56 protein-coding genes (2 of these 56 only partly in view) are annotated in these 55,390 nt (G+C 69.1%); 23 read left to right on the top strand and 33 right to left on the bottom strand.

Annotation, left to right across the window (positions count from 1 at the left end):
• Positions 1 to 239, top strand: the end of a protein-coding gene (locus EPN98_RS08595) for an adenylate/guanylate cyclase domain-containing protein (RefSeq protein ID WP_293362269.1). It extends 385 nt beyond the left edge of the window; the window shows 239 of its 624 coding nt (coding positions 386–624); its start codon lies beyond the left edge, outside the window; the stop codon is at positions 237 to 239.
• 434 nt (positions 240 to 673) lie between these two features.
• On the opposite strand, the gene EPN98_RS08590 is transcribed toward EPN98_RS08595, so the two are convergent.
• From EPN98_RS08590 to EPN98_RS08580, 3 genes are read right to left on the bottom strand one after another with little or no spacing between them, the layout of a single operon-like run.
• Positions 674 to 1,150 carry a cupin domain-containing protein gene (locus EPN98_RS08590; protein ID WP_293362268.1) on the bottom strand — a complete coding sequence of 159 codons (477 nt, stop codon included), beginning with the start codon at positions 1,148 to 1,150 and terminating at the stop codon, positions 674 to 676.
• A 10-nt stretch (positions 1,151 to 1,160) separates the two neighbouring features.
• Positions 1,161 to 1,757, bottom strand: coding sequence for a TetR/AcrR family transcriptional regulator (locus EPN98_RS08585; protein WP_293362267.1), 597 nt, complete (start codon positions 1,755 to 1,757; stop codon positions 1,161 to 1,163).
• Positions 1,754 to 2,173: an ester cyclase gene (locus EPN98_RS08580; protein WP_293362266.1), complete on the bottom strand. Its 420-nt coding sequence runs from the start codon at positions 2,171 to 2,173 to the stop codon at positions 1,754 to 1,756. Before EPN98_RS08580 ends, EPN98_RS08585 begins: the two co-directional genes overlap by 4 nt.
• A 162-nt stretch (positions 2,174 to 2,335) precedes the next feature.
• Here EPN98_RS08580 and EPN98_RS08575 point away from each other — a divergent pair, with 162 nt between their 5' ends.
• Entirely contained in the window at positions 2,336 to 3,244 is a 909-nt protein-coding gene (locus tag EPN98_RS08575; protein ID WP_293362265.1) for a TylF/MycF/NovP-related O-methyltransferase, read from the top strand.
• 84 nt (positions 3,245 to 3,328) lie between these two features.
• Here EPN98_RS08575 and EPN98_RS08570 read toward each other — a convergent pair whose 3' ends face one another.
• The 14 genes from EPN98_RS08570 to EPN98_RS08505 all read right to left on the bottom strand — a co-directional run bounded on the left by EPN98_RS08570 (position 3,329) and on the right by EPN98_RS08505 (position 13,368).
• Complete coding sequence (locus tag EPN98_RS08570; protein ID WP_293362264.1) at positions 3,329 to 4,033, bottom strand: peptidylprolyl isomerase; 705 nt, start codon at positions 4,031 to 4,033, stop codon at positions 3,329 to 3,331.
• 8 nt (positions 4,034 to 4,041) lie between these two features.
• On the bottom strand, positions 4,042 to 4,638 hold the full coding sequence (locus EPN98_RS08565; RefSeq protein WP_293362263.1) for a hypothetical protein: 597 nt from the start codon (positions 4,636 to 4,638) through the stop codon (positions 4,042 to 4,044).
• Positions 4,626 to 5,093: a nuclear transport factor 2 family protein gene (locus EPN98_RS08560; protein ID WP_293362262.1), complete on the bottom strand. Its 468-nt coding sequence runs from the start codon at positions 5,091 to 5,093 to the stop codon at positions 4,626 to 4,628. Before EPN98_RS08560 ends, EPN98_RS08565 begins: the two co-directional genes overlap by 13 nt.
• Positions 5,093 to 5,875, bottom strand: a complete 783-nt coding sequence (locus EPN98_RS08555; protein ID WP_366558469.1) for an EcsC family protein — start codon at positions 5,873 to 5,875, stop codon at positions 5,093 to 5,095. Before EPN98_RS08555 ends, EPN98_RS08560 begins: the two co-directional genes overlap by 1 nt.
• On the bottom strand, positions 5,845 to 5,994 hold the full coding sequence (locus EPN98_RS08550) for a hypothetical protein (protein ID WP_293362261.1): 150 nt from the start codon (positions 5,992 to 5,994) through the stop codon (positions 5,845 to 5,847). Before EPN98_RS08550 ends, EPN98_RS08555 begins: the two co-directional genes overlap by 31 nt.
• Positions 5,995 to 6,174: 180 nt before the next feature.
• Entirely contained in the window at positions 6,175 to 6,657 is a 483-nt protein-coding gene (locus EPN98_RS08545; protein WP_293362260.1) for an SRPBCC family protein, read from the bottom strand.
• 57 nt (positions 6,658 to 6,714) lie between these two features.
• Entirely contained in the window at positions 6,715 to 7,419 is a 705-nt protein-coding gene (locus EPN98_RS08540) for an MgtC/SapB family protein (protein WP_293362259.1), read from the bottom strand.
• Positions 7,420 to 7,422: 3 nt separating this feature from the next.
• Positions 7,423 to 7,629: a hypothetical protein gene (locus EPN98_RS08535; RefSeq protein ID WP_293362258.1), complete on the bottom strand. Its 207-nt coding sequence runs from the start codon at positions 7,627 to 7,629 to the stop codon at positions 7,423 to 7,425.
• The gene (locus EPN98_RS08530; RefSeq protein ID WP_293362257.1) at positions 7,629 to 8,375 is read right to left on the bottom strand and encodes a YebC/PmpR family DNA-binding transcriptional regulator; all 747 of its coding nucleotides are present in this window, start codon (positions 8,373 to 8,375) and stop codon (positions 7,629 to 7,631) included. The genes EPN98_RS08535 and EPN98_RS08530 overlap by 1 nt, the downstream gene beginning before the upstream one ends.
• 80 nt (positions 8,376 to 8,455) lie before the next feature.
• On the bottom strand, positions 8,456 to 9,598 hold the full coding sequence (locus EPN98_RS08525) for a collagen-binding domain-containing protein (protein WP_293362256.1): 1,143 nt from the start codon (positions 9,596 to 9,598) through the stop codon (positions 8,456 to 8,458).
• Positions 9,599 to 9,750: 152 nt separating this feature from the next.
• A complete protein-coding gene (locus EPN98_RS08520) occupies positions 9,751 to 10,341 on the bottom strand; it encodes a histidine phosphatase family protein (RefSeq protein ID WP_293362255.1) in 591 nt (196 codons plus the stop codon).
• Positions 10,338 to 11,123 (bottom strand): SDR family NAD(P)-dependent oxidoreductase, encoded by a 786-nt coding sequence (locus tag EPN98_RS08515; protein WP_293362254.1) that lies wholly within the window; start codon positions 11,121 to 11,123, stop codon positions 10,338 to 10,340. Before EPN98_RS08515 ends, EPN98_RS08520 begins: the two co-directional genes overlap by 4 nt.
• A gap of 172 nt (positions 11,124 to 11,295) precedes the next feature.
• On the bottom strand, positions 11,296 to 12,135 hold the full coding sequence (locus EPN98_RS08510) for an alpha/beta hydrolase (protein WP_293362253.1): 840 nt from the start codon (positions 12,133 to 12,135) through the stop codon (positions 11,296 to 11,298).
• Positions 12,136 to 12,402: 267 nt separating this feature from the next.
• On the bottom strand, positions 12,403 to 13,368 hold the full coding sequence (locus EPN98_RS08505; protein WP_293362252.1) for a zinc-binding alcohol dehydrogenase family protein: 966 nt from the start codon (positions 13,366 to 13,368) through the stop codon (positions 12,403 to 12,405).
• Positions 13,369 to 13,409: 41 nt separating this feature from the next.
• Here EPN98_RS08505 and EPN98_RS08500 point away from each other — a divergent pair, with 41 nt between their 5' ends.
• Positions 13,410 to 14,120 carry a VOC family protein gene (locus EPN98_RS08500; RefSeq protein WP_293362251.1) on the top strand — a complete coding sequence of 237 codons (711 nt, stop codon included), beginning with the start codon at positions 13,410 to 13,412 and terminating at the stop codon, positions 14,118 to 14,120.
• Between the two features lie 38 nt (positions 14,121 to 14,158).
• On the opposite strand, the gene EPN98_RS08495 is transcribed toward EPN98_RS08500, so the two are convergent.
• The 4 genes from EPN98_RS08495 to EPN98_RS08480 form a co-directional block, all read right to left on the bottom strand.
• Positions 14,159 to 14,683 (bottom strand): nuclear transport factor 2 family protein, encoded by a 525-nt coding sequence (locus EPN98_RS08495; protein ID WP_293362250.1) that lies wholly within the window; start codon positions 14,681 to 14,683, stop codon positions 14,159 to 14,161.
• A gap of 84 nt (positions 14,684 to 14,767) precedes the next feature.
• Positions 14,768 to 15,928, bottom strand: a complete 1,161-nt coding sequence (locus EPN98_RS08490) for a DegT/DnrJ/EryC1/StrS aminotransferase family protein (protein WP_293362249.1) — start codon at positions 15,926 to 15,928, stop codon at positions 14,768 to 14,770.
• A gap of 191 nt (positions 15,929 to 16,119) precedes the next feature.
• Entirely contained in the window at positions 16,120 to 17,421 is a 1,302-nt protein-coding gene (locus EPN98_RS08485) for an amidohydrolase family protein (RefSeq protein WP_293362248.1), read from the bottom strand.
• Positions 17,422 to 17,519: 98 nt separating this feature from the next.
• A complete protein-coding gene (locus EPN98_RS08480) occupies positions 17,520 to 19,103 on the bottom strand; it encodes an AMP-binding protein (protein ID WP_293362247.1) in 1,584 nt (527 codons plus the stop codon).
• 117 nt (positions 19,104 to 19,220) lie between these two features.
• On the opposite strand from EPN98_RS08480, the gene EPN98_RS08475 reads away from it, so the two are divergent.
• Positions 19,221 to 20,048, top strand: a complete 828-nt coding sequence (locus EPN98_RS08475) for an FkbM family methyltransferase (protein ID WP_293362246.1) — start codon at positions 19,221 to 19,223, stop codon at positions 20,046 to 20,048.
• On the opposite strand, the gene EPN98_RS08470 is transcribed toward EPN98_RS08475, so the two are convergent.
• From EPN98_RS08470 to EPN98_RS08460, 3 genes are read right to left on the bottom strand one after another with little or no spacing between them, the layout of a single operon-like run.
• Positions 20,045 to 20,446: a DUF2177 family protein gene (locus tag EPN98_RS08470; protein WP_293362245.1), complete on the bottom strand. Its 402-nt coding sequence runs from the start codon at positions 20,444 to 20,446 to the stop codon at positions 20,045 to 20,047. The genes EPN98_RS08475 and EPN98_RS08470 overlap by 4 nt on opposite strands.
• 20 nt (positions 20,447 to 20,466) lie before the next feature.
• The gene (locus EPN98_RS08465; RefSeq protein WP_293362244.1) at positions 20,467 to 21,492 is read right to left on the bottom strand and encodes a cyclopropane-fatty-acyl-phospholipid synthase family protein; all 1,026 of its coding nucleotides are present in this window, start codon (positions 21,490 to 21,492) and stop codon (positions 20,467 to 20,469) included.
• A 6-nt stretch (positions 21,493 to 21,498) separates the two neighbouring features.
• Positions 21,499 to 22,290, bottom strand: coding sequence for a DUF1295 domain-containing protein (locus EPN98_RS08460; protein WP_293362243.1), 792 nt, complete (start codon positions 22,288 to 22,290; stop codon positions 21,499 to 21,501).
• A 139-nt stretch (positions 22,291 to 22,429) separates the two neighbouring features.
• Between EPN98_RS08460 and EPN98_RS08455 the strand changes: the two genes are divergently transcribed.
• A complete protein-coding gene (locus EPN98_RS08455) occupies positions 22,430 to 23,764 on the top strand; it encodes an FAD-dependent oxidoreductase (RefSeq protein ID WP_293362242.1) in 1,335 nt (444 codons plus the stop codon).
• A 1-nt stretch (position 23,765) separates the two neighbouring features.
• Entirely contained in the window at positions 23,766 to 24,545 is a 780-nt protein-coding gene (locus EPN98_RS08450; RefSeq protein ID WP_293362241.1) for a DUF1365 domain-containing protein, read from the top strand.
• On the opposite strand, the gene EPN98_RS08445 is transcribed toward EPN98_RS08450, so the two are convergent.
• Together EPN98_RS08445 and EPN98_RS08440 are read right to left on the bottom strand one after the other, a co-directional pair.
• Positions 24,460 to 25,314 (bottom strand): hypothetical protein, encoded by an 855-nt coding sequence (locus tag EPN98_RS08445; RefSeq protein WP_293362240.1) that lies wholly within the window; start codon positions 25,312 to 25,314, stop codon positions 24,460 to 24,462. The two genes, EPN98_RS08450 and EPN98_RS08445, sit on opposite strands and share 86 nt — an antisense overlap.
• Before the next feature lie 51 nt (positions 25,315 to 25,365).
• Positions 25,366 to 26,127, bottom strand: a complete 762-nt coding sequence (locus EPN98_RS08440; RefSeq protein WP_293362239.1) for a class I SAM-dependent methyltransferase — start codon at positions 26,125 to 26,127, stop codon at positions 25,366 to 25,368.
• 86 nt (positions 26,128 to 26,213) lie between these two features.
• Here EPN98_RS08440 and EPN98_RS08435 point away from each other — a divergent pair, with 86 nt between their 5' ends.
• The 11 genes from EPN98_RS08435 (at position 26,214) to EPN98_RS08385 (ending at position 40,630) form a co-directional block, all read left to right on the top strand.
• The gene (locus EPN98_RS08435) at positions 26,214 to 26,870 is read left to right on the top strand and encodes a LemA family protein (RefSeq protein WP_293362238.1); all 657 of its coding nucleotides are present in this window, start codon (positions 26,214 to 26,216) and stop codon (positions 26,868 to 26,870) included.
• Between the two features lie 63 nt (positions 26,871 to 26,933).
• A complete protein-coding gene (locus EPN98_RS08430; RefSeq protein WP_293362237.1) occupies positions 26,934 to 27,752 on the top strand; it encodes a YgcG family protein in 819 nt (272 codons plus the stop codon).
• Positions 27,752 to 28,465, top strand: coding sequence for a TPM domain-containing protein (locus EPN98_RS08425; protein WP_293362236.1), 714 nt, complete (start codon positions 27,752 to 27,754; stop codon positions 28,463 to 28,465). The genes EPN98_RS08430 and EPN98_RS08425 overlap by 1 nt, the downstream gene beginning before the upstream one ends.
• 120 nt (positions 28,466 to 28,585) lie before the next feature.
• Positions 28,586 to 29,581 carry an HWE histidine kinase domain-containing protein gene (locus EPN98_RS08420; RefSeq protein ID WP_293362235.1) on the top strand — a complete coding sequence of 332 codons (996 nt, stop codon included), beginning with the start codon at positions 28,586 to 28,588 and terminating at the stop codon, positions 29,579 to 29,581.
• 117 nt (positions 29,582 to 29,698) lie between these two features.
• Complete coding sequence (locus EPN98_RS08415; RefSeq protein WP_293362234.1) at positions 29,699 to 30,163, top strand: (2Fe-2S)-binding protein; 465 nt, start codon at positions 29,699 to 29,701, stop codon at positions 30,161 to 30,163.
• A gap of 5 nt (positions 30,164 to 30,168) precedes the next feature.
• Positions 30,169 to 32,373, top strand: a complete 2,205-nt coding sequence (locus EPN98_RS08410) for a xanthine dehydrogenase family protein molybdopterin-binding subunit (RefSeq protein WP_293362233.1) — start codon at positions 30,169 to 30,171, stop codon at positions 32,371 to 32,373.
• 158 nt (positions 32,374 to 32,531) lie between these two features.
• Positions 32,532 to 35,825, top strand: coding sequence for a carboxyl transferase domain-containing protein (locus EPN98_RS08405; RefSeq protein WP_293362232.1), 3,294 nt, complete (start codon positions 32,532 to 32,534; stop codon positions 35,823 to 35,825).
• Between the two features lie 16 nt (positions 35,826 to 35,841).
• Positions 35,842 to 36,858, top strand: coding sequence for an NADP-dependent oxidoreductase (locus EPN98_RS08400; protein ID WP_293362231.1), 1,017 nt, complete (start codon positions 35,842 to 35,844; stop codon positions 36,856 to 36,858).
• 94 nt (positions 36,859 to 36,952) lie between these two features.
• Positions 36,953 to 38,428 carry an MFS transporter gene (locus tag EPN98_RS08395; RefSeq protein WP_293362230.1) on the top strand — a complete coding sequence of 492 codons (1,476 nt, stop codon included), beginning with the start codon at positions 36,953 to 36,955 and terminating at the stop codon, positions 38,426 to 38,428.
• Positions 38,429 to 38,440: 12 nt separating this feature from the next.
• Positions 38,441 to 39,931, top strand: coding sequence for an MFS transporter (locus EPN98_RS08390; protein WP_293362229.1), 1,491 nt, complete (start codon positions 38,441 to 38,443; stop codon positions 39,929 to 39,931).
• Between the two features lie 177 nt (positions 39,932 to 40,108).
• Positions 40,109 to 40,630, top strand: coding sequence for an FxDxF family PEP-CTERM protein (locus EPN98_RS08385; RefSeq protein ID WP_293362228.1), 522 nt, complete (start codon positions 40,109 to 40,111; stop codon positions 40,628 to 40,630).
• Between the two features lie 45 nt (positions 40,631 to 40,675).
• Here EPN98_RS08385 and EPN98_RS08380 read toward each other — a convergent pair whose 3' ends face one another.
• Complete coding sequence (locus tag EPN98_RS08380; RefSeq protein WP_293362227.1) at positions 40,676 to 42,031, bottom strand: VWA domain-containing protein; 1,356 nt, start codon at positions 42,029 to 42,031, stop codon at positions 40,676 to 40,678.
• Between the two features lie 4 nt (positions 42,032 to 42,035).
• Positions 42,036 to 42,989: a MoxR family ATPase gene (locus tag EPN98_RS08375; protein ID WP_293362226.1), complete on the bottom strand. Its 954-nt coding sequence runs from the start codon at positions 42,987 to 42,989 to the stop codon at positions 42,036 to 42,038.
• Between the two features lie 246 nt (positions 42,990 to 43,235).
• On the opposite strand from EPN98_RS08375, the gene EPN98_RS08370 reads away from it, so the two are divergent.
• Entirely contained in the window at positions 43,236 to 45,569 is a 2,334-nt protein-coding gene (locus EPN98_RS08370) for an EAL domain-containing protein (RefSeq protein WP_293362225.1), read from the top strand.
• 13 nt (positions 45,570 to 45,582) lie between these two features.
• Here the strand turns inward: EPN98_RS08370 and EPN98_RS08365 are convergent, their stop codons facing one another.
• Positions 45,583 to 45,990 (bottom strand): metallopeptidase family protein, encoded by a 408-nt coding sequence (locus EPN98_RS08365; RefSeq protein WP_293362224.1) that lies wholly within the window; start codon positions 45,988 to 45,990, stop codon positions 45,583 to 45,585.
• Positions 45,983 to 46,558, bottom strand: coding sequence for a hypothetical protein (locus tag EPN98_RS08360; protein ID WP_293362223.1), 576 nt, complete (start codon positions 46,556 to 46,558; stop codon positions 45,983 to 45,985). The genes EPN98_RS08365 and EPN98_RS08360 overlap by 8 nt, the downstream gene beginning before the upstream one ends.
• Positions 46,559 to 46,703: 145 nt before the next feature.
• On the opposite strand from EPN98_RS08360, the gene EPN98_RS08355 reads away from it, so the two are divergent.
• From EPN98_RS08355 to EPN98_RS08345, 3 genes are read left to right on the top strand one after another with little or no spacing between them, the layout of a single operon-like run.
• On the top strand, positions 46,704 to 49,025 hold the full coding sequence (locus EPN98_RS08355) for a PAS domain-containing sensor histidine kinase (RefSeq protein ID WP_293362222.1): 2,322 nt from the start codon (positions 46,704 to 46,706) through the stop codon (positions 49,023 to 49,025).
• On the top strand, positions 49,022 to 49,573 hold the full coding sequence (locus EPN98_RS08350) for a DOMON-like domain-containing protein (RefSeq protein ID WP_293362221.1): 552 nt from the start codon (positions 49,022 to 49,024) through the stop codon (positions 49,571 to 49,573). Before EPN98_RS08355 ends, EPN98_RS08350 begins: the two co-directional genes overlap by 4 nt.
• A 5-nt stretch (positions 49,574 to 49,578) precedes the next feature.
• Positions 49,579 to 50,787 carry a DUF1343 domain-containing protein gene (locus EPN98_RS08345; RefSeq protein ID WP_293362220.1) on the top strand — a complete coding sequence of 403 codons (1,209 nt, stop codon included), beginning with the start codon at positions 49,579 to 49,581 and terminating at the stop codon, positions 50,785 to 50,787.
• A 3-nt stretch (positions 50,788 to 50,790) separates the two neighbouring features.
• On the opposite strand, the gene EPN98_RS08340 is transcribed toward EPN98_RS08345, so the two are convergent.
• From EPN98_RS08340 to EPN98_RS08330, 3 genes are read right to left on the bottom strand one after another with little or no spacing between them, the layout of a single operon-like run.
• Positions 50,791 to 51,159: a YccF domain-containing protein gene (locus tag EPN98_RS08340; RefSeq protein WP_293362219.1), complete on the bottom strand. Its 369-nt coding sequence runs from the start codon at positions 51,157 to 51,159 to the stop codon at positions 50,791 to 50,793.
• Positions 51,160 to 51,210: 51 nt separating this feature from the next.
• Positions 51,211 to 52,017 (bottom strand): phytanoyl-CoA dioxygenase family protein, encoded by an 807-nt coding sequence (locus tag EPN98_RS08335; protein WP_293362218.1) that lies wholly within the window; start codon positions 52,015 to 52,017, stop codon positions 51,211 to 51,213.
• 56 nt (positions 52,018 to 52,073) lie between these two features.
• Positions 52,074 to 53,081 carry a LacI family DNA-binding transcriptional regulator gene (locus EPN98_RS08330; protein WP_293362217.1) on the bottom strand — a complete coding sequence of 336 codons (1,008 nt, stop codon included), beginning with the start codon at positions 53,079 to 53,081 and terminating at the stop codon, positions 52,074 to 52,076.
• A 175-nt stretch (positions 53,082 to 53,256) separates the two neighbouring features.
• Here EPN98_RS08330 and EPN98_RS08325 point away from each other — a divergent pair, with 175 nt between their 5' ends.
• Together EPN98_RS08325 and EPN98_RS08320 are read left to right on the top strand one after the other, a co-directional pair.
• Complete coding sequence (locus EPN98_RS08325; RefSeq protein WP_293362313.1) at positions 53,257 to 54,468, top strand: MFS transporter; 1,212 nt, start codon at positions 53,257 to 53,259, stop codon at positions 54,466 to 54,468.
• A gap of 62 nt (positions 54,469 to 54,530) precedes the next feature.
• Positions 54,531 to 55,390, top strand: partial view of a sugar phosphate isomerase/epimerase gene (locus tag EPN98_RS08320; protein WP_293362216.1) — the 5' portion only. 43 nt of this gene lie beyond the right edge of the window; only the first 860 of its 903 coding nucleotides appear in the window; its start codon is at positions 54,531 to 54,533; its stop codon lies off the right edge, out of view.

The following is a 55,390-nucleotide window of genomic DNA, read 5'->3' as shown; positions in this document are numbered from 1 at the left end:
TGGACCGCCGGCTCTATGCCTCGATCGGCATCGGCTTCGGCGACATCCTGGTGCTGGAGGAGGAGGACCTGTTCGGCGACGAGGTGAACCTGACCTCCAAGCTGGGCGAGGACGTGGCCCAGGGCGGCCAGATCCTGCTGACCGAAGCCGCCCGCGCCGAACTGGACCCTAGCATCGAAACCACCGTCGAACGGGTCAGCATCTCGGGCCTGCTGCTGGTCTACCACGCGGTCGATTGAGGCTGAGCGCACCAGAAGCGCTGTCGGGCTGAACCACAGAGAACACGGAAGGGGCTGGGCTGGTGACGCTGTGCGCGCCGCAGGCGCTGTTTTGATTCAACCACGAACCACACGAACCACACGAACGCTCCAGGCCACACCTCGGAGCGCGCCGCCGCATGTTCGTGTGGTTCGTGTGGTTCGTGGTTCACATTGACGGCGCTTTGCGCGGGCTCGGCGGTCAGGCGGAGTCCTGGACCGTGACCGCGGCGGTGGCCTCATCCTCATTTCTGGAACGTCATGGCCGGGCTTGTCCCGGCCACCCAAAAGCGCCGCCCTTTCCGGAGGGGCGCAGGCGGTGAGCTGGTGCGCCTTGCTCCGAGCGCCTCGTACTGGGTGGCCGGGACAGGCCCGGCCATGACGTCCTTAAAGAGGGAGGGAGAGCGCCGAAGGCCTCAGGCCTTGTGGATCGGGTCGACCCAGGCGACGCCTTCGGGTTCTTCAGCGGGGTCGATGTCGAGGTTGACCACCACGGCTTCGGAGTCGGAGCGGACGAGGACGCAGGAGAGGGGCTCGTCGGTGGAGGCGTTGATCTCCTGGTGCGGAACGAAGGGCGGCACGTAGATGAAGTCGCCGGGGCCGGCCTCGGCGGTGAATTCCAGGTGCTCGCCCCAGCGCATGCGGGCGCGGCCCGAGACGATGTAGATCACGCTTTCCAGCGGCCCGTGGTGGTGGGCGCCGGTCTTGGCGTTGGCGTGGATGTGGACGGTGCCGGCCCAGAGCTTCTGGGCGCCCATGCGGGCCCGGTCAATGGCGACCGCGCGGTCCATGCCGGGGGTGGTGGCGCTGACCGGGCCCAGCTGGTCGCCGGGCACGACACGGACGCCAGAGTGCTTCCAGCCGTCCTCGGGTATCTGCACATCGTCGCTCATGAGGGCGACGCTAGCGGGTCCTGGCGGCCTCGACCAGCGCCCGGATCATCCAGCGGCGGATGCGGGCGGCCTCTGCCGCATCGACACGCATCACGTCCTTGAAGGCCACTTCGGCCTCGATGCCCAGCAGCAGGACCAGGGCCTTGCTGAGGGTGTCGAACTCGGCGGCGCCGAACTGGCTGCGCGCCGGCGCCAGGGCCGCGGCGATCAGGCCTCGGCGGCGGTTCTGGCGCACGGGAACCGCCGGATCGTGGTCGGGATCGACGCTACGCTGGAGCGATCGGGCCAGCAGCATCCGCATCGGCGCCTCGTTCTCGGCGATCATGCGGAAGAGCGCGGCTTCCAGTCGATCGAGGCGCGCCACGGGATCTGTCGACGTGTCACCCTCGAAGAAGACCTCGGGCGTCGGCATCGCCACATCCAGGCCGGCCTCGAACATCAGCGCCTCGAGGCCGGGAAAGTAGCGGTAGGCGGTGGCGCGCGAGACCAGGGCGGCCTCGGCGATCTCCTCGAAGGTGGGCCGCTTGCCCTCGCGCATCAGGCGGTTGGCGGCCTCCAGCAGATCCTTGCGGGTGCGCAGGCGCTGGTTGGCGCGGCCCTGGCTCACTGAGGCAGCTGCTGCTGGATGGCGGCGAGGTCGATCCAGACCTGCTCGGCCTTCATCTTTCCGTCGTCGGCGTACTCGACCACGTGCAGCAAGCGGAATTCCAGCGGCCGGTCGCGGCCTTCCAGCCCGAAGGGGCGGCCCGGCGCCTTGCCCCGCCACAGGCTCTCGTCGACCAGGAAATTCTCGCCATAGAGACGGCGGATCGTCTCGACGTGGCCGTCGGACAGGTCGGCGAAGAGCGTTTCGTAGAACGGTCGCGCGCCTTCGACACCGCGCGTCGGGCCGCCGGGCCAGCCGACGATGTCGTGGTTCACATCCGGGGTGAGCGTGGCGAGCACGCCTTCGACGTTGTCGGCCTGTTCGAAGCCGAAGTGCTCGTCGATCTGGGCGTCCATCTGGGCGGGGGTCAGGGGCATGGCGAAGCCTCGTGGTTGATGGGCTCATTGATAATGAGACATCAGTCTCATGTCAAGATGTATGTCTCCCTGCCGCATCTCGCGGTTCTCAGGGCGCACGATTCCCGATAGTTGCTCGCGACCCCCGGGTGACTCGGCGGGACGCAACCGGAGCTCATAGCGTTGTCGAATCTCACCCTGCAGGACGTCACCCCCGAACAGCTGCTCTGCATGGGCGATGGGCTGCTGCGTGGGGGACAATCGGGGCTGGCCAAGAGCGTGTACGAGGTTGCGCTGAAGCGAACCAACAAGCTCGACATGCGGCAGCGGCTCCGCGTGCGCCACGGCCTGGCGGCGGCGGCCAATCACCGGACGATGACCTGCCTGGACCTCCTCGAGACCATGGAGAGTCGAGGATGGAAGAACGCCTTCGTGGGTGATGGTCTGGCGACCTGGCTGAAGACCCTGCCCTTTGAACTGGATGATCGGTTCCAGGAGATCTCCGCCCGGCACGCTAGTCTTTTGCCGCTGGCGAACTGGCAGTGGAACCTGACGACCATGCTGTGGGCGGTGCAGACCACGCGCAATATCCCGGGGGACTTCGTCGAGTTGGGGGTGTTCAAGGGCCACACCACCCTGTTCTGCGCCGACTACGTGGAATTCGGCGGCTGGCCCAAGACCTGGTGGCTGTACGACACCTTCGAGGGAATCCCCGAGGACCAGCAGAACCCCGGCTGGAAGAAGATGAACGACGCGTTGTACGTCAACTCGTTCAGCTACGAGGAGGTGGCCGAGCGGTTCTCGGGCTTCCCCAACATCAAGGTCATCAAAGGTCGCGTGCCCGAGGTGCTGCAGACCGGCGCGCCCGAGCAGGTGGCGCTGATGCACGTGGACATGAACAACGCTCCGGCCGAGATCGGGGCGCTGGAGTTCTTCTTCGAACGGCTGGCGCCCGGCGGGATCATCGTATTCGACGACTTCTGCTGGGCTACGGCGCGCACGCAGTACAACGCCGAGGTGGAGTGGTTCGCCGCCCGTGGCCTGCACGTGCTGCCCATGCCGACGGGGCAGGGCGTGTTCGTGAAGAGCTAGAGCCGGCTGCGATCGAGCGGAACGCCCGATCCGAGGAAGCGGGATCTGCAGCAAGAGCTAGAGCGCATTGGCTCGAGGCTCACGTCAGCCCGGGACGCGGCTCACCCTGTTGATCCGCACGGGCTTCACCAGGATCTCGCCCTTCATCGCGCCCTCGCCCTTGTTGGGGTCGGTGGGCATCACGATGATCTTCCTGATGACGTCCAGGCCTTCGACCACCTGACCGAACGCGGCGAAACCGGGGTTGGCGGCAGGGTTCTTCTTGTCGGCGTCGAGGTAGCTCATGTCGCCCAGCATGATCGACCAGTCGGCCTGGGCGGTGCCTGGCGCGAAGCGGCCCATGGAGATGACCCCGTCCTTGCCGTGGGTGAGGCCGGTCTTGATCGTCGACTCGTGGGCGATCGGCGGCAGCTTCTTGGCCGGGTCCTTCTGGCCGCACTGGACCAGGCCGTAGTCATTGCCCGCGTAGTCCTTGGGCTTGCTGGCGCGGAAACAGGCGGCGCCGACGAACAGGCCGCGGTCGACGTACTTCAGGTAGTTGGCCACCGTGATCGGGGCCTTGTCGGGATAGAGCTCAAGGACGAAGGCGCCCTCGGACGTCTCGACCTTCACCTTCGGATACGGCTTGGGCGCGGGCGCGGCGGGCGCGGCGGATGCCGCCGTCGCGGGTGTCGTCGCGGGTGCGGGTGCGGGCGTCGCTACGGCCGGCGCCGGCGTCGAGGCGGGCTGCTGGACGGCGGCGGGAAGGGCGGTCAGCGCGGCGAGCGCGATCAGCGAATTGCGGAGCATGTCGCAGACTAGCCCGGCGGAAGGCTGGCCCGCCAGTCGGGGTCCCGGGTGTTGGTGATGCCGACAAGCTGCAGGAAGCTGACCGCGGCGATGGGCTTGTTGGTCACCTGCTGGCGGCCTTCCACGTAGAGCGGCGCCACCGTCCAGACGGGCGGAAAGGCCTTGAGATCCTTGTCGGGCATGGCGCGCAGGGGCGGGCATTGCTGCAGCGAGACGTGCGCGCACTGGAAGTGCATGGGCGCGATGGTCCCGCAGTCGAGCACCACGCGGTCGTCCTCCAGGTCGTCCGGCAGCAGCTTGCCGAAGCCGCGCGCCCGCACGACGCCGGCGGCGTAAAACCGGCCGGTGAGGCTCCAGCGGTCGCCTTCCGGCGCGGGCTTGCCGCACATGGGGCAGAGCAGGGCGCGCACCGAGTCCCGCTGCCGGCGCAGGTGCTGCCGTGCGAAGAGCGGCTCGCCCTGCCCAGGCTTCCACATCTGGAGGGCCGCGATCGCGCCGTCGACCGTCGGGCAGGGCCCGATCCCGCCCGGCTTCTCCTCGCTCCAGCTGGAGACCCAGGGGACATCGACGCCGATCTGACGGCGGGAAGGAATCACTGGCTGCATTTGACGAACGTATCTGTCTGGCCGCTCGCGCGCAGCCCGGCGGCTGAAACGACCAGCGTCTGGACCCGGGAGGCGCACAGGCGGCGCGTCTTCCCCGAGGTCTGGATCACGGAGCCGACGCGCGAGGTGACGATGGCCGAGCGGCCGTCGGGGGCGATCTCGATGCGGCGGATCTCGCCGCGCTCGCGCGACTGGCCGCGGGTGCGGCGGGCCTGTTCGCGGGCCTGGGTCACGGTAGACGCGCCATAGGACACGGGCGGCTTGTCGCCGACATAGGCCTGGTCGGTGAAGCGGGCGTCCGGTGTGAAGCCCCTGAAGTAGCGGTCGATATCGCCGGCGTTCCAGGCCTGCTCCTGGCGGGCCGCGAACGCGCGGATGTCGGCGTCGGTGATCCGTGGGGCCTGGGCCAACGCGGGGCCGGCAAGCAGGGCGAGAAGGAGGAGAGCGCGGCGCATCAGGCACCGTAACGCGCGAGCCAGCGCATTCGGTACCCATTCATCGCGGTATCGCCCAGGCGCTCCAGCAGCCGCCAGTTCACGAAGGCGCCGATCGGGGCGCCCACGACCGGAATGAGCTGGGCCATCTTCGCGAGGTCGATGTAGTCGCGATACTCGCGCTGGAAGGTCCGCCAGTCGAAATGCTCGAAGTCGGCGGGGTGCTCGCGGCCGTCCCAGCCCTCCAGGCCGTGGAACACCTCGGCCCGGTGATCGGCGCCCGAGAAAGCCATCTGGAACAGGGCCAGGATGTAGAGCCGCTCGGAGAACACCTCCGCCTCGTGGCCGTAGATGGCCGAGAGGTCGAACAGGAGCTTGATCTTGAGCACCAGCAGCGCCGGGAAGTCGGCCAACGCCAGGACGAAGCCGCCGGCGCCCGCGACGCCACCCTCGACCGCGGCGGTCGCCCGGTAGCCGTCGATGGCGGCCAGGGCCCTGCGGTCGCGCTCGGCCAGCGTGGCGCCGGTCAGCGGCCGGGCGGTGGTGAGGTCGGCGCCGGTCAGGATCGTGCGGGTCATGCCCTCGATCACGGTGGTGATCGCGGCGTGCACCTTCTCGGGGATGATCTGGTTGATGCGGCCCTGGACGCCGCGGGCGGCGCGGTCGAGCGCCGATGGCGGCCTGAGCACCTGGGCCCGCCAGTGGGCCACCTCGCCCCGCGCCCAGGCTTCGTAGGCGGGCTCGGGCAGGCCGAAGGGGGGCGAGCCGCGGGCTATCGGAACACGACCATCTGCAGGATCCACGCCCCGATGGCGGTGACCACACTGCCCACCAGCGCGCCGCGCACGAAGGCGCCGTTGCGTTCCCACCAGATCCGCCGGGCCCGCATCCGTTGGGCGCGATCGACCTTCCGTCGTTGCATGACGCTTCCGTTCCCCCGAACTCGGCGGCTGTTCTAGCCTGCCCGGCGACGCGGAGGAACCACGGCCGGGGCGAGGCATTGCGTCGCTTGCCGAAAACAGAGGCCCGCGGGCCGATGCGGACACCGATCAGCCTCGGTGCGCGGTGCGCCCTTCCCACGTCGTGGGAAGGGCCAGCTACGCTATTTCGCTTCGGCCTGCGCCTTGATGGTGGCGAGGAGACCGGTGAACTGCTTCGTGCGGTTCGCGATGTCGGCGTCCTTCTTCGACGGATCCGGCAGGGCGGCGGCGTCGTAGACCAGGGTGTACAGCAGCTTGGACGTCTTCTTGTCGATCGGTCGGATCTCCAGCGTGCCGTGGTAGTCGATCGGCGATTTCGGCTGCGAGTAGGTGTAGGACCAGGCGGTGCTGGCCACGAGCAGTTCGGTGATCCGGCCGGCGATGACCCGCACGGCTCCCACCTCGCCGTCCTTGCCCGACGTGATCTCGCAGGTGGTCTTGAACCAGGCGCCGATGGCGCAGTAGCCCGAGATCTTCTTCCAGGCCACGTCGGCGGGCGCGTTGACCGTGGTCTCCAACGGAATCCGGACGAAATCGGCGGCGCTGGCGGTCCCGGCGGCGCCCAGGGCGGCCGCGGCGGCGGCGAGAGCGGCGATGGTCTTCATGGTGTTTCCCCTCTGTGTGGGATGACCATACCGAAGCTTCCGTTCCGGCGCCTACTGTCAGTCGCTGTCGGGCAAGACTTCAAAGCGCACGACGCGGGGATCCGCCAGGAGCCGCTCGGCGATATCGCGCCCGCGCACCCCGCCGCGGAGGCGCATGCGGGCCATGAGTTCGACCGTCCGGCCGTCGTCGCAGAGCCGATGGCCGAGCTTGCCCGGTCTGAGCCCCAGGTCGGTCAGCAGGGCTCGGAAGGCGCCGGCCGGCGGAGGGCCGTCGCGAACGTATCCGACGGTGATCTCGGTCACGCGCTCGCGCGGCAGGCGCTCGTCGACCCAGCGCAGGCCGACCAGCGCCGCGAGAACGATGAGGGTGGCGGACAGCCCCAGACCGTACAGGCCGACGCCGAACAGGACCCCCAGCGCCGAGGTGATCCACAGAGAGGCCGCCGTTGTCAGCCCGTGGACCGAGAGTCCGTGGCGGAAGATCACGCCGCCGCAGAGGAATCCGATGCCGGTCAGCACGCCATGCGCCATCCGAACCGGGTCGATGCGGACCACCTCGGCCGGGAAGGATCCGGCCCAGTCCATCTGCCGCGTCGCCGCCAGCATCAGCAGCGTCGCGGTCAGGCAGACGAGAATGTGGGTGCGAAGGCCGGCCGGGTGGCCTCGCAGCTCGCGTTCCAGCCCCACCAGGCCCCCGGCCAGAGCCGCCGCCGCGAGGGGCAGGGCATAGTCGGCGACGACGGGGTCAAGGGCGTAGGCCATCGCCTATAGGAAGCGCGGTGCGAGCCAGAGCGCCAGCGCGACGACGACCACGATCGCCAGGATCAGACCCGCCCGAGGGTTCGACCCCAGGAACGACTGGCCGGGCGCCTTGGGGCGCGGGGGCGGCTTGCGCTTCTCGGCTTCGGCCTTGGCCTTGGCCTTGCGGTACCGCTCGAGGTCGGTGACCTCGGGTTCGTGCTTGGGCGCCATCAGCCGGCCAGCTTCTCCAGGTCCTCGGCCGAGATGTCGGCGTTGGAGTAGACGTTCTGGATGTCGTCGTCGTCTTCCAGGGTCTCGATCAGCTTCATCAGCGTGCCGACGGCGTCGCCGGACAGGGGCGTGAGCGCCTTCGGCTTCCAGGCGTGCTGGGTCGACTTGGCGGCGCCCAGGGCGACTTCCAGCGCCGCGGCCACTTCGGAAAGGGTCTCGAAGGCCGTGTAGATGGTGTGGCCGTCCTCGTCGGATTCGACGTCGTCAGCGCCGGCCTCGATGGCGGCTTCCATCACCTTGTCCTCGGATCCGGCCTCGGGGCCGTAGACGATCCGGCCCACGCGATCCCACATGAACGATACCGAGCCGGTCTCGCCCAGATTGCCGCCGCACTTGGTGAAGGTGGAGCGTACGGTCGAGGCCGAGCGGTTGCGATTGTCGGTCAGCGCCTCGACGATGATGCCCACGCCGCCGGGACCGAAGCCTTCGTAGCGGATCTCGTCATAGCTTTCGGCGTCGTTGCCAGAGGCCTTCTTGATGGCGCGCTCGATGACGTCCTTGGGCAGGGACTCGGCCTTGGCGTTGTTCACGGCCAGGCGCAGGCGGGCGTTCATCGCCGGGTCGGGCAGACCCATCTTGGCCGCCACGGTGATCTCGCGCGAAAGCTTGGAGAACAGCTTGGACCGGGCGCTGTCGGCGCGGCCCTTGCGGTGCATGATGTTCTTGAACTTTGAGTGTCCGGCCATGGTCCTGAAAGCGACGGTCTTGGGAAGCGGTCGGAGCTTCTACCGCACCCGGCCCGTCGGGAGGAACCCCCGGCGATTGGCTAGGCCAGCGCGGCCCGGCGGCGACGGATCACGGCGCCGATCGCGCCGAAGCCCATGATCATCATCGCCCAGGTGGCCGGTTCGGGCACGCCGCCGGCGAATTCGGCGACGGTGACCGACGAGCGATAGTTGTCCATCTTGATCGCGCCGTTCTGAACCAGGCTTCGGGCGACGACCGAGCCCTGGATGAAGTTGCCGATCTTCAGGTCGGCCTTGGGCGCGAGCACCGAGCCGTACCAGCTCTTGGAGCCCAGATCGATGCTGGTGGCCTCGAAGAAGTTCCAGATCACCTTCTGGCCCAGGTTGGTCGGGCCGTTGAAGTTGATGCTGTTCGGCAGGCTGACCTTCGCGCCGGCCACGTTGATCACGATGAGGTCGTAGCTCGTCGGCGCCTCGACGACCAACTCAGTCTTGCCTGTCAGCTGGCCTTTCAGGTCGCTGATCGAGAAGACCGCCACGCCCGAGCCGACGTCCGGCTTGAAGATCGCCTGCTGGCTGGTGGTGGTCATGATGGCGGTGGCGTCCAGGTCGGCCAGGTAGTCCGACGTCGCCATCAGCTCCTGCTCGTAGATCGCGGCCTGTTCCTCGATCGCCGCCTGGAGACCGTCTGCGCTCTTGTCGCCGGCGTGCTTGGTCCCGTTCGAGGTCTTGATCGCGCCGCCGTAGTAGATGTCCTTGGCGTTGGTGCCTTCGACATTGCCGCCGGCATAGACCGAGGCGCCGTTGGCGTTGACCTTCTTGACGTTGCCGTCGACCTTCACCGAGCCGCCGCCGTTCATGTTGGCGCCGGAGTCGAGGTTGCCGCCCACCTTGAGGCTGCCGCCGTTGTTGATGTTCTTCGCGCCGCCCGTGACGTCGCCGCCGACGGTGAGGGCCACGCCGCCCGTCCCCTGGGCCCCCGGCGAGGTCAGGTAGTTCGACGAGGACCCGCCCTTCAGGTTGCCGCCCACGAACGTCCGCCCCTGGACCTCGGAGGTCGACTGGAGGTCCTTCAGGACGATGAGGTTGAAGTCCCGCATCGCCTGGAAGCCGCCGTTGATCTGATCGGCGCCGACGGCGCTGGGCAGAGGGGCGGCCATGGCGGCGCCGGCCAGCGCCAGGCTGGCGGTTGCGGCTGCGAAGAAAGGGCGAACCGGGTGCATCAACGCCACTACGCCTTGAAAAGGTTAAAAGACGCACCCACCGCGCCCCGAATTCGGCGGTTGCGGGCGTGAACTACCCAAATTGAGTGTGCGGTGCAGCATGGCTCGGTGTCGCAGCCCCTGCCGCGGTGATCGGCGAACGCCCGCCCAGGTCAGTCCAGCGGTTCGCACTCGAGACGGTCGACCTGGCCGTTGTGCAGGCGGAAGACGGCGTCCTGCGGGACGTCCTGGTCCAGGGTCGCCTGCCGGTCGAGCCCCGCGTAGGCCCCGCGCAGCAGGCGGCCCCAGACGCCGTGGCTGACGGCGATGATGCGGCGCTCAGGTTCGGGCGGAAGCGTTCCCAGCCAGTCCGAGGCGCGGGCGGTGACGTCCTCGAAGGTCTCGCCGCCGGGCGCGCCGAAGAACCACTCGCGGGTGGCGAAGACCTCCGGGTGAATGTGGGCGATCTCGGAGCGCAACCTGCCCTCCCACGCCCCGCAGCAGATCTCAGCCAACCTTGCGTCCGTTTCGATCGGCAATCCCGTGGCCTCGGCCACGAAGCCGGCGGTGCGCTGGGCCCGACCGATGGGGCTCGAGATCAGCCGCCAACCCTCAGGTCCCTCGGCGCGGACCAGGTCGGCCGCCAGCCCGGCCATCGCCGCGGCCTGACGCTCGCCCAGCGGCGTCAGGTCGCTCTCGGTGTGGCCCTGGATGCGCCCTTCGCGGTTCCAGAAGGTCTCGCCGTGCCGGACGAGAATAATCATCGCTTGCGGCGGACCACCGGGTGCGAGGTGGACAGGCCGCCGTCCACCGCCAGGGTCTGGCCGTTGACGTAGCTGGCGTCGTCCGAGGCCAGGAACAGGCCCGCCCGCGCGATCTCCTCGGGCTCGCCGTAGCGGGTCGTGGGGTTCAGCTGGCCGATCTTGTCCTCGTTGCCGCGGGCCCGGGCGCCGTCGAAGATCGGCTTGGTCATGCCTGTCTCGATCAGGCCGGGGGCCACGGCGTTGACCCGGATCCCCGTGCCGTAGAGCTCATTGGCGGCGGTCTGCACCAAGTTGATCACGCCCGCCTTGGACGCCGAATAGGCGGGGCCGCCGGCGCCGGAGCGGATGCCCGCCACCGAAGCCGTGCAGATGATCGCGCCACGGCCGCGGGGGATCATCGCCGCGCTGGCGTGCTTCACCGCCAGGAAGGGGCCGATCAGGTTCACCCGCAGGATGTTGGACCAGTAGTCGGCGGTCTGCTCGTGCAGCGGCGCGAAGCCGCCCGAGATGCCGGCGTTGGCCCAGAAGACGTCGAGGCCGCCGAAGTCCGCCTCGGCCCGGTCGACCAGCGACTTCACGAAGGCGTCGTCGCCCGCGTCGCCCTGGATGGCGATCGCCTTGCCGCCGGCCTCGTTGATCGCTGCCGCGGTGGCCGAAACCGCGTCGGTAATGTCGGCGCAGATGACGGCCGCGCCTTCGGCCGCGAACAGCTTGGCCGCCGCCCGGCCGATGCCGCTGCCTGCGCCGGTGATGACGGCCGTGCGGCCGGAAAGACGTCCCATGGTGTTCCTCACAAAGGCGAATATCGGTGCGAGCCCAGCGCCCCCTCCACCGCTTCGCGGTCCCCCTCCCCCGCAAGCGGGTGAGGAACTGGGGCCATCGACGCATCAGTTCCTCCCCCATGCCAATGGGGGAGGGGGACCGCGAAGCGGTGGAGGGGGCGCTAGGACCGCGTCATACGGTGGTCTTGGCGCGGGTCGCCGCCGCGAGGATCGCGTCGACAAAGGTGTCGTAGAGGCCCGGCGGCAGGTCGTGGCCCATGCCGGGGATGATGCGCAGCTCGGCGCCGGGGATGGCGTTGGCCGTGTCGACGCCGCCCACGGGCTGGACCAGTGGGTCGTCGGCGCCGTGCAGGACGACCGTCGGCACATTGAGCGTCTTCAACTCCGGCGTCCGGTCGCCGTCGGCGCCGATGGCCTGACGCTGGCGGCCCACGCCGGCCGGGTTGAACGCGCGCGCATGCTCGGCCACCACACGGGCCCGCAGCTCCTCGTCGGTCCAGGGATAGGCGGGGCTGCCGATGGTGCGGGCGTTCTTCATGCCGTGGGCGATGAAGGCCTCGTAGTCGGCGGCCGGGTCCGGCGGGGGGTTGCTGATCACCGCCATCGCCTCGGGCGTCGCCACCACGTCGCCGCTGGGCGCCGACATGATCGACGTGAGCGACAGCACGCGCGCCGGGTAGTCGATGGCGATGCGCTGGACGATCATCCCGCCCATGGAGACGCCGGCGATGTGGGCCTTCGCCACGCCGACGGCGTCCAGGACGGCCATCGCGTCGGCGGCCATGTCCTTCAGGGTGTAGCGCTGGCCCGACTGGAACCAGGTGGAGAGGCCGGTGTCGCGGTTGTCCATCCGGATGGCGCGATACCCCTTGGCTACGAGCTTGGCGCAGAACGCCTCGGGCCAGCGGGTCATCTGCGACCCCAGCCCGTTGATCAGCAGAATGGTCTCGGGACCGTCGCCGAAGACCTCGTATTCGATCTCGACGGCGCCGCCGCTACGAGCTTTCGGCATCGGTTTCTCCTCCTGGTGGGACTCCTGAGGGTTGTGCCGTGTGGACGGCACACACCCGTACGCGTGAAGTCTCTGGTCTTCGGCGCCCGAGTGCGCCAATCATTGATGAAAGAGTCGCCCGGGGGGAGGGGCGGACCCGAAGCATGCGCGTGATCGTTCCCTTGCTGTTGTCCCTGGCGATGTGGGCGTTCATCCTGCTCGGCTTGGCTGGACTCTGGCTGAAAATCTTCGGCTGACGATCTTCGCCCGCTCGCCCCGGCGCTCCCTCTACGGAATCAACAACACGCGCCCCACAGCCGCCCGGCTCTCGATGTAGGCGTGCGCGGCGGCGGCCTCCGACAGCGGGAACTCGCGGTCGATCAGCACCTTCAGCTCGCCCTTGGCCACGCGGTCGATCAGGCTGGTGATGCTCTTCTGCACGCGGTCGGTGTTGATCTCGGCGCCCAGGAAGACGCCTGAGATCGTGCGATTGCCGCCCATCAGGGTCGACAGGTCCATCTTCTGCCGGTCTCGCCCCGCCTGGCCCACGCTGGAGACCCGGCCGCGGTAGGCGAGGCTGAGGATCGAGCCCTGCAGCGTGGCGCCGCCGACGGAGTCGACCACGACGTCGGCGCCCTTCTTGTTGGTGATGCGCATCACCTCTTCGACCACGTCGTGGGTCTTGTAGTTGATGCCGTGGGTCATCCCGAGGGCCTTGAGCTTCTCGAGCCGTTCGTCGGACGAGGCCGTGGCGATGACCATCGAGGCGCCGGCCTTGGCGGCCAGCTGGATCGCCGCCACGCCCACGCCCGAGGCGCCGGCCTGGATCAACGCCACCTCGCCCGCCTTCAGGCGGCCGAACTCGAACAGGCAGTCGTCGGCGGTGCCGAAGGTGACCGGGATCACCGCGGCTTCCTTGGTCGACAGGCCGTCCGGCACCTTCCACGCGGTCTTGGCCGAGACGGCGCGCAATTCGGCGTGGCTGCCCCAGCCGCCGGTGGTGCAGACCTTGTCGCCGACCTTGTGGTTGGTGACCTCGCTGCCGACCTCGATCACCTCGCCGGCGGCCTGGTAGCCGACCACGTGCGGGTGGGTCATGAGCGGGCCGCCGAAGCGGTTCAGGGTGTCGCCGCCCTCGATAGCCACGGCCTCGACGCGGATCACGATACCCTTGGGATGGCACTGAGGATCGGGAACGTCCTCGTACTTCAGGACGTCCGGCGGGCCGTTTTCGTAATAGACGGCGGCTTTCATGGGACATCCTCCTCAAACGCTTGTTTGACGCCAGACATTCCATGACCATGGTGCTGACGCAAGGGGAGGACGGCATGCAGCTCGCCAAGCCACGGCTCGACATCGGCCTCGCCACCAACGACCTCGAACCCATGCTCGCCTTCTGGCAGGGCGAAGTGGGCGCGCCGCTGGATCACGTGCTGCCGATCCGCCGGGGCCAGGACCAGCACCGCCACGACGTGCTGGGCAGCGTGCTGAAGATCAACCACCACGTGGGCCCGCTGCCGGCCAACCCGCCCAGCGGCTATCGCGAACTGGTCATCGCGCGTGAGGGGCTGACGGCGCCGCGGACGATGGCCGATCCGGAAGGCAACCGGGTGAGCCTGGTTCCGCCGGGCCACGAGGGCGTGGGGCAGATCGGCGTGCGGATCGGCGTCCGCGACCTCGACGCCCACAGGCGCTTCTACGGCGAGGCGCTGGGTCTGCCAGAGGAGCGGCCGGGCGTGTTCCGCGCCGGCGAGAGCCTCGTCCTCCTGGAGGCCGATCCGTCCGCCCCGGCGGACGCCCAGATGCAGGGGCCGGGCTGGCGCTACATCACCTTCCAGGTCTTCAAGGTCGATGACGAGCACGCCCAGGTCCTGGCCAAAGGCGGTCGCGAGGCGCTGGCTCCGGTCACGCTGGGAACCACCGCGCGGATCTCGATGGTGCGCGACCCTGACGGCAACTGGATCGAACTCTCCCAGCGCGCCTCGATCGTAGGCAGTCTCAGCTGACCGCAGGCCGCGGGCGCGGCCTGCGGGGCGCCGGAGCACTACTTTGCGGCGGGCGCCGCAGCAGCCGGCGCCGGCGTATCCGACACGACGGCCCAGGCCACCTTGTAGGCGCCATCGGCCTGCTTCTTGTAGCCCAGAACCCAGTTGCCATGCTCGGTCTTGGCCGCCTTCGTCGCGGGATCGCTGAAGGTATAGGCGTAGGTGGTGCGGGCCACGGCCATGTCGCCGGCCTGGGCGACATCGACCGCATCGATCGTGATCTTCAGGTCCGCGTTGGGGTCGGCCATCTGCAGCTTGGTGATCTCGGCGTCGCCGGCCGGCCCCACCACATTGGGCTGGCCGTGGAACATGCCCACATAGTCGGGCGCGTCGTGGCTGACCGCCTTGTCGACGTCCTTCGACATGAAGTCGGCCACCAACTGGTTGACGTCGGCCTTGATGGTCTCGGCGACCTTGGCGGTATCCACCGCGGCTGGCGCGGCGGCCGTCTCGGGCTTGGCGCAACCGGCAAGGCCTGCCAGCAGCACAGACGCGGCGATCGCGGCCGTCTTTTGGAACATCATCGCTCACCCCCCTTGGTGTTAACCGCGGCGACGGTCTGCCTCATGGAGGCGGGGGTCAAGCAACTCGAGGCTGCGTGGCGGCCCTCAGCCGTTCCGCTTCACGTAGTTGCGGATGGCCGCGATGATCGTGTCCTGGGTCTCGGGCGCGAGATAGGCGTGCATGGGCAGCGCCAGCACCTTGCCGGCGGCCGCTTCGGTGACCGGCAGGCCGCCGGGCTGGGGATAGTGGCGGTAGGGCGCCTGGATGTGTAGCGGGACGGGATAGTAGACGGCCGTCGGCACGCCCTCGCCGCGAAGGTGGGCGGCCAGGCCGTCGCGGTCGTCGGTCTCGATGACGTACTGGGCCCAGACCGACGTGCCTCCCGCGATGACCGGCGGCGCGCGGACCACGTCACCCAGGCCCTCGGCATAGCGGGCTGCGACCTTGTTCCGGGCCGCGATCTCGTCGGCGAAGATGGTCAGCTTCTGCAGGAGGACGGCGGCCTGGAGGGTGTCCATGCGGCTGTTCATGCCCACGCGCATGTTCAGATACTTGGGATCGTGGTCGAAGGTGCGGCCCTCGAGATCCGATTTCACGGCCTGGCCGTGGACGCGGAGCGACACCAGCAGGTCGTGAAAGCGGGCGTCCTTCGACAGCACCGCCCCGCCGTCGCCGTAGCAACCCAGCGGCTTGGCCGGGAAGAACGAGGTGGTTGTGGCGTCGGCCCAATGGATCGGATGGTGTCCATCCAGTGTGCAGCCAAAGCCCTGCGCGGAGTCGGCGATCAGCTTTAGTCCGTACCGGTCCGTAACAGCCTTGATCGCGGGGTAGTCGGCCGGCTGGCCGAAGAGGTCCACGGCGATGACTGCGCGCGGCTTAAGCTTGCCCTCGGCCTTCACGGCGGCGATCGCGGCGTCCAGTTTCAGCGGATCGATGTTGTAGGTGTCGGGCAGCACGTCGACGAACACGGGCGAGGCGCCCACCAGCGGCATGACCTCGGCGGTCGCGGCGAAGGTGAACGATGGGCAGAAGACCGCGTCGCCGGGCCCGATCTCCCAGGCCATCAGCGGCAGCACCAGCGCCTCGGTGCCCGAGCCGCACGCCAACGCGTGCGGCGCCTGGCCGAAGGCGCAGAGCTCGGCCTCGAGCTGGGCGATCTCGGGGCCCATGATGTAGGCGCCCGAGCGCACCACCTTGAGGATCGCGTCTTCGAGGGGTTGGCCCAGGCGGGCGCGCTGAGCCTGCAGATCGATGAACGGAATCATGGCCGCGGCTTATGCCCTGCGCCGCCGTGCGCGGCCAAACACGGTTGGTTTCGCCGCATTTCCCTCCCTCCCTTAATGGGGGGGGACAGGCGGCGGAGCCGCCAGGGTGGGGAAGTGTGGGCCGGAACTGAGAGGTCGGGGAGGATCGGACACCTCCCCACCCTGATCGCTTCGCGATCTGTCCCTCCCCATTAAGGGAGGGAGGGCCCCTTATGAATCACGCCTTCCTTCATCACGAAACGCACCTTGGTCAGCACGGCGACGTCCTTCAGCGGGTCGCCGTCGACGGCGACGAGGTCGGCGGCGTGGCCGGGGGTCAGCGAGCCGGTGACCGACGAGAGCTGCAGGTGGTCGGCGGCGTTGACGGTGGCGGCCTGGATAGCTTCCAGCGGGGTCAGGCCCGCCTTCACCAGCAGCGCGAACTCGCCCGCGTTGTCGCCGTGGGCCGAGACGCCGGTATCGGTGCCGAAGGCGATCTTCACGCCGCCCGCGTGCGCGCGGCGCGCCATGTCGAGCATCTTAGGGCCTGCCTCCAGCGCCTTGGCCGACTGAGCGGGGGTGAGGAAGTTGTTCGGGCCCGAGGCCACCCGGTAGACGAAGTCGCCGGCCATCAGGGTGGGCACCAGGTAGGCGCCGTTCTTCTTCATCAGCGCGATGCCCTCGGCGTCGAGGAAGGTGCCGTGCTCGATCGAGTCGCCGCCGGCCTTCAGGAAGCTCAGGATGCCGTCGCCGCCGTGGGCGTGGGCGGTGACGCGGCGGCCCATCCGGTGGGCGGACTCGACGATGGCCTTCAGCTCGTCCTCGGAGAACTGCTGGGCCAGGCCCGCGGCGGTGTTGGAGAGCACGCCGCCGGTGGCCGTGATCTTGATGACGTCGGCGCCTTTCCAGGCCTGTTCGCGCACCGCGCGCGAGCAGTCGGCGGCGCCCGAGCACACCGAGCCCGGCCGCAGGACGTGCATCACGTCCTCGCGGAAGCCGTTGACGTCGCCGTGGCCGCCGTGGATCGAGATCGCGCTGCCCGAGGCGACGATCCGCGGGCCCGGCACGTCGCCCAGCGCGATCGCCTTGCGCAGCGCGAAGATGGCGTCGTCGTCGGCGCCCAGGTCGGCCACGGTGGTGAAGCCGGCCAGCAGGGTCTTCTTCGCATAGCGGGCGGCCACCATGGCCTGCTCGGCTGATGACTGGGTCACTTCCTCAAGGCGCGAGTTCGGGTTTTGCTGTCCCGTCAGATGGACGTGGCTGTCGATGAAGCCGGGCAGGACGAAGGCCGACTTCAGGTCCACGACCTTGCCGCCCGGCTCGGCGACGAAGCCGTCGGCGATGCGCACCACCTTGCCGTTCTGGACGACCAGGGTCTTCTGGGTCTCGACCTTGCCGGTGGCCGGATCGACCAGCACGCGGCCGGCCTGCACGAAGGTGGTCGGATTGGTCTGCGCCGCAGCCGGCGCGACGAGGAGAGCGGCGGCGAGCGCGCCGGCGAGAAGCTGTTTCACTGAGAGGCCCCTGAAAGAGTATCGCGGGACCTTAAGCGCTTTTCGGACCTGGAAAACCCTCAGGACGGCATGAGCCTGAGGGCGGCCGCAGCGCCCGCCTAGATCTGCCGGGCGCGGCCTTCCCAGTAGGGCGCGCGCACCTTGCCGCGCTGGATCTTGCCCGCTTCTGAGCGGGGCAGGCTGGTCACGAAGTCTAGGCTGCGGGGGACCTTGAAGCCGGGCAGGCTGTCGCGGGCGAAGGCCAGGATCTCCTGGGCCAGCAGGTCCGAGGGCTCGTAGCCGGGCTTCAGCATGATGACCGCCTTCACCTGTTCGCCCCACTCGTCGTGCGGCACGCCGACGGTGGCGCTGTCGGCGACCGCCTCGTGCTTGATCAGCTCGTTGTCGATCTCCTGGGGATAGATGTTGACCCCGCCCGAGATGATCGTCTCGGCGCTGCGGCCGGTGAGGAACAGGTACCCGTCGTCGTCGAAGTAGCCCATGTCGCCCATGGTGAAATAGTCGCCGACGCGGCTGGCCTGGGTCTTCTTCTCGTCCTTGTAGTAGGTGAAGCCGCCGCCCGGCGGCAGCTGGTGGTAGATCGTGCCCGAGACGTTCGGCGGGCACTCGTTCCCCTGCTCGTCCAGGATCTTGGAGCCCAGCAGTTCGGGCTTCTTGCCCACCGAACCCGGCTTGCGCAGCCACTCCTCGGAGTTGATCATGAAGCCCGCGCCGCCTTCCGAGCCGGCGTAGTACTCGCTGATCACCGGGCCGAACCAGGCGATCATGGCGTGCTTCACCTCGGGCGGGCACGGGGCCGCGCCGTGGATGATGTATTTGACCGACGAGATGTCGTAGCGGGCCTTCACCTCGTCGGGCAGGGCCAGCAGCCGCTGGAACATGATCGGCACCAGGTGCATGTGGGTCACCTTGCGGTCCTGGATGGTGCGCAGGGTGTGCTCGCTGTCCCACTTGTCGAGGAACACCAACGTGGCGCCCGCGCCCATGGCGGCGCGCACGTCGAACGCCAGCGGCGCGGCGTGATAGGCCGGCCCGGCGCACAGCTGAACCGAATGGGCGTCGTAGCCGCGCAGTGCGTACATCGCCTGGGGCGTCACCGCCGGAGTCGCGCGGAACACGCCCTTGGGCCGGCCGGTCGTGCCTGAGGTGTAGAGCATCTGGTTGCCCAGCGACGGGTCGGCGATGTCGGATCCGTCCAGGCTGGCCAGGGCCGCGTCATAGTCCTGGAAGCCATCGATGGCCCCGCCCACACTGACCTTCAGCCGGAGGCCCGGGGCCTCGGCTGCGGCCGGCGCCGAGGCGGCGATGCGGGCCTCGGCGAACAGCGCCTGGGCCTCGCAGTCGTTGAGGATGTAGGCGATCTCGTCGGTGGTCAGGTGCCAGTTGATCGGCGTGATGCGGAACCCGCCGCGCAGGGTGGCGGCCTGGATCTCGATGAACTCGCCGCGATTGGACATCAGCACCGCGACCGCGTCGCCGGCCTTGAGGCCCGCGTCCCGCAGCAGGCGCACGATGCGGTTGGCGTTGCGGTTGACCTCGACGAACGAGCGGGTGCGGCCGTCGGGGTCGATCACCGCGGCCTTGTCGGGCTGATGCTCGGCCCAGACCGCCGTCGTCATGCCCGTCATCGCCGCCGTCTCGAGGCGCTGATCCAGTCCGGCCCGTTCGATCACCGCGTCCATCCATCCCTCCGTTCGATTTTACGTCGTATATTATGCCCGACTTTCGAAACAGACCATGGCATGGCGCGGGTTCGCGGGACAATCGACCAGTGCGGTCGCCGCTGCTAATTATCCGCCGTGATCGAAGAGACCGAAGCCTACGGCCTGACGTTCCGCTACCCGGCGCTCGACACCGCCGTCGGCGCAAGCCTCCGCGACTATGGGGAGTTCGCCCGGCCCGAGCTGGACCTGATGCTGGCCTATGCCGAGGGCGCGTCCGGGACTCTGGTGGACGTCGGCGCGCACGTCGGCACGCTGCTGCTGCCGTTCGCGGCGGCGCGGCCCGGCTGGCGGACGATCGGGATCGAGGCGTTCTACCAAATGGCCGACCTGGTGCGCGAAGGCGCCCAGCGCAACGCCATCTCCAACGTCGAGGTGTTTTCGGTAGCGGCCGGTGAGGAGGCCGGCGTCGCCGACTTCCCGGCGGCCGAGCTCTGGTTCCGCGGCAACTTCGGGCGGCTGGGCTTCAATGCCGAGGGCATGCCGGGGACGCGAAAGGTGGGCGTCCGGCCCTTGGACGACATCGCGCCGGCCGATACCCGGCTGGTAAAGGTGGATGTCGAGGGCTTCGAGCCGTCGGTGGTGCGCGGCGCGCGACGCCTGCTGCGCGAGAGCCGGCCGCTGTGGCTGATCGAGACCCACCGCAACGCGCTGGCCGACCGCGAGGCGATCGCCGCCGTTCTCGCGCCCGAAGGGTACAGCCTGTTCTGGTTCTTCTCGCCGTTCGCCACACCGGCCGCCCCCAAGCGCCAGCCCGAGGATCCAGGCAAGGGCGACCTGGGCCTGGTGGCTCTGCCGCCCGGTGCGCCCAACCTGTGGAACCTCCCGCCGGCGGCGGATCTCGCCCGGCCCCCGTCAGACTCGGGCGAATTCCCCTACCTGCGCCTGAAATACGGCTACCCCTAGCGGGACATCCGCCGCAGCACCCAGCCGCCGACGGTGGCGCCGAAGGCGGTGATGAACGTGCCCCAGGCGATGTCGATGACGGTGATGTGCGTGGACCAGACCTTGAGCGTCGCCTGGTTGGTCAGGTCGTAGGTGGCGTAGCACATGGCGCCCAGGAGGCCGCCGTACAGCGTCGAGCGCAGCAGGGGCTCGTCCTTCCGCGGGTAGACCACCAGGGCCAGGACCCCGGCGATGTAGGCGAGATAGAACACCACCGCCGGCGGGAGCCGGGCCGACGGCAGGGCCACCGGGTCCAGCGTGGGGAAGTACACCTTGGGCCCGAACTGGGTCAGCCAGATGTAGTCCACGATCGCGAAGGCGATCCCGGTCGCCAGATAGACCCCGATCAGCCGTCCCATAGTCCGCCCCTCTTGCTGCCTTACGCAGGCTTCAGTCTGTAGTGGCTCACGCCCCATTCCGTCCCGCCACGGTGGCCGAAGAGGCCCGCGGTGGCGAGGAAGAACAGCCGCCAGCGACGATGCCACAGCGTGGCGTCCTTGCCATAGGTCGCCTCCAGCACAGGCCGGATCTTCGCGATGTTGCGGTCGTAGGCTTCAAGCCAGTGCAGCGCGGTCTTCTCGTAGTGCGTCCCGCTCCAGCGCCAGTCCTGCTCGACGGTGAACAGGTCGGGGAACTGGGCCATCAGCCCGTGGCTGGGCATCACGCCGCCCGAGAAGAAGTACTTGCCGATCCAGTCGGCCTCGTCGTCGAGGTCGAACCGGTAGGGCGTGGTCTTGTGCGTGAAGACGTGGATGAACAGGCGGCCCTCGGGCTTCAGCCAGGTCTTCACCCGACCCAGCAGCGCGCGCCAGTTCGACATGTGCTCGAACATCTCGACCGAGACGACGCGGTCGAATTCGCCCGGCGCCTCGAAGTCGTTCATGTCGCAGGTGATGACCTCGAGGTTGGAGAGGCCGCGTTCCTGCGCCCGGGCCATGATGAAGGTCTTCTGGCTGGCGGAATTCGAGACCGAGGTGATGCGCGCGTTCGGATAGGTCTTGGCCATCCACAGCGACAGTGAGCCCCAGCCGCAGCCCAGCTCCAGGATGCGCTGTCCGTCCTGCAGGTCGGCGTGCTCGGCGGTCTCCTTCAGCGCGTGCTCCTCGGCCTCGGCGATGCCGTCGCCGGGGGTCTTGTAGAGGCACGACGAGTACTTCAGCTGCGGGCCCAGGCAGTTCAGGAAGAAGTCCGCCGGCACCTCATAGTGCTGGGCGTTGGCCGCGTCGGTGTGGGCCGCGATCGGGTGCTCGGCCATGTCGCGGGCGAAGGCGGCCTCGGTCCCGGGGCCGGCCTTGGAATGCTCGCGCCGCGCATTGGCCACGAGCAGGTGGATCGCGGTCTTGCGGACGACGTCGGGCAGCGGCGCGCCTTCGAACGTGTCGATGATGGCGGAGGTGAAGCTCATGCGGACTCAGGACTGCTGTTTGGGAGGAAGGGGGAAGAAGACGCTGACGCGCTTCTGGTAGTCGCGGAACTTGTCGCCGCGGGACTTGAGCATGGCCTCCTCCAGCGGCGGGACGCCGGAGACATAGCGGAGCAGGCCGAACATGACAGCCGGGCCCACGAGCGTGAGCCAGGTGACGGGAAGCGACGGGTCCAGCGCGATGACGGGGTAGGCCAGCCAACCAAGCCACTGGAAGAAGTAGTTCGGATGCCGCGACCACGCCCAGAGGCCGGTCTCCATGACCTTGCCCTTGTTGGCGGGGTTGGCGCGGAACGCCTTCATCTGGCTGTCGGAAATCCCCTCCAGGCCGACGGCCGCCACGAAGACCGCCAGGCCCAAGTCGTAGCGAACCTCCAGCGCCGGCGGATGCATGGCCGCGACGACGACCGACAGCCCCAGCAGGGCGGTCGCCGGCGCCTGGGGCAAGGTCACAAACAGCATCTTCAGCGGGTAGGCCTTCGGGTCGCCCTCGCGGAAGGCGGCGTAGCGTGTGTCCTCAGGGTGCTTTGCGACCCGCGGCGTGAGGTATGCGCCCAGCCGCAGCGCCCAGAGGAAGATCATCCCGGGGACGATCCAGCGCATCCAGGATCCGGTGTCCGGGCTGGCGACGACCGCCGCGGCCGCCAGCACCACGCCGGTGCCCCACGTCCAGAAGACGTCGGTCCAGCCGCCGTTCTTCACGGCCAGCCCGTAGGCCCAGGCCGCGACCATCACCACCAGCATGGCGGCGAGCACGAAAAGTTCGATCTGAAGCAGCATGAATGTATCCCCCAGGCATACGACCACGATCCGCGACCAGACGCATCCGCCCCTGTGATGGGGCCGTAGCATTTGCTAAGCACTCTGGCGGCGGGAACGCGCGCCAGGTCTGGCGCGTGCACGGAGGGTTGGAGACAGTATGAGCGGTGGTGAACGGCTGAGCGTGGCCGTGATCGGGGCCGGAATCGCGGGTCTGTCCGCGGCCTGGCTGCTCTCGGAAAAGCACGACGTCACCCTGTTCGAGGCCGACCCCCGCCTGGGCGGCCACGCCAACACCGCCGAGGCGCCCGGCCACCACGGCCCGGTTCCGGTCGACACCGGCTTCATCGTCTACAACGAGGGCAACTACCCCAACTTCACGGCGCTGCTGGAGCATCTGGGCGTGCCCAGCCTCTATGCCGACATGTCGCTGAGCGTCTCGCTGGACGACGGGGCCTTTGAATACTCCAGCTTCGGCCTGGGCGGCATCTTCGCCCAGAAGCGCAACCTGCTGTCGCTGCGGTTCTGGGGCCTGCTGCGCGATATCAATCGCTTCTTCCGCCATGCGCCCAAGGATCTGGCCGAGCTCGAGCGGAACGCCACCCCGCTGGGCGACTATCTGAAGGCCAAGGGCTACGGCGACGCCTTCCGCGACGACCACCTGCTGCCCCAGGCGGCGGCCATCTGGTCGACGCCCCTGGACCAGATCGGCGCCTATCCGGCCGCCTCGCTGATCCGCTTCTTTCTCAACCACGGCATGATGACGATCACCGGCCGCGGGCTGTGGCGCACGGTCGAGGGCGGCAGCCGGGCATATGTGGCGAAGCTGAGCGCGGCCTACCGCGGCGAGGTGCGCAAGGGCGTTCGCGTGGCCGGCGTTCGCCGCGACGCCAACGGCGCAGAGGTTCGCCTGGCGGGCGGCGCGCGCGAGCGCTTCGACCAGGTGGTGCTCGCCACCCACGGCGACACCGCGCTGGCGCTGCTGGACGATGCGAGCCCTGAGGAGCAACGCCTGCTGGGCTGTTTCCGTTACGCCCGCAACATGGTCGCGCTGCATACCGACACCGTGCTGATGCCCAGGCGCCGCCGGGCCTGGACCAGCTGGAACCACATCGGCATGCGCGACAAGCCGGGCGAGGGCGCGGTGACCTACTGGATGAACCGCCTGCAGAGCCTGAAGGGCGCGCCAGAGCTGTTCGTCACGCTCAATCCCAACAAGGAGATCGCGGCGGACAAGCTGATCCGGACCGAGATCTACGAACATCCGCTGTTCGACGCCGGCGCCATCGCCGCCCAGCAGCAGATCTGGGACATTCAGGGCGCGCGGCGCACCTGGTTCTGCGGCAGCTACCTGGGCCACGGCTTCCACGAGGACGCGCTGCAGTCGGGCCTGGCGGTGGCCGAGCAGTTGGGCGGTGTGCGCCGGCCGTGGACGGTCGAGGGCGAGAGCAGCCGCATCCACGTCCGCGAACGGGCCCTGGAAGAGGCCGCCTGAGGTGTTCGCGTCCGGGCTCTACCCCGGGGTGGTCAGCCACACCCGGATGAAGCCCCGGCGGCACAGCCTGCGCTACCGCATCTTCATGCTGCTGCTGGACCTGGACGAGGTGGCGGCGCTGGACCGGGATCTGAAGCTCTTCTCGCTGAGGCGCTTCAATCTCACCGGCTTCGATCCTCGCCAGCACGGCGACGGCTCGGCGACCCCGCTGAAGGCCCAGGTGGAAGCCCAGCTCGCCGCCGCCGGAATCGCCCATGGCGGGCCGATCCGCATGCTGGCGATGCCGCGCATCCTGGGCCTGGGGTTCAACCCGCTGACCGTCTACTTCTGCCACCAGCCCGACGGCGCCCTGTCGGCGATCCTCTACGAGGTGAACAACACCTTCGGCGAGCGGCACAGCTATCTGATCCCGGCTGAAGACGCGCCGATCGTGAAGCAGGCCTGCGAGAAGGGCTTCTACGTCTCGCCCTTCATGGACATGGACCTCAGCTATGCGTTCCGCGTCCGGCCGCCATCTGAGCAGGTCCAGGTGCTGGTCGACGTGGACGACGCCGAGGGACGCGTGCTGGCGACCGGCTTCGTGGCCGAGCGGCAGGACCTCACGGACCGCAACCTCGCGCGGGCTTGGCTGACCCATCCCTGGATGACCATCGGCGTGGTCGGCGCCATCCACTGGGAGGCGCTGTTCATCTGGCTCAAGGGCGAGAAGATCCGCCAGCGGCCGGCAAAGCCGGCGTGGCCGGTGACGGTTGTGGCGTCTCGACTGAAGGCCGTGGCGTAGAGACGAAGCCGGCCACGAGGTCGCGCAGCGGCTGCTGACTGATGCGGATCGCGCCTTCCTGCGGGCGGTCCAGATCCAGGATCACCGTGATCGCCAGGGTGAGCAGCAGAAACAGCAGCGTGCTCATCCCCCGGCCGCGGCGGCCCGCAGCATCGAGGGCCGAGCCGAGGACCCCCGCCGAGATCAGCGCGTAGACGGCCAGCACCCCCAGCACCATCGTAGGAATCCGCGACGCGTGCGTGGCCTCGCGGGTGACGCCGATGTCCAGCGCCTCGTTGACCGCCGGCGTGATCATCGCCGCGAGCGGCGTGGTCGCGATGGGCCGCAGGGCGGTGATCGTCTCGCTTTCGATCCGCGCGCGCAGGGCCTGCGAGGCCGCCCGCAGGGGCGGCTTGGCGGCCGCGCTGGCCTCGCCGTAGCGCAGGCGGGTGTCGGCGTAGGTGCGCAGCAGGCCGGCCAGCCGCGGGCCATCCTGGCTGTCCAGCAGGCGCACCCGCATTTCGGCCGTGCCGATGGCGTTGGCCTCGTCCACGACCAGCTCGCGTCGGGCGTCGTAGCGGTCGAGCGCCAGGCCGAAGGTGAAGGCGATCAGCAGCGCCAGCAGGCCCAGCACGCCGTTGAAGATGTAGTCGTGCTCGGCCGCCTCGCCGTCGGGGTTGCGGGCCAGGCGCCGCCGCAGCCAGCGGCCAGCTTCCATCGCGGCCATCAGGGCCACGAACAGCACGATGGCCAGGATCCAGAGTGGCGTGCCGACGATGAGATCGTCCATGCGTCCCCCGCGTGTGACGCGGCGACTATGGCGCGGCGCAGCCTCGGGGCGCTAGGCCCTGCGGAACACCCAGACATCGCCCACGTCGCCCAGGTTGATCGGGTCGCGATCCAGGACGAGGCCGGCGGTGGCGGCCAGTGGCGTGGGGTCAGACATGTAGAAGGTCAGTCGCTCGGGGCTGCGCTGGACGATGTGGCCGCCCGGCTCGGCGACGGCGTACTCCAGCACCTGGTCGAGGCGGTTCACGCCTTCGCGGAAGGTGCGCTCCTTGACGAACATCAGCAGGCGACGACCGTCGGGCAGCGGCTGGTCCATGACCGGCAGGTGCTTCGCGGCCGGCGGCGGCAGCTTCATCACCTCGATGCGCGGCAGGTGGCAGGCGGCCAACGCGCCCTCCGCCATGTGCCGGGCCACGACGGCGAAGGTGTTCTTCCACGCCGCGCCGGCGGGCACGTGGGCCAGGGTGAAGAAGGGCAGGAACACCAGATCGAACGTGCGCTTGAGATCCAGCGAGGTCATGTCGCCGCGCACCATCTGGATGCGGGCGCGAACCTCCTCGGGCAGGCCGGCCAGCCGCGCCTGCGCCTGGGCCAGCATGGTGGGCGAGATGTCGACGCCGACGATGGGGTGGCCCCGTCCCGCGAGGCCCGCCGTCAGCCGCCCCGTGCCGGCGCCCAGCTCCAGCACCGATCCGCCTTCCGGAACCAGTCCGGCATAGATGTCCTCATCGCCGCGGAGCCGGACATCGAGGCCGGTGATCATGTCGTAATGGGCGGCGCTGAGGCTGCCCGGCGTGTAATACGGTTTGGCCATCGGCGCCTTGTGCCGCCGCCGTTGCGCTGGATCAATGCCGGGGCCAAGTATCGGCGACACGACGGGCCCGAGCCTGGGGAGAGACGATGACGTTTACCCGATGGATGGCGCGTCTTGCGCTGCTGATCGCGATGCCGCTGACGCTGGCGGCCTGCGGGATCAATACGATCCCCACTCAGGAAGAGCGCGCCAAAGCCCAGTGGGCCGAGGTGCAGAACCAGTACCAGCGCCGTGCCGACCTGATCCCCAATCTGGTGGCCACGGTGAAGGGCTATGCGGCCCAGGAGTCCAGCGTGCTGATCGGGGTGACCCAGGCGCGCGCCAACGCCCTGCAGGTGCGCTCCGACCCCGGGATCACCCAGGACCCGGCCGCCTTCCAGCGGTATGCGGCGGCGCAGAACAACCTGTCGCTGGCCCTGGCCCCGATGCGGGTGCTGCAGGAGGCCTATCCCGACCTGAAATCGAACGAGAATTTCCTGGCGCTGCAGTCGCAGCTGGAAGGCACCGAGAACCGCATCACGGTCGCGCGGAAGGACTACAACGAGGCCGTCCGCGACTACAACACGACGCTCAGGACCTTCCCGCAGATCATCTGGGCCAAGACCGTGCACGGCGGGTCCAAGCCCATGGAACTGTTCCAGGCCACGGCCACCGCGCAGTCCGCCCCGACGGTGGACTTCGGCGCCCCGGCGGTCGGGACGCCGCCCGCCGGCGCAGCCCCCGGCTCGCCGCCGCCGAAATAGATGGGGGGTTCGCACGCAGGCCTTCTCCCCTTGCGGGAGACGGCGGCCCGCGCAGCGGGTCGGATGAGCAGGTTCGCGGGCCTTTCCGTCTTGCTGGCGACGTGGTCGCTGCTTGTCGCGCTGATCTTCCTGCCGACGGTCGCGCTTGCGGCGCCGAAGTTCCCGCCGCTGACCGGGCGGGTGGTCGACAATGCCGAGATCCTATCGCCGGCGGCCGAGGCCAAGCTGACCGCCGAGCTGGCGGCGCTGGAGAGGCAGACCGGCCACCAACTGGTGGTCGCCACCCTGCCGACGCTGCAGGGCTATGAGATCGAGGACTACGGTTACCAGCTGCTGCGGACCTGGGGCATCGGGCGCAAGGGCGAGGACGACGGGGCGATCCTGATCGTGGCCCCGAACGAGAAGAAGGTCCGCATCGAGGTGGGCTATGGCCTGGAGCCGGTGCTGACGGACGCGCTCTCCAGCCTCATCATCCACCGCGCGATCCTGCCGGCGTTCCGCGAGGGGCGGTACGAGGACGGCGTGGTGGCCGGCGCCGAACAGATCGTGCGCCAGATCGGCCTGCCCGCCGACCAGGCCCAGGCGGCGGTGGCCGAGGCGGAGGCCCAGAAGGCCGCGGCGACCGACGGCGGCTCGGACGTGTCGTTCGTGCTGCCGATCGTCTTCATCTTCATCGTCCTCTGGCTGCTGAGCGGCGTGCTGCGGATGTTCGGCGTGCGGCGCCGGTTCGGGGGCAGCGGCCTGTGGTGGCTGCTGCCCATGATCCTGGATGGCGCAAGTCGGCGGGGCGGCGGCTGGAGCGGCGGCGGATTCGGCGGCGGCGGGGGCTTCTCCGGCGGCGGCGGTTCCGGCGGAGGCGGCGGCGCGTCGGGGAGCTGGTGATGAGCGTGAGCGCCCTGAATTCGGCAGACCTGGCCGCCATCGAGGCCGCGGTGCGTGCGGCCGAGGCCCGCACGACCGGCGAGATCTACTGCGTGGTCGCCGAGGAGAGCGCCGACTATCACGCCACCCCGCTGGCCTGGGGCGCGGGCGTCGCCCTGCTGGCTCCGGCGATCCTGCTCCTGGCCGGCGTGGAGGTGACGGCGCCCGACATCGGCATGTTCGGCGGCTGGACGGCGGCGCAGGTGGAGGATGTGGGCGAGGCCACGGCGCGGGCCGCGCTGGTCGGGACCCTGATGCTGCAGGTCGTACTCTTCGTGGTGACGTTGTTCCTGGTCGCCATCCCGCCGGTGCGCCGGGCGCTGACTCCGCGCGGCATGAAGCGGGACAGGGTGCGCCAGCGCGCCGAGGAGCAGTTCCTGTCCAAGAACCTGCACGCCACCCGCGAGCGGACGGGTGTGCTGATCTATGTTTCGATGGCGGAGCGGATGGCCGAGCTGATCGCCGACGAGACGATCCACCAGCACGTGGCGGAGGGGACCTGGGACAAGCCGATGGCGGCCCTGGTCGAAGGGCTGCGAGGGGGCGACGTGGCGACCGGATTCGGCCGGGCCATCGGCCTCTGCGCCGACATCCTGGCCGAGCGGTTCCCGGCAAGACCGGGCGACAATCCCAACGAGTTGCCCGACGCTTTGGTTGTTCTGCCGCGCGCATAGGTCGCAGAACCCTGCAATTCCTTGCCGTGCGCATGTTGCAATAACGCGATACGCCAAGTACGCGGCTTAGGCGGCGTTCGTACATTCGACGCGTCGCATACTGGTGTGTTGGGGTCTGATTTGAACGCCGACGAGCAGGACTCGATCGACAGCCTGCGGGAGCGGCTGCGCCGGCTGGAAGCGGCCGTGGACGCCGCGGGGTTGGGCGTCTGGGAATGGGACGTCCGCAAGGGCGCGCTGACCTGGAACGACCGAAACCGCGAGCTTCTGGGGATCACGCACGACCGCCCCGTGGTGATCGACGACTACCTGGGCCAGGTGCATCCCGACGACCTGGAGGCGGTGCAGGCCACCTATCGCGAAGCCGCCGACCGGCCCGAAGGGGGCGAGTTGATCTGCGAGTTCCGGACTCCCCCGGGACCGGACGGCGCCTCGCGGTGGCTGCAGCAGCGCGCGCGGGTGGTGAAGGATGCGGAGGGGGTCCGCCGTGTGGTGGGCGCCACGCTGGACATCACCGACCGCAAGACCGCCGAACAGCGCCGCAGCCTGGTCCTGCGCGAGCTGGCCCACCGCGCCAAGAACGGCTTCATGATCATGATGACGATCGTGTCGCAGACGGCGCGCAACGCCACCGACGTGAAGGCCTTCGCCGACGTCCTGACGGCGCGCCTGCACGCGATGGTCGACTGTCAGGAACTGGTGACCCAGGTGGCCGGCCGCTCGCTGCCGTTGGGCGACCTGCTGGGCCGGGCGCTGACCCCGTTCGACGCGAACCGCTTCGACATCGGCCCTGGCGTGCGCGAGATCCAGGTCGCCAATGACGCCGTAGTCGCCGTCGCCCTTCTCATCCACGAGCTCGCCACGAATGCGGTGAAGTACGGCGCGCTGTCGTCGACCACGGGCCGGGTCCGGCTCTGCGTCCTGGACGCTCCGCAAGGGCACGTTCACCTGCGCTGGCAGGAGCAGGGCGGACCTCTCGTCACGGCGCCGTCGAGCCGCGGATTCGGCACCCGGCTGCTGGACGTGTCGCTGCGCAACAACGGGGGCCGGGTCGAGGCGCATTTCGATCCCGAGGGTTTTCGGGCCGACATCCATTTCCCCATGGGACGCATCTAGGCGGGCCGGGCGCCGTCGCCGCGTGCTTTTGTGCTGAAATCACCATTCCGCCGAGTACACGCGCCTTTGCCATGCCCGATCTGCGCGGTACCATTGCTTCGAACGGGAGACGCTCGCATGGCCTATACGCTGAACGTGAACGGCAAGGCGCTCAGCGCCGATGTCGAGGGGGATACGCCCCTTCTATGGGTCCTACGCGATACGCTGGGCATGGTGGGCACCAAGTACGGCTGCGGCGTCGCGGCCTGCGGCGCCTGCACGGTGCACGTGGACGGCCAGGCGATGCGCTCGTGCCAGATCCCGGTGGAGAGCATCGGCAAGGCCAAGATCTCGACCATTGAGGGCATGTCCAAGAACGCCGTCGGCAAGAAGGTCCAGGCGGCCTGGATGGAGCTGGACGTGGCCCAGTGCGGTTACTGCCAGGCCGGCCAGATCATGAGCGCCACCGCGCTGCTGGCCAAGACGCCCAAGCCCACCGACGCCCAGATCGATGAGGCGATGAACGGCAACATCTGCCGCTGCGCCACGTACGTCCGCATCCGCGCCGCCATCAAGCGCGCCTCCGGCCAGAAGGAGGCGTGAGCGCCATGACCTATCACGATCTCAAAGCCAACCGTCGCCAGGTTCTGGTCAGCGTCTCGGCCGGCGGCCTCACCCTGGGCTTCTCGCTGGCGGGCAAGGCCCAGGCGCAGGATGACGCGGTTCGTCCGCTGAACGCCTACGTCAGCGTGGCGCCGAACGGCATTGTCACCATCACCGCCAAGAACCCCGAGGTGGGCCAGGGCATCAAGACGATGCTGCCCATGCTGATCGCCGAGGAACTGGACGTGGCGTGGGAGGATGTCCGCATCGTCCAGGCCGACAATGATCCGAAGGCGTTCGGCCGCCAGTTCGCCGGCGGCTCGATGGCCACCCCGCTGCACTGGGACGAGTTGCGCCGCGTGGGCGCCGTGGCGCGCGCCATGCTGATCCAGGCCGCCGCCACCGCGTGGAACTGCGGCCCCGCCGACTGTGTCACCGCGCCGGGCGAGGTGATCCACAAGCCTTCGGGCAAGAAGCGCAGCTACGGCTCGCTGGCCCTGGCCTGCGCCAGTGTGACGCCGCCGGATCCCAAGTCGCTGACGCTGAAGGATCCCAAGACCTACCGCATCATCGGCAAGCCGATGGCTCAGTACGATGTCGAGAAGATCGTTACCGGCCAGCCGCTGTTCGGTATCGATCAGGTCCGCCCGGGCATGCTGTACGCCAGCATCGTCAAGGCGCCGGTGTTTGGGGCCAAGGTGGCCAGCGCCGACGTCGAGGCCGCCAAGGCGGTCAAGGGCGTGAAGAAGGTCATCGTCATCGACGGCGACCCGAACGGGCTGTTCCCGACCGGCAACATCGGCCAGGGTCTGCTGCCCTCGGTGGCCGTGGTCGCCGACAGCTGGTGGGCGGCCAAGAAGGGTCGCGACAGGCTGAACGTGAAGTGGGCCGACCATCCCACCCAGGCCCAGTCGACCAAGAGCTTCGCCGAACAGGCGGCCGCGCTGAACGCGGGCGCGCCGCAACGCAATGCCCGCAACGACGGGGACGTGGCCGCGGCGCTCAAAGCCTCGGCCAAGACGGTCGAGGCCGCCTACAGCTATCCGTTCCTCAGCCATGCCAACCTCGAGCCGCAGAACTGCACGGCCGAGTTTAAGGACGGCAAGCTCGAGATCTGGGCGCCGACCCAGAACCCCGAGCCGGGCCGCCAGCTGACGGCCAGGACCCTGGGGATCAAGCCCGAGGACATCACGGTTCACATGGTCCGCGGCGGCGGCGGCTTCGGCCGGCGTCTGGCCAACGATTACATGGTCGAGGCGGCCTGGGTGGCCCGCGAGGCCGGCGCGCCGGTCAAGCTGCTGTGGACCCGAGAAGACGACATGGCCCACGACCACTACCGGCCAGGCGGGTACCACTATCTGAAGGGCGGCGTGGACGCGCAGGGCAACCTGATCGCGCTGCAGGACCACTTCGTGACCTTCTCGCAGAACGGCGCGATCGCGGCCAGCGCGGGCATGCCGGCTACCGAGTTCCCGGCCCGGTTCGTGCCCAATGTGAAGTACGACGTCTCGATGATCCCGATGGCGATCCCGACCGGGCCGCTGCGGGCGCCGGGCTCGAACGCCCTGTCGTTCGTCTTCCAGTCGTTCATCGACGAGATGGCGCACGCGGCGGGCGCCGACCCGCTGGCGTTCCAGATCAAGCTGCTGGGCGATCAGGCGGTGGTCGGCCAGCCGCCGGCCGCGTTCGGCGCCGGGCGCATGCGCGGCGTGCTGAAGGCCGCCGGCGAGATGTCGGGCTGGGACAAGCGCGGCAAGCTGCCCAAGGGCGAGGGCATGGGCGTCGCCTGCTACTACAGCCACCAGGGCTACTTCGCCGAGGTGGCCCATGTGGCGGTGGCGGACGACGGCTCGGTGAAGGTCAAGAAGGTGTGGGTGGCGGCCGACGTGGGCCACACGATCATCAACCCGCACGGCGCGCTGAACCAGGTCCAGGGCTCGGTCCTGGACGGCGTGTCCGAGGCGCTGCACCAGCAGATCACCATCGATGGCGGCGCGGTCCAGCAGTCGAACTTCACCGACTATCCGCTCATGCGGATCGCCGAATCCTTCCCGGTGGAGGTGAAGTTCCTGAAGACCGAGTTCCCGCCGACCGGCCTGGGCGAACCGGCGCTGCCGCCGGCCCTGCCGGCGGTGACAAACGCGATCTTCGCCGCCACCGGCAAGCGCATCCGCAGCCTGCCGATCACGCCGGACATGCTGAAGGCGTAAGGACGGCGCCGCATCAGACGCGAGGGCCTCCGCGAGAGCGGAGGCCCTTTGCGTTGGCGGCTCCCGCGCTCACAAGCCGCAAGGAATTGAACAAGCGGCCTTGGCGCGCGCGCCCCGGTGCGCATGATGCGTCCCAACAAGTGTTTGAGGGGACGTCCGTGCACAGGCTTCTGATCGCCAACCGGGGTGAGATCGCGGTGCGCATCGCGAGGACGGCCGCCGAGATGGGGCTGTCGACGGTGGCGGTCTTCTCCGAGGACGACGCGGCCTCGCTGCACATTCGCAAGACGGACGAGGCGGTGGCGCTGAAGGGCTCGGGCCCCGCGGCCTACCTCGACATCGACCAGGTGGTGGCCGTGGCCAAGGCCGCCGGCGCCGACGCGGTGCATCCGGGCTACGGGTTCCTGTCCGAGAATGCGGCCTTCGCGCGGGCTTGCGCGGCGGCAGGGCTGACGTTCGTGGGGCCGAGCCCCGAGACCCTGGAGCTGTTCGGCGACAAGGGCCGCGCCCGGGCGCTGGCCCAGCAGTGCGGCGTGCCGGTGCTGTCGGGTACGGATGGCCCGACGACGCTGGCGCAGGCCCAGGCGTTCCTCGCCACGCACGGCGCGGTGATGGTCAAGGCGGTGGCCGGCGGGGGCGGGCGCGGCATGCGGCCCGCCACGACGCCGGACGAACTGGAGCAGGCCTTCGCGCGCTGCGCCTCGGAGGCCAAGGCCGCGTTCGGCAACGGCGACCTCTATGTCGAGCGGTTCCTGTCGCGCGCCCGGCATCTGGAAGTCCAGGTCGTGGGCGATGGGGAGCGCGTCATCCACCTCTGGGATCGCGAGTGCTCGCTGCAGCGTCAGCGGCAGAAGGTGATCGAGATCGCGCCCGCCGACACCCTGCCGATGGCCGTCCGCGAGCGGTTGTTCGGTTATGGGGTCGCGCTGGGGCAGGCCGCCGGATACCGTAGTTTGGGCACCATGGAATTCCTGGTGGCCAATGCTGGAGAAGGGGACAACGACGTCGTCTTCATCGAAGGCAATGCGCGCCTGCAGGTGGAGCACACGGTCACCGAGGAGGTCATCGGCCTCGACCTCGTCCGCCTGCAGTTGCAGATCGCCGCCGGCCGCTCGCTGGCCGACCTGGGGCTGACCCAGGACCGCGTCCCCGCGCCGCGGGGGCATGCGGTGCAGGCGCGGATCAACCTGGAGACCATGGCGCCCGATGGATCGGCGCGACCGGCCGGGGGGACGCTTTCGGTGTTCGAGCCGCCGTCAGGCCCGGGCGTGCGCGTGGATGGCTTCGGCTATTCGGGCTACCGGACCAGCGCCCGCTTCGACAGCCTCTTGGCCAAGCTGATCGTGCATGCCGCAGACGGCGATCTGGATCGGGCGGTGGCGAAGGCCTATCGCGCGCTGTCCGAGTTCCGCATCGACGGCTCGCCCACCAACATCGCCTTCCTGCAGAGCCTGCTGGCCCATCCGGCCGTGGCGCGGGGCGACGTCCACACCCGTTTCATCGACGAGCACATCGCAGACCTGGTGAAGGCCCCGGAGGCTCATCCCCGCCTCTACTTCGAAGCGACGGTCGCCTCGGGCTCGGCGCAGGCGGCCCCGGCCGAGCCTGACGCCCCGGCCGGCGCCCAGGCCCTGCGATCGCCTCTCCAGGGCACGGTCATCGGACTGGCGGCCCAGGTGGGCGACACGGTCCGGCGAGGCCAGACCCTGGTCATTCTCGAGGCGATGAAGATGGAGCATGTCATCTCCGCCGACGCCGCGGGGATTGTTCGGGGATTGGCCGTCGAGATGGGCGAGACCGTGTTCGAGGGCGGTCCCCTGGCCTTCATCGAGGCCATCGAAGACGCGGGCGGGGTCGACGACGCGGAAGCGGCGATCGACCTCGATTACATCCGTCCGGACCTGGGCGAGGTGATCGAGCGCCACCGCATCACGCTGGACGGCGCGCGCCCCGACGCGGTGGCGCGACGCCGCAAGACCGGCCAGCGCACGGCGCGCGAGAACCTTGACGACCTGTTCGACCCCGGGAGCTTCAGCGAGTACGGCGCCATGGCGATCGCGGCCCAGCGTCGGCGACGGGACCTGGCCGACCTGCAGGTCAACACGCCGGCCGACGGCATGGTCGCCGGCGTGGGCGAGGTGAACGCCGCGCTGTTCGGCGAGGATCGGGCGCGCTGCGTGGGGCTGGCCTACGATTACACGGTGCTGGCCGGCACGCAGGGCCACTTCAACCACAAGAAGACCGACCGGGTGCTCGAGTTCGCCGAGCACTGGAAGGCGCCGGTCATCTGGTACACCGAGGGCGGCGGCGGGCGGCCCGGCGACGTGGACGTCGGCCAGCTCTCGGCCTCGTCGCTGGACACCACCAGCTTCACCACCTTCGCGCGGCTGTCGGGTCTTGCGCCGCGCATCTCGGTCAACTCCGGCCGATGCTTCGCGGGCAACGCCATCTTCTTCGGCTGCGCGGACGTCACGATCGCCACGCGCAACTCCAACATCGGGTTGGGTGGTCCCGCGATGATCGAGGGCGGCGGGCTGGGCGTGTTCACGCCGGACCAGATCGGTCCCTCGGACGTGATGTTCGCCAACGGCTCGATCGACGTTCTCGCCGAGGACGAGGCCGAGGCGACGGCCGCGGCCAAGCACATCCTGGGCATGTTCCAGGGGCGGCTGCGCGACTGGACCTGCGACGACCAACGGCGACTGCGCCACCTGATCCCGGAGAACCGGGTCCGCGCCTACGACGTGCGCGAGGTGATCCGAACGCTCGCCGACGTCGGGACGTGGATCGAACTGCGCGGCGGCTATGGGCGGGGCGTCATCACAGGGTTCCTGCGGGTGGAGGGACGGCCCATGGGCCTCTTCGCCAACGACCCGCGCCACCTGGGCGGCGCAATCGACGCCGAGGGCGCCGAGAAGGCCGGTCGCTTCCTGCAGCTGTGTGACGCCTTCGATGTGCCGGTGCTGTCGCTGTGCGACACGCCCGGGTTCATGGTGGGGCCGGCCAGCGAGGAGGCCGCCGCCGTCCGCCGCGGATCGCGCCTGATGGTCACGGCGACCAGTCTCACGGTGCCCCTGTTCACGGTGGTGTTGCGCAAGGGTTACGGCCTTGGGGCCCAGGCGATGGCGGGCGGCGACTTCTCGGCCCCGGCCATGACGATCGCCTGGCCGACCGCTGAATTCGGACCGATGGGGCTCGAAGGCGCCGTGCGCCTGGGTTATCGCAAGGAGCTGGACTCCCAGCCGGATCCGGCCGCCAAGCAGGCGCTGTTCGAGAAGCTGGTCGGCCGCATGTACGAAACGGGTAAGGCGCTGTCGGTGGCGTCCGTCCTGGAAATCGACGCCGTCATCGACCCGGCCGAGACACGCGCCTGGCTGGTGCGTGGAATGAAGTCCTGTCCGATCCCGCCGGCGCGCGCGGGCAAGAAGCGTCCCTTTGTGGACACATGGTGAGAGCGAGGAAACGTCAATGGCCAACCTGAAGCGATGGGTGCTGCGGCGCCGGCCGACCGGCGAGATCCAGCCGGGCGACCTGGAGCTGGTCGAGGAGCAAGTCCGCGACCTGGCCGACGGCGAGGTGCTGGTCCGGACGCTGTACCTGTCGCTGGACCCCACCAACCGCATCTGGATGAGCGACCAGGACCAGTACATGCCGCCGGTGCAGATCGGTGACACGATGCGCGGCGGGTCGATCGGCGTGGTCGAGCGCTCGCGCTCGGATCGCTTCAAGCAGGGCGACGTGGTCAACACCGGCCTGGGCGGGTGGACCAGCCACGTCATCGCCAATGGGGGGATGCTGATGCCCACGCCGCAACTGCCCGGCGTGCCGCTGACCGCCTACATGAGCGTGCTGGGCGCCACGGGGCTCACGGCCTGGTTCGGCATGTGCGACATCGGCAAGCCGCAGGCGGGCGAGACGGTCGTGGTCTCGGCCGCGGCCGGCGCGGTCGGCTCGATCGCGGGCCAGATCGCCAAGCTAAAGGGCGCGCGGGTCATCGGCATCGCCGGCGGCAAGGCCAAGTGCGACTGGCTGACGGGCGAGCTCGGGTTCGACGGGGCCATCGACTACAAGAGCGAGGACGTGGGCGCCGCCCTGGACCGGCTCTGCCCGAACGGGATCGACGTCAACTTCGAGAACGTGGGCGGCGACATCATGGACGCCGTGTTCAACCGGATGAACAACTACAGCCGGATGCCCCTGTGCGGCATGATCTCGACGTACAACGACGACAGCAGGCCGTCGGGCCCCACTGACTTCTCCCGTACGCTGATGCACCGGATCACCATCCGCGGCTTCATCGTCACCGACTTCCTGCCCCGCGCTGGCGAAGCGATGGCCGAGCTGATTCCGTGGGTGATGGAAGGCAAGCTGAAGTGGAAGGTCCACGTCGACCAGGGCCTGGAAGGGGCCATGGAGTCCCTCCAGCGCCTGTTCACCGGCGCCCATGACGGCAAGCTGCTGATCCAGGTCTCGCCCGAGCCGTGAGTTGTCGCCGCGTCCCGTGACGTGGCGTCAGCGTTGCCAGGGGCTGCAAGGGGGATACCGTTCTTCCCGACAAGAACCGCTCGGGAGGAACCAGGTGGCGGTCGTGGAAGGTGCGGGCGTCCCTGCGACGCCTGAAGTTGCGGCGCATGACGGCGAGCTGCGGCCGCCGGCGGCGGTCAAGTTCTTCTACAGCGTGGGGCAGGTCGTCGAGTCCGGCTACATCGCCGTCAACGGGTTCGTGTTCTTCTACTACACCGCCGTCCTGGGCCTGTCGGGCAGCATGGTGGGCGCCGCCGTGGCGATCAGCATGTGCCTGGATGCGGCTTTCGATCCCATCATCGGCTCGTGGTCGGACAGCGTGCGCTCGAAGTACGGGCGGCGCCTGCCGCTGATGCTGATCGGCGCGCCGTTGACCATGGTCAGCATGGGCCTGCTGTTCGCTCCGCCCTCGGCGCTGACGCCCTTCATGTTGTTCCTGTGGCTCACCGTGACCAAGATGGCCGTGCGCGCCTTCGCCTCAGTGTTCAACATCCCGTTCTTCGCCCTGGGCGGCGAGATGGCCGACGGCTACGCCGAGCGATCCAGGATCGCCGGCTATCGCCTGCTGGGCGGCATCGTCGTGACGGTGGCGATCACCGCCGTGGCCTATTCGGTGTTCTTCGCCGGCAAGGGTGGGCTGCAGCGGCCTGAGAACTATCCCGCGTTCGGCTGGACCATCGCGGCCCTTGTGCTGGTGGGCGGCCTGATCTCGTGCGCCGGCATCTGGCGGTACGCCGCCTCGCTGCCTCAGCCGACGACGCGGCCCGAGCCGATGGCGCGGCGGCTGGTGGGCGAGATGGCCGAGATCTTCCGCAACCCGTCGTTCCGTATCCTATTCCTCTCGATGGTGGTCTTCGCCAGCGCGGCGGGGGCCCACGCGGCGCTCAACAACCACAACTACGTCTTCGTCTGGAAGCTGCGGCCCGAGATGATCCAGTTCATGACCTATGCCTCGCTGGTGGGCATCACGATCGGGGTGCCGGTCACGCCGATCCTGCTTCGCCGCCTGGAGAAGAAGACGGTGGTGGCGCTGGGGTTCGCCCTGCTGATCGTGGGCTGGACGCTGCTGCCCGTGGTGCGCGCGAGCGGCGTCTTCGCGCCCGCGGGCTTGGAGGCGCTGCCCTGGCTGCTGGCCACCCAACTTGTCGTCGGGCTGGGTCTGGGGCTGGTCTATATCGCCTACCCCTCGATGATGGCCGACGCGGCCGAGGAGCACGAGTATCTGTTCGGGCATCGGCGGGAGGGGCTCTACTTCTCGGGCCTGGGCTTCGCCGGCAAGGCGGCCGCCGGGGTGGGCACCATGGTGGGCGGCTTCGCGCTCGACATCCTGCGCTTCCCCCACGAACTGGCGCGGCAGCCCGACGCGGTGATCGACGAGAGCGTCCTGGTCGGGCTGGTCCTGGCCTGGGGACCCTTCTGCTCGGCGCTCTGCGTGCTGGGCGCGTTGATCTTCGCCCCCTACGCCATCACCCGCGTGCGCCATGCCGAGATCATGACGGCGCTTCGGCGGACCCGCGCCGCCGCGCCCTAAGGAGAACAGCAGTTGTCGGTTGCAGACGGTCTGGGCGTTCCGGCGCAAGATAATGCGGCGCATGAGGGCGAGTTGAAGCCGCCGGGGTCGGTAAAGTTCTTCTACAGCCTGGGCCAGGTGGTCGAGTCCGGATACCTGGCGGTCAACAGCTTCATCTTCTTCTACTACACCGCCGTTCTTGGGCTCTCCGGGACGATGGTGGGCGTCGCCCTGGCCATCAGCATGTGCCTGGACGCCGCGGCCGATCCGCTGATCGGTTCGTGGTCCGACAGCGTGCGCTCGCGATTCGGACGCCGGTTGCCGGTGATGCTGATCGGCGCGCCGCTGACCATGGTGACGATGGGACTGCTGTTCGCGCCCCCCTCGGCCCTGTCGCCGCTGCTGCTGTTCGTCTGGCTGACACTCACCAAGATGGGCGTTCGCGCCTCGGCCTCAATGTTCAACATCCCCTACTTCGCGCTGGGGGGAGAGATGGCCGACGGCTACGTCGAGCGCGCCCGCATCGTGGCCTATCGCCTGTTGGGCGGGATCGTCGCCACGGTGGCGATCACCTACGTCGCCTTCGCCTTCTTCTTCACCGGCGAGGCGGGACTGCAGAGAGGCGAGGCCTATCCCGCCTTCGGCTGGACGGTGGGCGTGCTGATCCTCGTGCTCGGCCTGGCCAGCTGCGCCGGCGTCTGGCGCTATGCGGCCACGCTGCCCCAGCCGACCGAGCGGCCCGCGGCCATGCTGCCGCGCCTGGGCGGGGAGCTGCGCGAGATTTTCAAGAACCGCTCGTTCCGCATCCTGTTCGCTTCGATGCTGGTGTTCGCCAGCGCGGCGGGCGTGAACAGCGCGCTCAACAACCACACCTTCGTCTTCATCTGGAAACTGCCGCCGGCGACGATCCAGTTTGTTTCGTACGCCCTGCTGCTGGGCATTACGGCCGGCATTCCCCTGACGCCGCCTCTGTTGCGGCGGATGGAGAAGAAGGCGGTGGTGCTGCTGGGGTTCGCGGTGGTCATCGTGGCGTGGGTGATCCTGCCTCTGATCTGGGCGGCCGGGGTCTACCGGCCCAGTGGAACCGAAGCCCTGCCGTGGCTACTGTCCAGCACGTTCGTGGCGGGGGTCGGCACCGGCCTGATCTTCATCGCCTATCCGTCGATGATGGCCGACGCGGCCGAGGAGCACGAGCACCTGTTCGGCCACCGGCGCGAGGGGCTCTACTTCTCGGGCCTGGGTTTCGCCGGCAAGGCGGCGGCCGGGGTGGGGACCATGGTGGGCGGCTTCGCGCTCGACCTGATGAGTTTCCCGAAGGACGCCGGTCGGCATGTGGGCGCCATTGTGGACCCCGACGTTCTCCGCACCCTCGTGCTGGCCTGGGGGCCGCTGCCGTCGGTGATGTGCATCCTGGGCGCGCTGATCTTCATGCCCTACGCCATCACCCGCGCCCGGCACGAGGGCATCATCGCGGCGCTCAAGCTCAAGCGCGCCACCGACGTCACCGAGGGCCGCAGCTCCTGATGGAGCCGACGTAAACGCTCACGCCTCTATGTCGAAAATCGACTCGCCTGAAAGAAGAATTGCAGAATGGAATTGCGAATACTTAATTTCGTTCCCCAAGAATAACGCAAATATATTTGGAACCAGCTCTTCAACTTCGTGTTCGTCCGCGGGGACATGTGACACGGAGTTATGAGTTTGAACCGCTTTGTACTTTCTCTCGCGGCGTCGGTCGCCGCGCTGGCGATGGCTTCGGCCGCCAGCGCAGCCACCTACATCAATATGGGCCCGGTGGGCGCGGACGGAGGCTTCACCCTCACGTTCGGCAACACCGGCATCACGACGACGGTCATCGACGACCAGTTCAACTTCGACCTGCCCACCGGCACGGCGGACTTCGTGGTGACGTCGACCATGAGCACCAGCAGCCAGAACATCACCTGGTCCTCGGTGGCGTTCAACGGCATCGAGTTCACCCCGATGGTGGTCGGGCAGAACGAGTTCCGGCTGCTCAACGACGTCGGCGTCTCGGCGGGCGCGACCCAGATCCTGACGTTGAAGGGCGTGGGCGGCGGGAACGCGTCCTACAGCGGCGTCGTGACCTTCGCGCCGTCGATGGCCGCGGTTCCGGAACCGGCCACCTGGGCTCTGATGATCTCGGGCTTCGCCGGCGCCGGCGCGATGCTGCGTCGTCGCCAGCGCACGCCTGTGATGGCCTGACGACACGACGGGGGCGTCCGGCTCAGGCGCCGGGCGCCCTCAGCTTCAGTGGGGGACGTAGCTTCGCAGCACGTCGTCGATGATGCGCTCGAGCTGCTCGATGGTGCCGCACTGCTTGGCCACGTGGCAGAACCGGGCGTAGCGGTGCATGACGCTGTCGCCCTGGGCCCAGTAGCTCTCGGGCTCCGGGTTCAGCCAGATCACCGCGCGGCTGCGGTCGTGGATTTCCTTCATCAGGTCCAGCCGCGGGTCGGCGAAGTTCGAGCGGCCGTCGCCCAGGATGATGACGGTCGTCCGGCGGTCCAGCTTGTCGAGATGCTGCTCCGAGAAGTCCTGCAGCGAGCGGCCATAGTCGGTCTGCTGGAAGCCGATCTGCTGCAACACCTGGAAGATCGCCTGCTCGACGCCGTGGTCGTCCAGGATCTCGTTCACGCTGATCATGCGGCCTGAGAACGCGAACGCCTCGAGCCGGTCGACCACCTCGTTCAGCGAGTAGAGGAAGGTCAGCAGGAACTGTGCGGCCGCCGCCACCGACTTCGAGACGTCGCAGATCGCCACGATCGACGGCTTGTCGACCTTCTTGACCTTGAACTGGATGTCGAACGGCACGCCGCCGTAGGCCAGGCTGCGGCGCAGGGTCTTGCGGACGTCCAGATGGCCCTTGTGGGCGATATGGCGGCGGCGCGAGTACTTGGCGGCCAACCGCTTGGCCATCTTCTTCACCAGCGCGGCCATCAGCTGGTAGTCGACCGGATCGACCCCGCCGTCGGCGTTCAGCTGCTTCCGGGCCAGCCGCTCCTCGCGCAGCTCCCGGGCCGAACCGGCGGCGTAGAGGTCGTGCTGGCGCGCCACGTACGACTGCGCCTGTCCGAACAGGTTGCGGCGGGCCTCGTCGAGGCGGTCGGCCAGGCCCTCCTGGCCGGGCATGCGGCGCGCGTTGGCGATGATCTTCTCGATCTCCTCCAGCCCCATCTCCTCCAGCAGCCGGCGGGTGAGGCGCGAGCGCTGGGTGGTCAGGCGGATGTCGGCGACGCCGGCGCGACGGGCGGCCTCCTCCATCGACTGCTGGACCGCGGTGGCGTCGCCCTGCAGCACCGCCTGGGCCAGCGGCGAGTCGGCCACGGCCTGCATATCGCTCTCGCTGGGCTCGCCCTGGGGCGAACTGGACGGCGGCGGGACCGAGACCGAGTCGCGCGCGAAGAACGTCTCGAACACGGAGTCGAAACGGTCGACCTCCTCGGCCGACTTGGCCAGCGTCGAGCACAGGGCGTCGCGGAACAGGGTCCGGTCCGCGTATCCGACGACGGTGACCGCGCGCGAGGCGTCGATGGCTTCGGCTGGCGAGACCTTTACGTCGGCGGCCCTCAGCGCCCGGAAGAACAGCTCCAGCGTATGCTGCATGGGGCTAGCGCTTGTGCAGCAGCTCGACGACCTGCGGCTCGACGGCGCCGATGTCCTGCTCGAACTTGAGGATGACGTTCAGCGTGTCGCGCACCACGTCTGCCGAGAGGCTGTCGGCGTGCAGCAGCACGAGCGCGCGAGCCCAATCGACCGTCTCGGAAATCGACGGCGACTTGCGCAGATCCATCGTCCGCAGGGTCTGGACGAAGGTCACCAGTTCGCGGACGAGGCGGGCCTCGATGCCGGGCACCCGGCTGGCGACGATCTTCTCTTCCAGCGCCGCCTCGGGCAGCGGGATGTGCAGGTGCAGGCAGCGGCGCTTGAGCGCGTCGCCCAGGTCGCGGACGTTGTTCGACGTCAGGAACACCAGCGGGGGCGTCTTGGCCGAGATCACGCCCAGCTCGGGCACCGAGACCTGGTAGGCCGACAGCACCTCCAGCAGGAACGCCTCGAACGCCTCGTCCGACTTGTCGACCTCGTCCACCAGCAGGACGCAGCCGTTGTCCTCGCGCAGCGCCTTCATCAGCGGGCGCGGCTCCAGGAAGGGCTCTGAGAAGAACAGGTCGCCCATGCCGTGGAGGCGGTCCATCGCCGCTTCCATGTTGGGCGCATCGGCCAGCTGCTCGCCCATCCGGTCCTTGAGGATCTGGGTGTAGAGCAGCTGCTTTCCGTACTTCCACTCGTACAGCGCCTTGGACTCGTCGAGGCCCTCGTAACACTGCATCCGGATCAGCGGCAGGCCGAGCAGGGTCGCCGTGGACAGCGCCAGTTCGGTCTTGCCGACGCCGGCCGAGCCCTCGACCAGGATGGGCTTCTGCAGCTTCACGGACATGAAGAGCGCCGTCGCGATACGCCGCGAGGCGATGTAGCCGACCGAACCCAGCCCCTCGATCAGGGATTCGACGCTGGCGAGCGGATCAGCCGCGGCCGAATTGGCCGCCGTAGGGGAAAGGGTCAATGGAACGACTTTCGAAAATGCACGTCTGAAAGCCCGATTGTGCCAAGGCCGCCGGGCCGAGGCAAACGGGCGTTTGAGTGGCGGCCAAAGTCCTGTGAATTCAGGCTTTACGCCGCTTTCACCTCCCGCGTGTACGCCTGCGGACGATGTATTGCGCCGCGACCCCTGCGTTCGCCGTCGCCTGCCGCGCCCCGACCCGGTCGCGCGGGTCTGCGGACCTGCGCGCCACCCACGGGGTGCGCTGAGATGTTCAGCCGCCTCTCCACCCGCCTGACCGTGCTGTACGCCGCCCTGTTCGGCGCGGTTCTGCTGGTCGTCTCGGTGGCCGTGTTCGGGGCGATCTCGGGCGCGGCCCAGCGCCAGGTGCGGGCCGAGCTCGCCGCCACCGGCACGGTGTTCGACCGTGTCTGGTCGCTGCGCTCGGAGCGGTTGCGCGAAGGCGCCAGTCTGCTGTCGAGGGACTTCGGCTTCCGCGAGGCGGCGGCCACGGGCGATGCCCCAACCATCGAGTCGGCTCTGGAGAACCTGCGCAACCGGATGGACGTGGACCACGCGTTCATGGTCGACGCCGCGGGCCAGATCGTGGGGGCCAGCTTCTCGGACGTCGACCAGGCCCGACTGGCGAAGGCCTTCGAGACCGCCGACGACCCGTCCGGCGTGTTCCGCCTCGCGGGCGAGCCCTACCAGCTTGTGAGCGCGCCGATCCTGTCGCCCGAACTGATCGGCTGGGTGGTCTTCGCCGAACGGTTGGACGAGGCCGAGATGCAGGCCCTGGAGAAGATGGCCGCAATTCCCCTGAGCGCCGTAGTGCTGAACCGCGCCGCCGGCGGGGCCTGGACCAACGCCCACGCGCCGGCCGAACTGAACTCGGACGCCGTGCGTCAGATGGTGGAGCGCTCGCTGAAGGCCAGGCCTCCGACCCCGCAGGATCTACGTCTGAAGAGCGGCCGCACGGTCGCCCTCGTCAAGCCACTGCCCAGCCTGGAGCCCGGCGGCGGCGCGGTGCTGCTGCTGCGCTATCCTTTGGCCCGGGCGCTGGCGCCCTACGAGCCGCTGCTCCTGATTGTCGGCCTGCTGGGCGTCGTCGGCCTAGCGGTGGTGAGCTGGGGCAGCTGGGCCCTGGCCCGGAGCCTCACCCGCCCGATCTCGGAGCTGGACGAGGCCGCCCACCGGCTGCAGCGCGGCGAGGACGCCCACGTGGAGGTCAAGGGCGAGGACGAGATCGGCCGCCTGGCGTCGAGCTTCAACACCATGGCCGCCGAGATCCGCGAGCGCGAACGCAAGATCACCCACCAGGCGATGCACGATGACGATACGGGCCTGCCCAACCGCCACGCGTTGGAACGCCTGGTCGCCGGGCTGACCGACTTTCCGCAGGGCCAGGTCTATGTCTGCGCGCTCGGTCTCGACCGCTTCCACCACATGCGCCACGCGCTGGGTCACAAGCTGTCGGCCCAGGCCGTGCGGATGGTGGGCAACCGTCTGGGGGGCCTGGCGCCCACCTGCGGCGTCGCCCGCATCGCCAGTGACATGCTGGGCTTCGTGCTGATCGCCGACGGCGAGGCGGCGGCCCTCGACCACGTGGCCGGGCTCCTCCTCTCTTTGGAACAGCCCGTGCGGGTGCAGGGCGAACCCATCGACGTGGCGCTGTCCATCGGCCTGGCGCCGCTGCAGGGCGACGAGGTGGCCGCTTCAATCGAGCGCGCCAGCATCGCGGTCGACCAGGCCCGCGCCGCCCGCACCAAGACCGCGGTGTTCGACGCCGAAGCCTATGGCGACCCCGCCGCCAACCTATCGCTGATGTCGAACCTGCTGACCGGCATTCTGCAGGATCAGCTGGTCCTGTGGCACCAGCCCAAGTTCGACATGCGCAAGAACGCCGTCACCGGGACCGAGGCGCTGGTGCGCTGGAACCATCCGGTGCGCGGGATGATCTTCCCCGACGTCTTCATCACCATGGCCGAGGAGACGGGCCATATCCGCGCCCTGACCGAGTGGGTGGTGCGTCGCGCCATCGCCGACCAGCGGGCCCTGGCCGAGGCCGGCTACGACCTGTCGGTGGCGGTGAACATCTCGGGCCGCGTGCTGGGGGAACCCGACTTCATCGACTTCGCGCGCGATGCGCTGAAGGACGCGGTCGGCCGCATCTGCTTCGAGATCACCGAGACGGCCGTCATCGAGAACCCGGCCGTGGCGCTCGGCATGCTGGAGGCCTTCGCCGACATGGGCGTGTCGATCTCCATCGACGACTATGGCTCGGGGCTGTCGTCGCTGGCCTATCTGAAGCAGATCCGTGGCGACGAGTTGAAACTGGATCGCTCCATCGTGGCCGACGTCACGGGCAGTCAGCGCGACGCGCTTATCGTGCGCTCAACCATCGACCTTGCGCACAGCCTTGGCCTGAAGGTGGTGGCCGAGGGGATCGAGACCGACGCCTGCTTCTCGGTGCTGGCCGGCATGGGCTGTGACATGGCCCAGGGCTACCTGATCGCCCGGCCCCAGCCGATCGCGCAGCTTCTCGAGTTCCTGGCCGAGAGCCGCGAACAGACCCGCGCACAGCGCCGCAAGCGCCGGGCCTAAACGTGCTTTCGCATCAGGCGCCGGCTTCGATCAGGTCGATGTCGCCGTCCGAGAGGCCGAAGTGGTGGCCGATCTCGTGGACCAGGACGTGGGTGACCAGTTCCTCCAGCGTGACTTCGCCGTTCTCCGCCCACTCGTCGAGGATGGGCCGGCGGTAGAGGAAGACCCGGCTGGGTTCGGGCGCGTCGCCGAATACCGAGCGGTCGGCCAGGCTGACGCCGGAATAGAGGCCGGTCAGGCCGAACGGGTCCTCGATGTTCAGCTCGTCCAGGACATCGTCGGCCGGGAAGTCGTCGACGCGGAACACCACCTCGCCCGCCATCTTGCGGAACGGGGCCGGCAGGCCCGCGAAGGCGCGCTCGGCCATCTCGGCCATTTCGTCCAGGGACGGGGCGCGGCCCCAGCGATCATGTTCACTCATCCGGCATCACGATATGCGGCGCTTCGGGCGGGCGCACCTCGAACAGCCCGATGTCCAGCGGCTGCTGCGGCTTCGTCGGCCGCATCGGCGTGCGGGTGATGGCGCGCAGAGTCTCGGGGTCCAGCGCTTCGCCCGACTTCCGCGCCACCCGGGCCTGTGGCGCTTCCAACGGCCGATCGGCCGTGCCGATCCGCCAGTACGAGACAGCCAGCCGCCAGACGGTCCTTGGCGCCTTGGCGGGCGCGGGCCAGCGGTGGCCGTCGGCATAGGTTGGCTCGACCGGGCGCGGCGGCTTCGTCCCCTCGGCGACCTGCTCGATCAGGCGGCAATAGCGATCCTCGGCCTCGGGCGTGGCGCCGGTGCGCTCGTCCTCGACGCGGCCCCTGTAGGCGTCGAGCGCGGCCTCGCGGGTGGCGAAAGCGGGTCCCACCGGATCGGTGGCGAACACGACGGGTTCGCCCGCGCGCCGTCGCGCGTCGCTCTCGCGCGCGGCGCGGCCCTTGGGGCGGCTCAGCGCCTGCTCGGCGTTGGTGGCCACGGGATAGAGGATCGCCGTCATCGTCAGCATTGTCGCCCAAAGCGCACGGCGACACCAAGGCGGCAAGATCGGCGGGCCTCAATCCCGCGCGTTCAGCGCGCGGCGCGACCACGACGCCACGTGCGGCCAGGGCCGTCCGGCCCTAAGCTGACCGCCAGCGATTCGCCGGGGATCGATGAACGCGCACGAACTGATGCTGGCGGCGGCGGCAGGGGCGGTCTGCCTCGCCATTTCGGCCGCCCTGTGGGCGTTCGCCCAGCGCCGCGCGGCCGACCGGCGGATCGCGGAGCTGCGGGCGCGCATCCGCCAACTCGAACTGGGCGCGGAGACCGCCCAGGCTTCCGCCGAAGCGTTCGATTCCGCCCTGCTGGCGGTCGAGGACGGCCATGCGCTGCTGGCGTCGGGCGAGGAAAGCCTGGGTGTCTGCTGCGAGGCGCTGGGGCTGGCCGAGGCCGACCCCCAATTCCTGCTCAACGCCCTGATGCGCGCCGATCCGGACCACACCCGCCGCCTGCGTGGGCTGATCGATCGGGGCGAGGCCTGCGCCTTCGAGGTCAAGGGCCCCGCGGGCGTGGTGACGGTCGAGGGGCGGGCCGCGGGGGCGCTGGCCTGGCTGCGGGTGTCGGCGGCATTGGGTGAGGACCAGGGCCTGCCGACCGCGCCGCGCTTCGCCGCTTTCCTGAACGCGCGCCAATGCCCTGCCTGGATCGCGGCGGCCGACGGCTCGCCCGTCTGGGTGAACGCGGCGTGGCTGAAGACCGTGGGCGTCGCCAGCCTGGACGAGGCGGCCCAGCGGGGGCTGACGTTCGACAAGGGCGCCGACACCGTGGCGTCGGAAGCCGCCAACCTGGGGCAGCGGCGCGAGGCGGTGCGCTGGCTTTCGGCCGACGGCCGTCGCCGCGCCTTCCTGATCGCCGCCCAACCCCTTGAGGGCGGCGGCGTCGGCGTTTGGACCGATGACCTCACCGATCTGGAGGAGGCCCGCGAGGAGACGAAGCGCAACGTCGAGGCCCATGACGAGATCCTCAACCGCATCGACGACGCGGTGGTGATCTTCGACCGCGCCAAGCGGGTGAGCTTTCACAACACCCCGCTGGCCGAGCTGTGGGGCCTGGAGCCGGCCTGGCTCACCGAGCGGCCGACCCATGGCGAGGTGCTTGACCGGCTGCGCCAGCGCCGCCGGCTGCCCGAGACCGCCGACTACGCCAAGTGGAAGGCCGCCGAGCTGGGCCGCTACGAACAGCTGGAGAGCGCGCCCGACGACATGTGGAGCCTCCCCGACGGCCGCACGCTGCGGGTGGTGCGCCAGCCGCACCCGCGGGGCGGCCTGCTGATCCTGTTCTCGGACATCACCGGCGAGCTGAAGATGAAGGCGCAGTACAATGCGCTGATCCAGGTGCAGCAGGCGACGCTGGACAAGCTGTCGGACGCCGTCGCCGTGTTCGGCTCGGACGGCCGGATCCGGCTGCACAACGAGAGCTTCGAGCGGTTCTGGAACATCACGCCGCTGCAGCTTGAGGCCGCCGGCGATTTCGAGGGCGTGGTCGAGTTGTGCGTCCACAAGCTGCACGACATGGGTTTCTGGCGCGAGCTGAAGGGTCGGGTCGCCGACCCGGATCCCGCGGCGCGCATGCCGATGACCGGCGAGGTCCAGACGTCGGACGACCGAATGGTCGAGTACCGCACCCGTCCGCTGCCGGACGGCGCGACGCTGATCGCCTTCACCGACGTCACCGACGCGCGGCGGCTGGAAAGCGCGCTGGCCGACCGCGAGCAGGCGCTGAGCGAGGCCGAGCGGCTCAAGCGCGATTTCGTCGGCAACGTCAGCTACGAGCTGCGCACCCCGCTCACCACCATCATCGGCTATTCCGAACTGCTGGAGCATTCGGGCGACGCCCTGCCTGAGCGCGCGCGCGGCTATGCCGCCTCGGTGAAGACGGCGGCGACACAGCTCGCGCGGTCGATCGACGACGTGCTGGACATGGCCCAGATTGACGCCGACGAGATGGCGCTGGACCTGAGCGACGTGAACGTCGCCGACCTGCTGCTCGAGACCGCCAGCCGGTGGCATCACGAGGCCGAGCCCAACAAGATCTCGATCATCCTGCAGCCGGCGGCCGACGTCGGCACGATCCGAGGCGACCGTCGCCGCCTGGCCCAGGTGCTGGACCATCTGATGGAGAACGCCATCGGCCAGACGCCCGCCGGCGGCACGGTCACCCTGGCCGCACGGAAGGCGGTGGGCGAGGTGCAGCTGCAGGTGTCGGACACCGGGCGCGGCATCCCGTTCCACGTTCAGGCGCACATCTTCGACCGCTTCATCGGCCGCGAGCGCGGCGGCCCCGGCCTGGGGCTGGCGCTGGTCAAGGCGCTGACCGAGCTGCATGGCGGCTGGGTGGCGCTGGAGAGCGAGCCCGGCGCCGGAGCGACCTTCACCTGTCACCTGCCTGAGGAGGCGCAGACCGTCAGCCAGCCCGAGCTCGGGTTCGCGCGATGAGGTCGGTCGAGCTCACGCCGCACCCGCAGTTCGCCAGCAACGCCGCCGATCACGTCGAAGTCGCCATCGACCGCGGTTCGGGTGGGGTGCTGACGCTGAGCTATGTGGTGACCGGCCGGGTTTCCGCGCTGAAGACCCCGCCGCGGGCCGCGCCGACGCGGATGGACGAGCTCTGGAAGCACACCTGCTTCGAAGTGTTCCTGCGCGCGCCCGGTTCGGCGGCCTACTACGAGTTCAATCTGGCGCCTTCGTCCCAGTGGGCGGCGTACGCCTTCATCGGCCATCGCGAGCGCGACGAGGACCCCGAGACGCCGGCGCCCTTCATCGACGCCGAGGGTGGGCGGACGCGCTTCGAGCTGCGGGCCTCGCTGGATGTGGGCGGCCTTGCGGACCTGCCGCCCGACCAAGCCTGGCGCGTGGGCCTGTCGGCGGTGCTGGAGGCCGACGACGGGACCCGGGCCTACTGGGCGTTGGTTCATCCGCCGGGCCAGCCGGACTTCCACCACGCCGACGCGTTCGCCCTTTCCCTGCCGCCTCCTGCCGCCTGATCCCCATGAAATTCGGTATCGACCGCCTTCTGTCCGAGCCTGATCTGCGCCGCCCGCTGGCCGGCAAGCGGGTGGCCCTGCTGGCGCACCCGGCCTCGGTGACCTCCGACCTGACCCACGCGCTGGATGCGCTGGCGGCCTGCGACGGCATCGACCTGACGGCCGCCTTCGGGCCGCAGCATGGCCTGCGAGGCGACAAGCAGGACAACATGATGGAGTCCCCGGACTTCAACGACCCGGTCCACGGCGTACCGGTCTTCAGCCTGTACGGCGAGGTGCGACGGCCGACGGCGGCGTCGATGGAGACGTTCGACGTCCTGCTGGTCGACCTGCAGGACCTGGGCTGCCGCATCTACACCTTCGTCACGACGCTGCTCTACGTCCTGGAAGCCGCCGCCGAGCACGGCAAGGCGGTGTGGGTGCTGGACCGGCCCAACCCTGTGGGACGACCCGTCGAGGGCCTGACCCTGCTGCCGGGCTACGAGAGCTTCGTGGGCGCGGGGCCGATGCCGATGCGCCATGGCCTGACGATGGGCGAGATGGGGCGCTGGTTCGTCAGCCACTTCGGCCTGGACGTTGACTACCGCGTGATCGAGATGGACGGATGGGACCCTGGCGCGGGCCCCGGCTACGGCTGGCCGCTGGGCGAGCGGGCGTGGGTGAACCCCAGCCCCAACGCGCCGAACCTGTCCATGGCGCGGGCCTATGCCGGGACCGTCATGGTCGAAGGCGTCACGCTGTCGGAGGGGCGCGGTACGACGCGGCCGCTGGAGCTGTTCGGCGCGCCCGACATCGACGCCCGCGCCGTGATCGCCGAGATGCGCGCGGCCGCGCCGCAGTGGCTGGGGGGCTGCACGCTGCGCGACATCTGGTTTGAGCCCACCTTCCACAAGCACGTCGGCAAGTTGTGCAACGGCGTGCAGATCCACACCGAGCAGCCGTCGTACGACCACGCCGCGTTCCGGCCGTGGCGCGTACAGGCGCTAGGGTTCAAGGCGATCCGCCGGCTCTACCCCGACTACCCGCTCTGGCGCGGGCTGGAGTTCAAGTACGAGTACACAGATGGGCGCCTGGCCATCGACGTGATCAACGGCGGGCCGGGCCTGCGCGAATGGGTCGATGACGACCAGGCCGCGGCGGCCGACCTCGACGCGATCACCGCGCCGGATGAAGCCGCCTGGCTGGAGACCCGCCGGCCCCACCTCATCTACTGAGGCTCAGACCTCGGCGACGCCCTTGCCGACCGGGATCAGCGACAGCATGGCCAGCTTCACATGCTGCCAGGCGAACGGGATGCCGATGATGGTCACCGCCAGGGCCGCCGCCAGCGCCAGATGGTGCAGCGCCAGCCACCAACCGGCGAGCAGCAGCCACAGGATGTTCAGCAGCACGCTCACCGCCCCGGTGTCGCGCTCGACGATCACCTTGCCGAACGGCCAGTAGCTGAAGCCGGCCAGGCGGAACGCCGCGGGCGTCCAGGGCAGGCCCACGACGGTGATCGCCAGGATCACCCCGGCCAGCAGCCAAAGCGTGCCCGAGATCCAGCCGCCGAAAATGAACCAGAGGATGTTGAAGAGGAGACGCATGGCGATGACCCTGCACCAGCAACGCGCCGGCTCCAACGATCCCGTGCGATCCTAGATGAGATACTGCCGCTCGGGGTCGTCCTGGACGACCACCTGGCCATCCTCGGTGTGCACCACCGCGCCGTCGGGCGCGTACTGCAGAATGTAGGCCTTGCGCACAGCGTCGCTGGTGTTGGGGCCGGTGCGGTGCGGGGCCAGCGACGAGAACACCACCACGTCGCCCACCCTGGCCGGCGCCGCCACGGCCTCGGGGGCTGCGTCCAGGCAGACGAGGCCGATGTCGGTGGTACGGTGTTCCAGCGTGCCGAGCCGGTGCAGGCCGGGCGCGATCCAGGGACAGCCGTTCGCCTCGTCCACATCCATCAGCGGCACCCAGAGCGTGAGGTACTGCTGCGGCACGACGAACGAGTAGCCGTTGTCCTGGTGCCAGGGGAATTCCTGGACCTTCTCTGTCTTCTTGTAGACCGCCTGGTCCCAGTAGAGCCGCACGTCGGGCCCGATCAGGTCATGGCAGACGCCCCGGATCGTGGGGTGCGCCGAGAACGCCTTCAGCACGTCCGACTTGCGCACCAGGTGCAGCGTGAAGGTGATCGCGTCGGCGTCGGTCAGGCGCACCTTGCCGCCACGCTCGCGGGCATAGGCCACATGGGCCTCTTCGAACGGATCGATGGCGGCGCGGACCTCGGCGATCTCGCCGGCCGTGAAGGCGTCCCGGAGCACGAAGAAGCCGTCGGCGTTGAACTGGTCCACATGCTCAGGCGTCAGCCGTTCCAGCCCTTCGCGCCGCGCCGCGATCCAGTCGAAGTCGCGGTTGAGGGGGTGGGGCCGGGGCCCCGGCATGCGTCCGACGTTGTCCATGACGCCAGGAAAACGCGGGCGGGCGGCGAAGTCGAGGGCCGTCTCGGCGTCGGCGACTACGCCGCCGCGGGCGGGGCGGTGCTGCCGCGCACCACCAGCCGGTGGGGCAGGGTGACGTGCTCCAGCGCCTGGGCCTTGCCGCTCAGGATGTCCAGCAGCAGGCGCACCACTTCGTGGCCGATCCGGTCCATGGGCTGGCTCACCGTGGTCAGCGGCGGGTTCAGGAACTCGGCGAAGCGGATGTCGTCGAAGCCCACGAGCGACACGTCTTCCGGGCACGACAGCCCCGCCCGTCGGATCGCTTCGAGCGCGCCCATGGCCATCTCGTCGCTGAAGCAGAAGATCGCGCTGGGCCGATCGGCGGCGAGCAGGGCGGTCGCCTCGCGAAGGCCGGAGTCGATGCTGAAGTCGCCCGCCACCACCGCGAGCCCCGCGGCCTGGCCGTGCGCCTGGGCCGAGGCCCGCACGCCTTCCAGGCGGTCGCGGCTGAGCGGGCTGGCCAGCGGGCCCGTGATGACGCCGACTCGGCGGTGGCCCAGGCCGTAGAGGTGCTCCATCGCCTCGGCGGACGCGCGGGCATTGTCGATGTGCGCGCCCGACACGCCCAGCTCGGAGCTGTACTCGCAGCCGTTGACGATCGGCGTGCGCACGCCGCGGGCGGCGACCATGGGCGCCAGCGCCTCGGGCAGCCGGTGGCCGAGGAAGATCAGGCCGTCCGCCTCGCGCCGCAGCAGCATGGCGGCGTATTCCTCCTCGCGGTCGGCCTCGTGCCGCGTGTCGCCCAGCAGCACCGAGTAGCCGGCCGTGCGCGCCGCCTCTTCCACGCCCCGGATCACCTGGCTGAAGAACGGGTTCGAGATGTCGGGCACCGTGACCAGGATCTTCTCGGTCTTCAGCGTGCGCAGGCTCTTGGCCGCGAAGTTCGGCTGATACCCCAGCCGCTCCACCGAGGCCGTCACGCGCGCCCGGGTCGCCTCGGCCACCAGCTCGGGCGCGCTCAGCACCCGCGAGACGGTGGCGGTGGATACGCCGGCGTCCCGGGCGACGTCTTGAATCGTGGCCATCGGCGCGACACTGGAGACAAGGCCCGGTCATTTCAAGGCGCGCCCACGGCAAACCTTCCGGCCGGAATCGATTGCCTCGCAAGTGCGCCATTGCTACGGATGAATTCGATTACATCGAGAGGCTGGGACCACACCGCCCGCGATGTTCGAGGCGCCTTGGGAGGGGTTCGACGGCATGGGCGTGCGCACGCGGCTCTTCATCATGATGGTGCTCCAGCTCGCCGTCTGGGGCGCCTGGGCGCCGAAGCTGTTCCCCTACATGGGCCTGCTGGGCTTCCAGCCCTGGCAGCAGTCTCTGGTGGGCAGTTCGTGGGGCATCGCCGCGGTGGTCGGCATCTTCTTCTCGAACCAGTTCGCCGACCGGAACTTCGCGGCCGAGAAGTTCCTGGCCGTCAGTCACCTGCTGGGCGGCGTGGCGCTGGTGGGCGCGGCCTTCGCGACCAGCTTCTGGCCGTTCTTCGCCGCCTATCTGGTGTACAGCCTGGTCTATGTGCCGACCCTGTCGGTCACCAATTCCATCGCGTTCGCCAACCTGAAGGACCCCGCGCGCGATTTTGGCGCGGTGCGCATGGGCGGCACCGTGGGCTGGATCCTGGTCAGCTGGCCCTTCATTTTCCTGCTGGGCGGCGAGGCCAGCGTCGAGCACATGCGCTGGATCTTCCTGGTCGGCGCGATCGTCTCGTTCGCCCTCGCCGGTTACTCGCTGACCCTGCCGCACACGCCGCCCAAGACCGAGGGCGCGGCGGTGGACAAGCTGGCCTGGCGCGAGGCGGTGAAGTTCCTGGGCGTGCCGTTCATCGGCGTGCTGTTCGCAGTCACCTTCATCGATAGCGTGGTCCACAACGGCTATTTCGTGATGGCCGACGCCTTCCTGACCAACCGCGTCGGCATCGCCGGCAACCTGTCGATGGTGGTGCTCAGCCTGGGCCAGATCGCCGAGATCGTGACCATGCTCGTGCTGGGGCCGGTGCTGATCCGGCTGGGCTGGAAGGTCACGATGATGATCGGGATCCTGGGCCACGCGGCCCGGTTCGCGACCTTCGCCTTTTTCGCCGACAGCGTGCCCACGATCATCGCGGTGCAGCTGCTGCACGGCGTCTGCTACGCCTTCTTCTTCGCCACGGTGTACATCTTCGTGGACGCCGTCTTCCCGAAGGATGTCCGCTCCAGCGCCCAGGGCCTGTTCAACCTGCTGATCCTGGGGATCGGCAACGTCGCGGCCAGCTTCCTTTTCCCCACGCTGATCGCGGGCAATTCGGCGGGCGGCGTCGTGGACTACCAGAGCCTCTTCATGATCCCGACGGCCATGGCGCTGGCGGCGGTCGTGCTGCTGGCGGTCTTCTTCAAGCCGCCCGAACGCGGCCCCACGGCGGTGGCGGCGCTATGACAGGAGCCAGGACCTTGCAGAGCATCCACCGGCGGAACGTCCTCTTCGGACTGGGAGCGGCCATGAGCGCAGCGGCGACCGGGGCGGGGGCTGCGGCCCGGCCCTTCTTCAAGACGGCGGGACTGCCGATCGGCATCCAACTCTATACTCTGGGCCCGGACGCGGCGAAGGATCTGGGCGGCACGCTGAAGGCGGTGGCGGGCATCGGCTACAAGACCGTCGAGCTGCCCGGCTTCATGGGCAAGGCCCCGGGCGATCTGCGGACCGCCTTGGACGCCGCGGGGCTCGCGTGTCCCAGCGTCCATGTCCAGCCGCGCGGCGGCGACCTCACCTTCTCCGGGGACCTGGGCAAGCTGGCCGCGGCCCTGCATGCGGTCGGCGCGAAGGCCGCCGTGGCCCCGATCTGCTGGTTCCCCGACCGCATGGAGATGCGGCCGCAGGCCGGCGAGGACATGGGCGGCATGCTGCGCCGGCTGGTCAGCCAGATGACCGCCGACGACTGGAAGGCCAATGCGGAATTCCTGAACCAGAAGGCCACGCTCCTGAAGAAGGAGGGCCTCAAGGTCGGCTACCACAACCACAACTTCGAGTTCCTGCCGCTGGGCTCGACCTATGGGCTGGAGATCCTGCTGAAGGAGACCGATCCGTCGCTGGTCACCTTCGAGATCGACGTCGGCTGGGTGGCGGCCGCCGGACATGACCCCGCCGCCCTTCTGGCCAGGCACAAGGGCCGCTTCACGATGATGCACGTGAAGGACATCAAGCCCACCACCACACCCAACTTCGCCCTGAAGATGGACCCGACCGAGGTCGGCTCGGGCGCCATCGACTGGAAGAAGCTCCTGCCGGCCGCCAAGGCCTCGGGCGTCACCGGCTTCTTCGTCGAGCAGGAGCCGCCGTTCGAACGGCCGCGCATCGAGGC

The sequence above is a fragment of the Phenylobacterium sp. genome, assembly GCF_004299445.1.
Classification (GTDB): Bacteria; Pseudomonadota; Alphaproteobacteria; order Caulobacterales; family Caulobacteraceae; genus Phenylobacterium.
This window is presented reverse-complemented; position numbering and strand designations above follow the sequence as displayed.

Bases quoted from the DNA above. Each gene is read 5' to 3' on its own strand.
- EPN98_RS08400 (WP_293362231.1), top strand. From the start codon at position 35,842: ATGGCCAACCTGAAGCGATGGGTGCTGCGGCGCCGGCCGACCGGCGAG.
- EPN98_RS08530 (WP_293362257.1), bottom strand. From the start codon at position 8,375: ATGGCCGGACACTCAAAGTTCAAGAACATCATGCACCGCAAGGGCCGC.
- EPN98_RS08510 (WP_293362253.1), bottom strand. From the start codon at position 12,135: ATGCCGAAAGCTCGTAGCGGCGGCGCCGTCGAGATCGAATACGAGGTC.
- EPN98_RS08365 (WP_293362224.1), bottom strand. From the start codon at position 45,990: ATGAGTGAACATGATCGCTGGGGCCGCGCCCCGTCCCTGGACGAAATG.
- EPN98_RS08535 (WP_293362258.1), bottom strand. From the start codon at position 7,629: ATGGCGCCCAAGCACGAACCCGAGGTCACCGACCTCGAGCGGTACCGC.
- EPN98_RS08425 (WP_293362236.1), top strand. From the start codon at position 27,752: ATGAGCGTGAGCGCCCTGAATTCGGCAGACCTGGCCGCCATCGAGGCC.
- EPN98_RS08340 (WP_293362219.1), bottom strand. From the start codon at position 51,159: ATGCGTCTCCTCTTCAACATCCTCTGGTTCATTTTCGGCGGCTGGATC.
- EPN98_RS08460 (WP_293362243.1), bottom strand. From the start codon at position 22,290: ATGCTGCTTCAGATCGAACTTTTCGTGCTCGCCGCCATGCTGGTGGTG.
- EPN98_RS08350 (WP_293362221.1), top strand. From the start codon at position 49,022: ATGAGGTCGGTCGAGCTCACGCCGCACCCGCAGTTCGCCAGCAACGCC.
- EPN98_RS08370 (WP_293362225.1), top strand. From the start codon at position 43,236: ATGTTCAGCCGCCTCTCCACCCGCCTGACCGTGCTGTACGCCGCCCTG.
- EPN98_RS08325 (WP_293362313.1), top strand. From the start codon at position 53,257: ATGGGCGTGCGCACGCGGCTCTTCATCATGATGGTGCTCCAGCTCGCC.
- EPN98_RS08520 (WP_293362255.1), bottom strand. From the start codon at position 10,341: ATGATTATTCTCGTCCGGCACGGCGAGACCTTCTGGAACCGCGAAGGG.
- EPN98_RS08570 (WP_293362264.1), bottom strand. From the start codon at position 4,033: ATGCTCCGCAATTCGCTGATCGCGCTCGCCGCGCTGACCGCCCTTCCC.
- EPN98_RS08470 (WP_293362245.1), bottom strand. From the start codon at position 20,446: ATGGGACGGCTGATCGGGGTCTATCTGGCGACCGGGATCGCCTTCGCG.
- EPN98_RS08540 (WP_293362259.1), bottom strand. From the start codon at position 7,419: ATGGCCTACGCCCTTGACCCCGTCGTCGCCGACTATGCCCTGCCCCTC.
- EPN98_RS08330 (WP_293362217.1), bottom strand. From the start codon at position 53,081: ATGGCCACGATTCAAGACGTCGCCCGGGACGCCGGCGTATCCACCGCC.
- EPN98_RS08360 (WP_293362223.1), bottom strand. From the start codon at position 46,558: ATGCTGACGATGACGGCGATCCTCTATCCCGTGGCCACCAACGCCGAG.
- EPN98_RS08355 (WP_293362222.1), top strand. From the start codon at position 46,704: ATGAACGCGCACGAACTGATGCTGGCGGCGGCGGCAGGGGCGGTCTGC.
- EPN98_RS08580 (WP_293362266.1), bottom strand. From the start codon at position 2,173: ATGCCCCTGACCCCCGCCCAGATGGACGCCCAGATCGACGAGCACTTC.
- EPN98_RS08380 (WP_293362227.1), bottom strand. From the start codon at position 42,031: ATGCAGCATACGCTGGAGCTGTTCTTCCGGGCGCTGAGGGCCGCCGAC.
- EPN98_RS08335 (WP_293362218.1), bottom strand. From the start codon at position 52,017: ATGGACAACGTCGGACGCATGCCGGGGCCCCGGCCCCACCCCCTCAAC.
- EPN98_RS08445 (WP_293362240.1), bottom strand. From the start codon at position 25,314: ATGGACGATCTCATCGTCGGCACGCCACTCTGGATCCTGGCCATCGTG.
- EPN98_RS08505 (WP_293362252.1), bottom strand. From the start codon at position 13,368: ATGAAAGCCGCCGTCTATTACGAAAACGGCCCGCCGGACGTCCTGAAG.
- EPN98_RS08545 (WP_293362260.1), bottom strand. From the start codon at position 6,657: ATGAAGACCATCGCCGCTCTCGCCGCCGCCGCGGCCGCCCTGGGCGCC.
- EPN98_RS08550 (WP_293362261.1), bottom strand. From the start codon at position 5,994: ATGCAACGACGGAAGGTCGATCGCGCCCAACGGATGCGGGCCCGGCGG.
- EPN98_RS08490 (WP_293362249.1), bottom strand. From the start codon at position 15,928: ATGATTCCGTTCATCGATCTGCAGGCTCAGCGCGCCCGCCTGGGCCAA.
- EPN98_RS08495 (WP_293362250.1), bottom strand. From the start codon at position 14,683: ATGATGTTCCAAAAGACGGCCGCGATCGCCGCGTCTGTGCTGCTGGCA.
- EPN98_RS08560 (WP_293362262.1), bottom strand. From the start codon at position 5,093: ATGCGCCGCGCTCTCCTCCTTCTCGCCCTGCTTGCCGGCCCCGCGTTG.
- EPN98_RS08440 (WP_293362239.1), bottom strand. From the start codon at position 26,127: ATGGCCAAACCGTATTACACGCCGGGCAGCCTCAGCGCCGCCCATTAC.
- EPN98_RS08525 (WP_293362256.1), bottom strand. From the start codon at position 9,598: ATGCACCCGGTTCGCCCTTTCTTCGCAGCCGCAACCGCCAGCCTGGCG.
- EPN98_RS08565 (WP_293362263.1), bottom strand. From the start codon at position 4,638: ATGCAGCCAGTGATTCCTTCCCGCCGTCAGATCGGCGTCGATGTCCCC.
- EPN98_RS08410 (WP_293362233.1), top strand. From the start codon at position 30,169: ATGACCTATCACGATCTCAAAGCCAACCGTCGCCAGGTTCTGGTCAGC.
- EPN98_RS08500 (WP_293362251.1), top strand. From the start codon at position 13,410: ATGACCATGGTGCTGACGCAAGGGGAGGACGGCATGCAGCTCGCCAAG.
- EPN98_RS08455 (WP_293362242.1), top strand. From the start codon at position 22,430: ATGAGCGGTGGTGAACGGCTGAGCGTGGCCGTGATCGGGGCCGGAATC.
- EPN98_RS08415 (WP_293362234.1), top strand. From the start codon at position 29,699: ATGGCCTATACGCTGAACGTGAACGGCAAGGCGCTCAGCGCCGATGTC.
- EPN98_RS08480 (WP_293362247.1), bottom strand. From the start codon at position 19,103: ATGGACGCGGTGATCGAACGGGCCGGACTGGATCAGCGCCTCGAGACG.
- EPN98_RS08465 (WP_293362244.1), bottom strand. From the start codon at position 21,492: ATGAGCTTCACCTCCGCCATCATCGACACGTTCGAAGGCGCGCCGCTG.
- EPN98_RS08345 (WP_293362220.1), top strand. From the start codon at position 49,579: ATGAAATTCGGTATCGACCGCCTTCTGTCCGAGCCTGATCTGCGCCGC.
- EPN98_RS08590 (WP_293362268.1), bottom strand. From the start codon at position 1,150: ATGAGCGACGATGTGCAGATACCCGAGGACGGCTGGAAGCACTCTGGC.
- EPN98_RS08430 (WP_293362237.1), top strand. From the start codon at position 26,934: ATGAGCAGGTTCGCGGGCCTTTCCGTCTTGCTGGCGACGTGGTCGCTG.
- EPN98_RS08435 (WP_293362238.1), top strand. From the start codon at position 26,214: ATGACGTTTACCCGATGGATGGCGCGTCTTGCGCTGCTGATCGCGATG.
- EPN98_RS08515 (WP_293362254.1), bottom strand. From the start codon at position 11,123: ATGGGACGTCTTTCCGGCCGCACGGCCGTCATCACCGGCGCAGGCAGC.